The sequence below is a fragment of the Caballeronia sp. INML2 genome (assembly GCF_023631365.1).
In the GTDB taxonomy this organism is placed as follows: domain Bacteria; phylum Pseudomonadota; class Gammaproteobacteria; order Burkholderiales; family Burkholderiaceae; genus Caballeronia; species Caballeronia turbans.
Window position 1 is genome coordinate 1 of record NZ_JALQDH010000090.1, and the last position, 57671, is coordinate 57671.

Below are 57671 nucleotides of genomic sequence, written 5' to 3' on the forward strand. Positions count from 1 at the left end.
TGGTTCGTCGTCTCCGGCGGCTACGCCGCCTCCGACTCCTCACCACCGGCCAAAACAAACGTCAACGACCGGCCAAGGTAATTTATATGAACGCCCCCGATGCGCCAGGTCTTCTTGCGTGTTGCATCGACAGGATAGGTTGCAGCTTTATATGCGGCCTCATTGCAGCCTCATACGCTGCGGGCCCCGATGAAATCCGCTGACTCGCTCCTCATTTGTCGCACGAGCTACGCGCTCAAATTATCTTTCAGGCTTAGCGAGTTCAGGTCCGACCTGTCTTGTCATCACGCTCGATTGCCAACGCAACCTTTCGACGTCATCCTGCAAGCTTCAATCTTCCATACGGTTCTACTGATCAAGCCGGTCGTGTACTGACGTGACCCTGGTTGTACGGCGTGCCATGTGCGAGAACTGCCCAGATTGTTCGGGCCATCTTGTTGGCAAGTGCTACGGTCACCACGTTGGATGGTCGCCGTTTCTGCAACTGCTCAGCCCACGATCCGGTGTGCTTGCCATGGAAGAGCACGCTGCGTGCTCCGTGGATCAGTAACGTCCGCACATACGTGTCCCCGCGCCGGCTGATACCCAATAGCTGGATCTTCCCGCCTGTGCCGATCTGTTTTGGTACGAGACCGAGCCACGCGGCAAACTCCCGTCCGGACCTGAACGCCTTCGCGTCACCCATCGTCGCAACAGTGGCCGTCGCCGTCAGCAGGCCAACGCCGGGGATCGCGGCGATTGCCTTGCATGCCTTGTCCTCTTTCATCCACGTCTGCAAACGTCGTTCAATGTCAGCGATCTGTTTGTCGAGTCGATCAAGGTCATTCCAAAGTTCTCGTAACGAGTCGATCAGCATCGCCGGTAGACGCTCGGCTAGCCTCGCCAGCACCCCGGGAATCGCTTTATCCAGCGCAACGCGACTCTTGGCCATCACCTCGCCGTATTCTGTCAGCAAGCCCCGCAGACTGTTCATCTGCATCGTGCGGAACTTGATCTTCTGTTGCCGCAACCGATGCAGCGCCAATACGGCCTGCTGGGCTTCGGTCTTCACAGCGACGGGCTTGCTCGGCATCTGCGTGGCCATCCAGATCGCACGAGCATCGGCAGGATCGTTCTTATTGCCGATGTTGAAAGCCTTGACGAACTTCGCCGGCATCAGCTTGACCTGATGGCCCATCTCCATCAATCGCCGTGCCCAATGCTGGGCACCGCCGCAAGCTTCCATTCCGATGAGGCAAGGCTCGCGATTCGCAAAATGCTCGAGGAATGCGGCGCGCTTCAGTTGCTTGTTCACAATCTCGCCCGTGCCGGCATCCACCCAGTGGAGCTGAAAGACGTTCTTCGCAATGTCCACCCCGACCGTCGTATACTTCATTTCGGACCCTCCGGTTAGCCTGTGAAGACCTCAATGATCTTCCATTTGGGCACTTTGATGCCGTCGGCCCGTGAGGGTCCACCTCCTCGGCGTCACCCAGCTGGTAGGTGGGGGCGTTCATTCCATTTGTCGCCGCCCAGAATCCGCCCAATACACGTCAATTGCCTTCGGAAAGCGCTGCCGCGAAGCGGGCGTGCAACCATCGATGGATACGGCCGGCGACGCCTACGACAACGCAATGTGCGAATCCTTCTTTGGGACGCTTGAAGCAGAGCTCCTGTCGCGCGAACACTTCGCGACCCATGAACAAGCACGGAGGCGCATCTTCTCCTTCTTGGAAGGCTGGTACAACGTACGCCGCCTGCATAGCAGCATCGGCTATTGTTCGCCGCTCGAATTCGAGAACCTGAGCGCGAAGACAAAAACCGCATCACCCTGCGGGTTGCCCACCGACGGGCAGCGTCGCGGTCGTGAGAAGCGACCCGCTGCCCGTCCGTGGACAACCCGCGACTCTACGCTTAACGGAGGCCAGACCACGACACATCTTTGACTGCAAATCTGTCCGTCGGAGCGGGTCAATCTCAGCGCCGGCAGTAACCGATGGGCAAACATCGGCGATCGCGGCCGGGAATGCTCTCGGTATCTAAAGCGAAAAGAACAGAACCCGACGGGGTTCATCTGTGCCTCCGTCTGGATCGCCCTTTGTGCCCAATCGGCTTTCCCCAATGTGTTTTACTCCCGCTTTCCCCTGCCGATGGCAGCCTATTGAGAGTCGTTCCCCGGCAACGAACTAGAACGTGCGGCACCGTCAGCACCTCGGACAATGGTTTGATGTGCAGCCGCCAAATGGAATGAGCGCACCTGCCTACAAGGTGGGTGCGCGGAAGAGACGGAACCCGACGAGCCGACGGCATCACGTGCCCAAACGGAAGATCATTGAGGTCTTCACACGCTAACCGGAGTGTTCGAAACGAGGTACAAAGACCCGGAACGGACATCGCGGAGAACGTCGTTAGCTTCGCTGGTGGATGCGGCGCCTGCGTCGGGCGGTTCCACTTAAACGAGCCCGTTGCAGCACTTGCTGCGGGTTCTGTTCATCGCGGCCGCGCTCGACGAGGATCACGGACCATGTGGAGCAAGCGCAAGGCTTACGGCTTGGTTGGCTCGTCAAGCCACGCACGCTGGGCGGCAGCCGTTGCCGCCGACGCTTCGTCAAACCTGATCAGCCGTTCAGTCGCGAGTGGGCATGGCCAGAGTTCTATTGCCGGATCCGATGCACACGGATGTGTTCCTACGTCTCGTCGAACTCGATGTACTCCGGGTAAAGACCGGTTGTGCGCGCGGCCTTCTCCACTTCATGTGTCGAGGCGTACCCGCTGAATTTGCCGACCTCCCGCGCGCCGACGAATAATCGGCCTCCCCACTCGCCCGACGGCATGCGGTAGATCCGCAAGATAATAGGCTTTCCCGTTTCGGGTTCCATCATTTCCCCCACAATGAGCGCGAGCAAACCGCAGAGCTCGTCCTCGTCCCGCTGGGCACGGGCCGCAAGGTACAGAGCGTTATCGATTGCAAGCTATCGGCGTGCCATGCTTGCGGTCGCAGGAACGTCGGAGGGGATCGGCGGGTTTTGGGCCCGTCTTTTGCCGCTCCGCGAGGGTGAGCTGCATCTCCTCGAGGCATGCTTGCTACGGGCGTCATTGACGTTGCCGCACGCTTCAGCACGCGCTCGTTAGTGTTGTTTCTGGTAATTCTTCAAGTGCTCGGTCGAAAGCGGCGATTCACGCTCGATACGGCGCTGGGCGAAGGAAGCATATGATCGACGATCTCCACGACTTCGCGCGGACGCGCCTCGGGACACGGCCGATATCGGTGTCTTCGCAGGATTTATCACCGCTGCGTCGCAACGCACCGGACGAAGTGCCCGCGTCTTGTCACTGTGTAGCCTGTCAGTTACGTCGCGAAGGCGCCAGATGCTCGATCATCCGAAACAGACCGTGCAGCGGCGCGCCCTTTCGATAAAAAGCGTCGGTCTCGACCGCCTTGCCTTTGTCGATGACTTCATCTTCCGGAAGGGATGTATGGGCGACGATTGGGACTGAAGAGAATCTTGTCGTCCCGCGCATTGCTTCGGCGACAGTGAAACCGTCGCAGTCGGACATCTCAATGTCCAGGACGATGACGTGCGGCGTCCATGCTTGCGAAATCTGGAAGGCGGCCATTCCGCCTTCGACGAGGTATGCGCGGCAGCCATAGGCATATAGAGCCGCGGCGAGCGCCGTCCCCAGAGCCTCATCGTCGTCGATGACAAGCACCGCTACGGGCGGATCGACAGCGTCGAAAGATCGACTTGCCCATAGCCCGGGCATTCGTGAAACGGCGGGTTGCACGGCGGTAAGGATAACGTTCGTCGGCTTTCCCTTCGGTTGCGCAACGATCGCGCCGAACTAAACGGTTCCGCTGTCGTCCATCGTCGTCAGTCCAAGCGCACGCATGACCCTGCAGGCATCGGCAAGCGCTGCCTCTCGGTTTTCTAAAGCTTCAGGTGACTGAGCAATAATCCTCGCGGCGTCACCGCCCGGCGTCGACATGACGGCAATCCATATCCACCCGCCAGGCTGGCGCTCGACCTTGATTTCCGCAGCTTCGGCCATGTCCAACCTCCCGTGTCGTCAATTCTAGGCGGCTCTGAGGGAGCCGGCACCTTCCTTGCGCGAGCTGGTTACCGCCGACAGGCGAATTAGGGTGAAGACGATGAACGAGATCAAGTGAAGGGTGTAGGCGAAAGGGTCAAAGGCACGATCCATGAAGGTGTCGGAAAAGCACGAGGATCGCATCGGACGAAGGGATCTTGCAGGCGTCTTAGGAGTGGGGCGCCCTCGGCCATGACCGTGTTCCACGGGCGGCTAAGGCGGAGTATCCGTTTAGCGATTCAACAATTCAAACAACCGACCTCAAGCCGGGAACGCTCCCGTAGAAAGGTAGCGATCGCCCCGATCGCACACGATGAACGCAATCGTCGAGTTCTCCACTTCGTGAGCAATCCGCAGCGCGACCGCGCACGCGCCACCGGCTGATATTCCACAGAAGACGCCTTCAACCGCGGCAAGTTCGCGGGCGGTCACTTCCGCGTCCGTTTGGCTAACACACTCTGTTCGGTCGATCCGATGCGCTTCAAAGAAGGCGGGAAGATACTGCTCGGGCCATTTTCGTATGCCCGGAATACGTGCCCCGTCTTCTGGCTGCACGCCGACTATTTGCACATCGGCGTTTCGCTCTTTTAGATATCGGCTGACACCCATGATCGTTCCGGTCGTTCCCATCGCCGAAACAAAATGAGTAACGGCACCCGTTGTGCCGTTCCATATTTCGGGGCCGGTGGTTTGATAGTGAGCGAGAGGATTGTCTGGGTTCGAAAACTGGTCCAGTACAACCCCACGTCCTTCACGCGCCATCTGCTTAGCTGCGTCACGAGCGAACTCCATGCCGCCCTGGGCCGGAGTTAAAATAAGTTCAGCTCCGTACGCTCGCATACTCTGGCGGCGTTCGAGCGAAACGTCCTCCGGCATGACGAGCATCATTCTGTAGCCGCGGCAGGCAGCCGTCATGGCGAGTGCGATGCCCGTGTTGCCGCTTGTAGCCTCAATTAACACATCACCGCGGCATATCTGTCCGCGGCGTTCAGCTCCTGTGATCATCGACAACGCAGCGCGATCCTTCACCGAACCCGCTGGGTTGTTGCCCTCAAGCTTGCCCAAGATGACGTTGTTGCGCTCCCGAATTGACTCATCGAGAAGCCGTACGAGTCGAACTAAGGGGGTCTTCCCTATGTTCTCGGTGATTATCGGATAGATCATGTGCGGTAGGCTCAAGCAATCGGCGGCACGGTTTCGGCGGACGCACGTGTCCCATTCAGAATTATTTGCATGCGCGCGCCTTTAGGAACGGACACCGCGTTTTGCATTTCTCCACTGTCGGGTGCACGCAGGTCAACCGACAGCTAAGCGGTCGTCGTTAGACGGCCGTCGCGCCTCTACGCACCCAACGGGCCGGAACTTGCTGGGCCATCTCAGTCATAATGTATCACACTGTGATATAGAACCAACGAGTTTTGCGTTTCTGTTTTGAGCCGAATGCCGACGAGCCGTCGACTGGGGTGGCTACCGTCGCGGATCGGATCGAAGGCGCGTGTTGTTGGGCGCATCGTTTTGAAGGCCAAAGATGGCATAGAGCAGCTTTCTCCAATTTATTCGTTGTCTCGAAAGCCACTTTCGCAGACGCGAAAACAATCGCAGCGCTCTTGATCCTCGGCGCGCCGCTGGCAGCGCGCCGAGACGCCTTCGCCGTTCGGAAAATGGCAATATTCGGCCGGCGTTCCGCTGAAACGATGTTTAAGACAAAGCGTCCCGACTGGGAAGCCCGTGTGGGCGTTGGTGCCGCCTGTCGGCCGCCCCTATGAGCAACCGTCTTGCAAGTCAAGCGATATGAAGGCACGGATTCCAGTTCACGCCATGTTTTGCGAGCGCGTTGATGATGGTAAGCAGCTTGCGCATGGCGGCAACCAGCGCGACTTTCTTTCGCTTGCCCGCGACATTCAGGCGCTGGTAGTAGGCGCGCAACACCGGGTTATGTCGCACCGCGGTCAGCGTCGCCATGTAGAGCGTGCTGCGACACGTCGGCGCGCCCACCCCAGATGGTTCGCTGCCCTCGCATGAGGCCGGAATCCCGATTGAGTGGCGCGACGCCCACCAGCGCGGCGATGCGTCTACGATCGAGCTTGCACAACTCGGGCAACTCGGCCAGCAGCACGGCCACACTTGCTGCCCCGATACCAGGGACGCTGCGCAACGCCTGGGCCAGTTCAGCGTGATGCTGCTGCACGTGTGCGGCAACCTCGGCGTCACTGTCAGTGAGTTCGGGCTGCAGAAAATCGACGACGCGTTCGATGCTGGGGCGCGCTGCCGCGTGCGCCACTCGCAGCCGCTGACGCTCGCTGGTGATCATCTGCACCAGTTAGCGCCGACGCAGCACACGCGCCTACAAGCGCTGCATTTGGGAATCGGCCAACGGTTTGATGAAGCCCTCGCGCTTCGGGTGCTGATGCAACACGCGGGCAAAAGCGGCCAGCATTCGCGCGTCCAGCGCGTCGGTCTTGGCCAGCGCTCCCATCGAACGGGCAAAATCACGCGCCATGCGCGGATTGATCACGGCCACGGTACAACCAGCGGCCCACACGCGGCCTCAAATTCGTAGCCGCCGGTGGCCTTCAGCACAATCAGGGTCGGGCCAAGCTGGAGCAGTTGCTGGACCAACTGCTCAATGCCCGGGGCATCATTGGATGCTTGCCAGTTCGCCGCCGGGGTGCTCACGGGCACCTCCAGCGTTTGGCTCGATACGTCAATTTCGACGAAAGCAGTCTCGGACAAGTCCGTGCGCGCGCACGCAATGATTCAAGCGAGCTCATCGGGACCCGACAGGCACATGGCAAGAGGTGGTGGCAGTTGACGCGCTTCACGGCGCCGCTCCAACGCGAGGCGCACAGCGTCGCGGTGCGGCACGCTGCTTTCGAGCGCATCGCCATCTCAGCCATGCAGTTGCGCGGCGCCGTAACGATCGAGTGGGCGCAGCAGCGCCGCAGTGATGGTGCCCAGATTCGCACGGCATTCGGCCGCGCGACGCAATAGATCTTGCTGGTGGGCGCAGCCGCCGCACATTGCTCAATGAGAAATTGCTTGTTGAGCCAGCTGACCCGCAAGGCCGATCGCCTCTCGTCGAACGTGGCTACAGCCCCCACAAAATGTCTTCGTCCTGTCGCTGCGCCTGCCGCAACATATCGAGGAATGGAAGTGCACGCTGGCGCAGGCCCGCAGCGGTACGCAGCGGGCTGTGTGCACCGGTCGTATGAAAATTCGGGCCGTGTTCTTCAGCGGTTTTCGCATCATCGTCGAGGGTGGCTTCAAGGCGGGCGATCGCTGCGGGCATTTCGTCATGCACGATAACGCCCCTTTCACCGAGTCGTTTGCCAATCGCCCCGAGAAGGTAACCCGCCAGATCGCGCAACATTACGACATCAGGCGTTGCTTTCGATTGAAATGTGACAAGCATGGTTGTCCTCCCTGTGGTGATCTCCGCTGTGCGAAGCCTCGCTCGGCGTCGACGGTAGTTGAGTCTCCGCGCAACTGGTTCTGAAATGACGACAACTCCCCTGCTTCACTTGAATATATCACGTTGTGATGTATAGTGAGTACCAAGCGATGCAAAAAGGAGGTGCATGATGCTGATTAATAGCAACTTCGAGATCGGCTTTCTCCTGGTTGTATTTTCTTTGCTAGGCGTCGTTCTGATTGGCTCGATGTTTGCTGCGCTGCATCTTGAACGATGGCATCCGAGATTGGTTGGCGCGACAGTGGGTGCCCTTGTCGGCTTGGCGGTCATTGAAGCTACGACGATGATCACCTGAAGGATCGCGGCCGCACGTGAAAAATTGAGCGGGCGTCGTCAGTTTGTGACGGGCCGCCATTCGTCGCCGCAAGGTTCTACCGTCCCGCGCGCGGACCGATATTCATCACCTCCCGTGTGCCGAAGTCCCAATGGCTAGGCACGCAGTGGAAAACTGCGATGCCCGTGTATCGTGCCTGGCGCCCGATGAGCGGCCTTTAACGGTCGCGGCCGGCGTCGCTTGCCCAGGCTCGGCATCCGGAAAGACTTCGAACGACACGTCCCTCTCGAGCAGGATTGCCGTAAGTCGAAATTCGGTTAGCCGCGAGTCTACTGAAAGCAAGCGCGCGTGCGTGCGCCGCAGCAAGTAGCTGTAACTCAGCGTCGGCGTTCTCAAGTCGCGGATGAGCAACAACATCTAGCGCCGTTTACCGTCGGCATCCAAGCAACCCCCTGGCTTGGCGAAAACGGCGGCGAGCGGTTCCCATTTTTGACGCAGGGACGTATCGCAGGCGTTGCCGGCAGCAAAGGCTTGAAGATGCTGTGGGCGTGGCGATAAGTCGCGCTAAGATTGATCGTGCTCGGATCGCGTGCATCGGTGCGGCGCAGAGCGCTTTGTTTACCAAAATCATTGCCTTAAATTGTTCGCCGCGCGGTGACGAATTTATCCGATTAACGTCGATTAACGAGCAGAGGATTTTGTATGCTTCAACGGTGGTAGGCCGACGTCGTGACGCAAGCACTTGCTCTTGCCAGTATCAAGAGATGCAAGATATCGGTCACGGATCGCCTCAATCTAGCGGGCATGGGTCGCGTGCGAGTCTTGATAACAAATGTGACTCTGCGATATAGGCGTATTTGACAGACTTTGAGGCCTCGGAATGAACAAGCTTGCACGTGAGGCGACGCATAAACTGAAGAAAACCGACTTCGAGCAATTGTCCGAGTTTCGTTTTCAAATGCGGCGGTTCGAGCGGTTTTCAGAGAATGCCACGCACGAAGAAGGCATCACCCCGCTGCAATATCTTCTGCTTCTGCATATTCGCGGATTCCCTAATCGCGACTGGGCAACCGTTGGCGAACTAGCAGAGCGGTTGCAGGCGCAGCATCACGGCGTCGTTGCGCTCGTGTCGCGCTGCGAGGCACTCGGTCTGGTAAGACGCCAAGTCAGCGACACCGATCGGCGGCTGGTTGAAGTGCATCTCGAGAAATCTGGGAACGAGATCCTCGACAAGCTCGCGCAGTTGCATCGCAAAGAACTGAAGTTACTTCAAGGTGCGTTCCAAGTTCCGCAAATCAACTACTAGGCATCAAGGACACAATCTCACGCAACCGCTTGCTGCGGGCGAATCGGGCGAGCGCGCCGTCCGTCGCAAGCTTATTGTCACACTGTGAATTTTGCGTCGTACGCCGTTCGAACGGCTTTGCGCACCGCTGCAGCGACGCGCGGTCTATAGACGGCGGTTACTTGCATTACATCACAATGTGATATTTTGCAAAGTTTTGAAAAATTGCCCGAACAGGTCGCCGACTTCGTCCGTTCCGATGTCCACAACGTGCGACGAAAAGGGAGCGAAAGGAACCTCATTTTTGACCGGGCTGCCTTTGTCTGAATGTTTGGTCCTCCTCTGGTCTTGCGTCGTGCGGACGGTACCGGCGAGCCGTTTATCTGGCCGCCAGTTCGCACCTCCGTTCGCGGTTCACCTGACTGTCCGCGTGCAAAAGAGGCACGCACTTTGCGCTGTCTTCGTCTCAGCGTTCAGCGAGCAATCTACTGTCCGTCAGACGCGGGGCACATTTGCCTTACCACATGGTGCGCTTCTTGGAGACACTCTCATGTCCGCGACCGTCGGTGACTTTCTGATTGATCGCTTGCACGCGTGGGGCGTGCGGCGCATTTACGGCTACCCCGGCGATGGCATCAACGGAGTGTTTGGCGCCCTCAATCGTGCGAAGGGAAAGATCGAGTTCATCCAGGTACGTCATGAGGAGATGGCCGCGTTCATGGCCTCGGCGCATGCCAAATTCACGGGCGAACTCGGCGTATGCATCGCCACGTCGGGACCGGGCGCTTCGCATTTACTTACTGGCCTCTACGATGCACGCATGGACCACATGCCCGTGCTTGCGATCACAGGCCAGCAAGCCCGCGCCGCACTTGGGGGTCACTATCAGCAGGAGCTGGATCTTCCAGCGATGTTCAAGGATGTCGCGGGTGCCTTCGTACAGCAGGCGAGCGTGCCATCGCAGATTCGCCATCTCGTCGATCGCGCGGTGCGCATCGCGTTGTCAGAGCGCTCGGTCACCGCACTCATATTGCCAAACGATCTGCAAGACCTCGAATATGAGGCGCCGGGCCGCAAACACGGCACGCTGCATTCCGGCGTCGGCTATCGCAAGCCGAAGACGATGCCTTATCCCGACGATTTGCAACGTGCCGCCGAAGTCCTCAACGCCGGGAAGAAGGTTGCGATTCTCGTCGGCGCGGGCGCACTCGATGCGACTGACGAAGTGATGGCCGTCGCCGAAAAACTTGGAGCGGGCGTTGCGAAAGCGCTGCTCGGCAAAGCTGTGTTGCCCGACGATCTGCCGTACGTCACCGGCTCCATCGGCTTGCTTGGCACCGAGCCAAGCTACAAGCTGATGACCGAGTGCGACACCCTGCTCATGATCGGCTCCGGCTTCCCATATTCCGAGTTCTTACCGAAAGAAGGCGCCGCTCGCGGCGTGCAGATCGACATCAAGGCCGACATGCTATCGATCCGCTATCCGATGGAGGTCAATCTCGTTGGCGATAGCGCTGAAACCTTGCGTGCTCTTTTACCCCTCCTGCAAGCGCAGACCGATCGCTCATGGCGCAAGGATATCGAAGGCTGGCTCGGCGACTGGTGGAAAACGCTCGAGAAGCGCGCGCTTGAACCCGCAAAGGACGGTGTTAATCCGCAGCGCACGGTCTGGGAGCTCTCCCCACGCGTGCCCGCGAACACGATCGTCACCAGCGATTCGGGTTCATGCGCGAACTGGTTTGCGCGCGATCTGAAAGTGAAGCGCGGCATGATGTGCTCGCTATCGGGTGGACTCGCGTCGATGGGCGCGGCCGTTCCCTACGCGATCGCAGCGAAGTTCGCGTATCCCGAACGGCCCGTGATCGCGCTCGTCGGAGATGGCGCTATGCAGATGAACAACATGGCCGAACTCATCACTGTCGCCAAGTACTGGAAGCAATGGTCCAATCCGCACTGGATCTGCATGGTGCTGAACAACTCAGACCTGAACCAGGTCACGTGGGAACAACGCGTCATGGAAGGCGATCCGAAGTTTGAGGCCTCGCAGGATATTCCTTCAGTGCCGTATCACAAGTTCGCGGAGCTCATCGGCTTGAAAGGCATTTACGTCGACGATGCTGAACGCATGGCGGCCGTGTGGGACGAAGCGTTCGCGTCGAATCGCCCGGTGGTGATTGAAGTCAAAGCTGACCCAAATGTGCCGCCGCTGCCACCGCACATTACGCTGCACCAGGCAAAGGCGTTCGCGACGACCTTGATGAAGGGCGACCCCGATGAGGGCAACGTGATTCTCGAAACCGCACGGCAAGTGCTCGGCGCGGTGTTACCCGGGCACAAGAATACCTAACGGACGGGTGACGCGCCATGATCTTGCCTAGACGGGATGCCGCGATCGAGACAATTCGTGCGCATGCCTACTCGATCCCCACCGACAAGCCCGAAGCCGACGGCACGTTCGCGTGGAATGCGACGACACTTGTCATCGTCGAAGTCGTGGCGGCGGGCAAGACGGGCATCGGCTACACATACAACGATGCGAGTGTGGCCAAGTTGATCGAAGCGACGCTCGCGCCGCTGCTGATTGGCGAAGACGCATGGAACATCAATGCGCTGTGGTTGCGCATGTTTCAGCGCGTACGCAATATCGGCCGCTCCGGCATTGCAGCGACGGCGATTTCAGCGATCGACTGCGCACTATGGGACGTGAAAGCTCGTCTGCTTGATGTTCCGCTCGCGCGTTTGCTTGGTGTAATGCGCGAACGCGTGCCGCTCTACGGCAGCGGCGGTTTCACCACATACAGCGACGACGAAATGCGCGAACAGCTTTCGCGCTGGGTTTTCGAGGACGGATGTCGATGGGTCAAGATCAAGATCGGCAGTGAGCCGCCGCGCGACCCACATCGTGTGCATGTGGCGCGTGAAGCTATCGGCGACGGTGCGGGTCTGTTTGTCGATGCGAACGGTGCGCTTGATTGCAAGCAGGCGCTCGATTGCGCAAATCGATTTTCCGAAGAAAACGTTGCATGGTTTGAAGAGCCCGTTTCCTCGGACGATATTGTAGGACTCGCCTCACTGCGCGACGCACTCCCCGTGCACATGGAGTTGGCTGCGGGCGAGTACGGCTACACACAGGACGACTTCCGCACGCTGCTCGCCAACGAGGCCGTCGATGTCTTGCAAGCGGACGTCACACGCTGCGGCGGTATCACGGGCTTCCTGCGCGTGGCCGCACTGTGCGACGCGTTTCATCGGCCGCTCTCCGCCCACTGTGCTCCGGCGATGCATCTGCACGTTGCATGCGCGGCGCCGCGTCTACGTCATCAGGAATGGTTTCACGATCACGTTCGCATCGAGCAGATGCTGTTCGACGGCGCGCCGCGCGCGATTGATGGCGCAATTGCCCCAGACCTGTCGCGGCCCGGCTGCGGCCTCGATTTCAAGCATGCTGACGCGCAGTGCTATGCGGTTTAGAAACAGAGCACAACGATGAACAAGACAACGACCGCCGGCATCGCCGTGGCATGCGGGCTCGCCGCGCTGATCGGGACCAGTAAGCGAGCGAACCGTCGTGCGCCTGCGCAAGCACATGTCGATACCGCGCGCACTTTCAACCACAGTTCCGCAATGCTTGCCCTCTCCGTGCTCGCGGACAGCGCGATGGAGCACTATCGCGGCTCCTTCGACAACCCGGCGATGTACACGCCGATCGTTGTCTCGACACTGTCTCTGCTCGCCGGCCTGCATGGTGGGCGCGATCATGAGCCGCAGCGTCATCCAGTCCGCAATTCGGTGTATGTCGGCGCAGCGCTCGCCGGGCTCGCAGGCACCGGATTCCATGTGTACAACATCACCAAGCGTCCCGGCCAATGGAGTTGGCACAACCTCTTCTATGCGGCGCCGATCGGCGCACCGATGGCACTGTTGCTCTCAGGCGCGCTCGGCGCGGTCGCCGAACGCCTGCGCGATGAACCGCAGCACGAGCCGCGCCTCTTCGGCATGCCTGCGGGCCAGGCGCTGGCGCTGCTCACGAGCGCCGGACTCGTCGGCACGCTGGGCGAAGTCGCGCTGCTGCATTTTCGCGGCGCCTTTCAAAACCCGGCGATGTACGCGCCCATTGTGATCCCACCCGTCGCTGCGGCGCTGCTCGTGAACACCGCGATTGGCGCACCCCGATTGCGCTGGTTCACGCGGCTCTGGCTGCGCATGACCGCGGCGCTCGGCATCATCGGTGTCGGATTTCATGCGCGAGGCGTCGCGCGTAATCAGGGTGGATGGCGCAACTGGAGCCAGAATCTGTTCAATGGCCCCCCACTGCCGGCGCCGCCAAGTTTTTCGGCGCTCGCGTTGGCGGGACTTGCTGCGCAGCGTCTGCGGGAGACCGAGCGATGAATCTTCCTCGCTATCCCGAGTACAACGTGCTGGACAAACGCGACACGCCCTCGTGGGACGACGTCACGCGCGCGGTCATCGACGAGCGGCTCGCAACGCCGAGAGAGCCGCGCTTCTTCGATCCCGTGCAGTGGAGCGCGGTGCGGGCGCTATGCGCGTGCATCGTGCCGCAGCGTAAGGGAAGCCATCTTGACCGCGATGCCGTGCCCGTGCCTGCTTTGCTCGATGCGAAACTCGGCAAAGGCAGCGGCGACGGCTATCGCGATGCGCGCCTTCCACCGATGCGCGACGCATGGCGCATCGGCCTCGCCGCGCTCGATGCCGAAAGTCGCGCGCGTCATGAATTGCCATTCGCACGCATCGACGACGATGCGCAAAAGACGTTATTGATCGACATGCAGCAAGGCGAGCTGCGGCACGGCGCATGGCAAGGCATGCCCAGCGAGCTTTTCTTCAAGGAACGCGTGCTCCACGACATTTGCGGCGCTTATTACTCACATCCACATGCGTGGAGCGAGATCGGCTTCGGCGGCCCCGCGAATCCGCGCGGCTATGTCCGCATGTACTTCGATCGGCGCGACCCTTGGGAAGCGGCGCAAGCCGAGCCCGGAAAAGAAGAACAGGCCCGCGAGGAGAATCGCCGTGTCCGATGACCCTCAACAGGTTCCGCGCGGCAAGCACGGACGCGCACCGGATGTTTTCCATAAAGGCGCATGGTTGCCGATGCGCCAGTATGACCAGAACGAAGCCGTCGATTTCGTCATTGTCGGCACGGGCGCCGGCGGCGGCACGCTCGCGTGCCGTCTCGCGGAGAAGGGTTTCAAGGTCGTCGCCTTCGATGCAGGGGCATGGTGGCGACCGCTTGAAGAGTTCGCATCCGACGAGACACATCAATCCAAACTCTTCTGGACAGACGAGCGGATCTGCGATGGTGAAAATCCGCTTAAGCTCGGCAACAACAACAGCGGCAAGGCCGTTGGCGGCAGCACGGTGCACTTCGCGATGGTGTCGCTGCGCTTTCGGCCCGAATGGTTCAAGTCGAAAAGCGTGCTCGGCTACGGCGCGGACTGGCCGCTCGACTGGCGCGACATGTGGCGCTACTACGGCGAAGTCGAGCAGGCGCTGAAAATTGCGGGACCGGTGACCTATCCGTGGGGTCCGAAGCGGCCACGCTATCCGTATCGGCCGCACGAACTGAATGCTGCGGCGCTCGTGCTCGCGCGCGGCTGCGAGGCGCTTGGCATCGACTGGACAGAGACGCCGCTCGCGACCCTCTCCGCGCCGCGCGGCGAGGCGCACCCGTGCGTTTATCGGGGCTTTTGCGTGTCGGGCTGCGCCACCAACGCCAAGCAAAGCGCCCTTGTCACGTGGATACCGCGCGCCGTTCGCGCGGGTGCCGAGATTCGCGATCTCGCGATGGTCGGTCGCATCGTCATGGGCGACGATGGCCGCGCGACGGGCGTCGAATACTTCCGCGAAGGACGCTGGCAGTTTCAACGCGCGCGCCATGTCGTGGTCGCGGGTTACGCGATCGAAACGCCGCGTCTGTTGCTGCTGTCCGCGACCGACCGCTATCCCGAGGGACTTGCGAACAGTTCCGGACTTGTCGGAAAGAATCTGATGGTGCAGACCAATCAGGCCGTGTGGGGCACGATGGACGAAGAGATCCGCTGGTACAAGGGGCCGCCGTCGCTCTCTCTGACCGAGCACTGGAATTACGAGGACAAAGGCAAGGACTTCTTTGGCGGCTATTGCTACATGAGTCAGGGACCGTTGCCCGTGGCGTGGTCGGCCACGCAAAACGGACGTGGTCTGTGGGGACAGGCCTTGCTCGATGAGATGCAGAAGTACAACCATCAGGCGGGCCTGAAGATCGTCGGCGAAACCCTGCCGCAGGAACGCAATCGCGTGACGCTCGCTGAGGAGAAGGATCAGTACGATCTGCCGATCGCGCGCGTGACGTACTCACTGTGCGATAACGACAAGCGGCTCATCGCCCATTCGCTCGATTTCATGAGCCAGGCGCTCGAAGCCGCGGGCGGGCGCGATGTCTGGCGCGAAACCGACGACACCTGCCATCTAAATGGCACCGCGCGCATGGGCGATGACCGCGCGACGAGCGTCGTCAATGCGGACTGCCGCAGCTGGGACATCGACAACTTGTGGATCTGCGATGGCTCCGTGTTTCCGACGGTGGGCGGCGTCAATCCCTCTCTGACGATTCAGGCGATCGCGCTGCGCACGGCGGACCGGATTGAAGCTTTAGCCGCGCGCGGAGAACTATAGCTTGAGTCTCATGACCCGTCGCAAGAAGAATCACGATAAGGATAGGGGGTGCGTATGAACAAGCCGCAAATTGTGGTCATTACGGGCGCTTCGGCCGGTGTGGGGCGTGCTACGGCACTCGAATTCGCGCATCGTGGCGCCGACGTTGCACTCATCGGCCGCGATGAACAAGCGCTTGAAGAGACGGCGGCCGACGTGCGGGCGCTGGGCGTGCGAGCCCTGACAATCCCTCTCGATACCAGCGCGACAGGCGCACTCGACGATGCGGCGGCGCAGGTTGAAGCCAAGCTTGGACCCATCGATGTCTGGGTCAACAACGCGATGGTCACCTCGTTCACACCCTTTGCCGAGATGCTCGAAGCAGACTTCAAACGCATCACCGACGTCACCTACCTCGGTTTCGTGTGGGGCACCATGGCCGCGCTCAAGCGCATGCTGCCGCGCGATCGGGGCGTGATCGTGCAGGTCGGATCGGCATTGGCGTATCGCTCGATCCCCCTGCAATCCGCCTACTGCGGCGCGAAACACGCCATTCGAGGCTTCACCGATTCGCTGCGCTGCGAACTGCTGCATGCGAAGAGCCGCATTCATTTGACGATGGTGCAAATGCCGGCCTTGAATACGCCGCAATTCGATTGGGCCAAGTGTGAGTTGCCGCATGCCCCGCGTCCGGTTGCGCCTATCTACGACCCCGAAGTTGCGGCGCGTGCCATCTACTGGTCGGCCACGCACCGACGGCGTGAGCTATGGGTCGGCGCACCGTCGATCAAGGCGATCGTCGCAAATATGTTGTTTCCGGGGTTACTCGATCGGTATCTGGGACGCACGGGCTATGACGCACAGCAGGATCCATCGCTCGGTTCGAGCGGAAGGCCCAACAACCTATGGGAACCGGTAAGCGCGCTGCATCGCATTCGGGGCCGTTTTGAGCAACAATCAAAGCATGCGAGCCCGATGCTTTGGGCCGACACGCATCGTGGCCTGCTGGTAAGCGGAGCACTCGCGCTTGCCGCGTGTCTAGCATGCGCCGTGCGGCGCCGGAGTTAGTCATGGCCGCGCGTATCGAGGACTATGCACTGCTTGGCGACGGGCGAACCGCCGCCCTCGTCGCCAAAGACGGCTCGATTGATTGGCTATGTTGGCCCACGTTCGAGTCCAGCCCCTGTTTTGCTGCGCTGCTTGGCGACGCATCCAACGGCCAATGGCGCATAGCGCCCGTCGAGCCGGTGCAGCACGTGAGACGGCGGTATCTCGGCGATTCGCTGGTGCTCGAAACAACTTTCGAGACCGCCAGCGGTGTCGTTGAGATGACTGATTGCCTTACGTGGTCCGAAGTCCCTCCTCGGCTCGTACGCAGCGTGAAGTGCGTGGCCGGATGCGTTGCTCTCACAAGCAAATTGGCAGTTCGCTTCGACCACGGCCGCCTGAAACCCTGGTACCGCCGGGTTGGACGAAGAGTGGTCGCGGTGGCCGGTCCCCATTCCATCTGGTTCGACGGTCCTCTTGCGCCTGCTTGTGATGCGCAATCGGTGCAAGTCGAATTGAATCTGACGGCCGGTGACCGGTGCGACTTCGTGCTGACCTGCTGCCGGTCCCATGAGCCGCCCCCTGCTGCATTGAACGTGGACCAGACGCTGCATACGACTCTGCTCGATTGGTCGCAATGGGCGGACCAGATCGATCTGGGTAACGACCGATACGCCGACGCGATTCGATCCTCGCTTGTGGCGCTCAGGGGGCTCACGAATCGCGTGACTGGCGGTATCGCGGCGGCGGCAACGACTTCATTGCCTGAACTGATCGGCGGCGACCTCAACTGGGACTATCGTTATTGCTGGCTGCGCGATGCGAGCTTTACGATGCTCGCCTTGGCCGGCACCGGCTTGCGCGCGCAGGCCCAGGCCTGGCGAGATTGGCTGCTGCGGGCGCTCGCCGGTGAGCCCGCGCAGGCGCAGACCGTTTATACGACCGACGGCGATCGTCACCTGTTGGAATGGGAGTGCGCATGGCTGGGTGGCTACGAGGGCTCACGTCCCGTGCGCTTTGGCAATGCTGCGGTGACGCAATCGCAGCACGATATCTACGGCGAGCTCATCGACGCGCTTTACGTCTCGAGATGCCATGACATGCCGCCCGGCGACGAAGTCTGGTTTCTCGAACGTGCGCTCATCGAGCATGTGCGGCGCGTCTGGAAAGAACCAGACAATGGACTATGGGAATCGCGCGGCGGGCTTCGGCACCATACGCTTTCCAAGATGATGACGTGGCTTGCACTCGACAGGGGCATCAAGAGTGCGCTGAGTGACGGCCACGACGTCCCCATCGACGACTGGAGACGTGACGCGCATGAGATTCGCGAGAGCGTGCTGACATACGGCTTCCACAGCGGCGTGGGTGCCTTCACGCAGACCTACGGCGGTGATCGGCTGGACGCCAGTCTGCTGCTCTTGCCGTTGCGAGGCTTTCTGCCTGCGGACGACCCTCGCGTCGTCGCGACGGTCACCGCCATCGAGCAGCACCTGATGCATGACGGTCTTGTGTATCGCTTTCTAGACGGTGACAAACCCGGCTCGGGGCCACCAGAAGGCGCCTTCATCGCTTGCAGCTGCTGGCTTGCACAGGTCCGGCAGATGCAGGGCCGGCATGGGGAGGCTCAGGAGCTATTCGAACGCGTGCTCGCGCTGCGAAACGATGTTGGATTGCTTGCCGAAGAGTTCGATACCGATCTGAAACGCCAGTGCGGCAATTTTCCGCAAGTGCTCTCCCACGTTGCGTTTATCAACGCCGCCCGGTACTTCGACGACCCCGATCATTCGCTGAACGCCCTCTGAGACGCAGCCACGAGCATGAACAACGACGCGGCCAACCGCACTCCTTCCAGAGAGAACCTTCACGGCGGCGCCGGCGGGCGCGTCGCCGTGCTCGCGCTCGCACTTCTATTGACCGCGAGTCCTGCCGTCACGCATGCCGACGCGCCGCTCAATTATTTTCTTCATGCCGCCGGTCCCGCCGCGACGCCCACGATGCGCCTCGGCTGGGCGCTTGCTGCGCTGGTGACTGTCGTCGCGCTAATCGTCGTGGTACTGCTCATTGGCGCGATTGCGCGCCGGAGGTCGGGAGCGGAACGCGACGAGCGACATGTTCACGCCGAAGGCGGGGGCATGCATTGGGTGTGGATCGGCACGGCGATCTCGTCCGTTGCGCTCTTCGCCGCGCTCGCGTATGTACTAGTCACGCTCGAGTCCGTGGCGTCGCCCGGCCGCGAACCGACTCTTACCATCGCCGTCACCGCATATGACTGGTGGTGGAAAATCGACTACGCGGGCGAGCCTGCCGTCACCACCGCGAACGAAATTCACATTCCGGTGGGCGAGCCCGTGAAAATCGAACTCAAAAGCGCGGACGTCATTCACGCGTTCTGGGTGCCGCTTCTCGCGGGAAAGACACAGACCATACCGGGCGTCATCAACGAACAATGGATTGAGGCGGACCGCGCGGGTGTCTACCGCGGGCAATGCACGCAGTTTTGCGGCGCGCAGCATGCACATATGGCATTTGAAGTAATCGCCGAGCCTCGCGCGCAGTTCGATGCCTGGTATGCGTCGCAAGCGAAACCGTACGCGCCTGTGAGCGCCGCCGCCGACGTGCGCGCTGGCGCCGAAATCTTCAAGGAGCGCTGCGCGGGCTGTCACGCCATTCGCGGTACCGATGCGAACGGCTCGCACGCGCCCGATCTCACGCATCTGAACGCTCGCAGGCTGATTGCGGCGGGCACGTTACCCAACACAGCGCAGAACCAGCTTGACTGGATTCAACACGCGCAGCGCATCAAGCCCGATTCGCTGATGCCGTCGATCGCGCTCTCCGCCACCGACGCCGCCGCACTGACAGCCTACCTTCGGACCTTGCAATGACCGAGCACGTACCCTCGCCCCCGCCCCTACGACGCATGCTCACGCTCGGGCGCGTCGAGCCCGGTAGCGATGAAGAACGCGCCTTGCGCGAAACTTGGGAAGCCCCGCCGGGCTGGCGCGGATGGCTTTCGACCGTCGATCACAAGAGCATCGGGCTGCGCTATCTCGTGACTGCCTTCCTGTTTTTGATCGCGGGCGGCATCGAGGCGCTGATCATGCGCGTGCAGCTTGCGCGCCCCGATGCGACGCTGCTCACGCCCGAGCAATACAACCAGCTCTTCACGATGCACGGCGTGACGATGATCTTCCTCTATGCGCTTCCCGTGCTGTCGGGTTTCTCGAACTATTTGTGGCCGCTCGTACTCGGGGCGCGCGACATGGCGTTTCCACGCCTGAACGCACTGTCGTACTGGATCTTCCTCTTCGCCGGACTGTTTCTCTACGCGAGCTTTCCCTTTGGCGAAGCGCCCAACGCGGGCTGGTTCAACTACGCGCCGCTCTCGGGACTCACTTACAACACGGGACCCAACATTGATGTCTACGCGCTCGGGATGGTGCTGCTCGGCATCTCGACCACGGTCGGCTCGATGAATTTCGTCGTCACGTTCCTGCGCATGCGTGCGCCGGGCATGTCGGTCGATCGCGTGCCGGTGCTCGTGTGGGGCACGCTGACGGCCTCGGGCGGCAACCTGCTCGCGGTGCCGTCGGTAAGTCTCGCATTCTTTCTCCTGTGGCTCGATCGGCGCATCGGCACGCACTTCTTCGACGTGATGAACGGCGGGCGCGCGCTGCTCTGGCAGCATCTCTTTTGGATCTTCGCGCATCCATGGGTCTACGCGGTGGTGTTGCCGGCGATGGGCATTGTCTCGGATGCGCTGCCGGTGTTTTGCCGCAGGCCGCTGGTCGGCTACCTGCCCGTCGCGATGTCGACGGTCGCGACCATGACGGTCGGCTTCGTTGTGTGGATTCACCACATGTTCGCGACCGGTATTCCCGCACTCGCGCTGTCGTTCTTCGGCGCGGCGAGCATGGTCATCGCCATACCAAGTGCCGTCGCGACCTTCGCGTGGATCGCGACCATCTGGACCGGGCGGCCCGTGTTTCGGGTGCCGTTCCTTTACTTTGCCGGGTTCGTGTTCTTGTTCGTGATCGGTGGCCTTTCCGGTGTACTGACTGCCGCCGTGCCACTGGACTGGCAGCTGACAGACACCTACTTCGTGGTCGCACACCTGCATTACGTGTTGCTCGGGATCAACGTCTTTCCGGTGATCGGCGGCATCTACTTTTGGTTCCCGAAGTTCACGGGACGCATGATGAGCGAGCGCATCGGGCGCGTCGGTTTCTGGATCCTGTTTTTGGGCTTCAACGTCGCGTTCTTCCCGATGCACATCGCGGGTCTGCTGGGGATGCCACGCCGGATTTATACCTATGCGCCGGACATGGGCTGGAACACGGTGAACATGATCACCTCGGTCGGCGCCTTCGTGTTCGCGCTAGGGGTGCTGGTTTTCCTGGTCGACTTCGTGTACAGCGTGCGCCGCGGACCAGCGGCGGGCGACAACCCGTGGGACGCGCCCACGCTCGAATGGTCGACCTCGTCGCCGCCGCCGCCCTACAACTTTGCCGTCTCGCCGCGCATCGCGAGCCGCCATCCTTTGTGGGAAGAACGCCTCTCCGGCAGGATGCGCTCGCAACTGACAGTGGGCTACGTGCTGAACCGTGGACGCGAAGCGCTCGGCACCAGCGCGCTCGACGGCGACCCTGACGTCATTCTCAAGATGCCTGAGGATTCGTACGCGCCGTTTTGGCTTAGCGTGGCTTCGCTCGTGTTTTTCACGGGACTGGCACTCACCGCGTGGTGGCTCGCAGGCGTCGGTTTGCTGGGTTGCGCCGCGGCGATCGTCGTCTGGCTGTGGCCGAGGCGGGAGCTTGGCCAGCGTGATGATTCGCCGGACGACGACGCGCCTAAGAGTAACAATACCCGTAGCCCACGCGCCGGAGCCACATCATGAGCGACTATGCGGACAGCCTGCCGGAACGCGAAACGCTGCCCATCGGCAGTCCGGGCGAGCGTTCGGGCGGATGGTGGGGCGTCCTCACGCTTGTTGCAACCGAGGCGGCGCTGTTCGGCTATCTCATCTTTTCGTATCTGTATCTCGCCTCGCAGACCACGCGGCAATGGCCGCCCGAAGGCATGCCGAAGCTGGGGCTCGGTGGGGCAAATACGTGCATCCTGTTGTCGAGCAGCGTATTCGTGTGGGCGAGCGAGCGCTTCGTGCGGCGCGGCAAGCGCGGCATGGGCGTGTTGATGCTCCTGACCGGGATCTTGCTCGGCACGATCTTCGTCGGCATCCAGCTCAAGGAATGGCATGATCATCCTTACGGTTTGACAACACACCTCTATGGCTCCCTCTACTTCACCATCACCGGTTTTCACCTGATGCACGTGGTGGTCGGCCTCGTCGTGCTGGCGTTCCTCACGCTCTGGACCGCGCTCGGCTACTTCGACCGGGCGCGCTCGGCGGCGCTCACCATCGGCGGGCTGTACTGGCACTTCGTCGATATCGTATGGCTCTTCATTTTCGCGACGCTCTATCTGTCGCCCTATGTGCTCGCGAGATGATGATGAACGACCCCTCTTCCGTCATTAAGCAGCGGCACGAAGCGCGTCCAAGCGGCGTGTCGCTCACGCTTGGCCTGTTGCTCGCGCCGGCCGCTTGGTTCGTCCAGACGAACCTCGCTCAGACGATCGCCGCATGGGGGTGCTTTCCGCATGAACGACCCGTCAATGCGCCCGCAATCCCGTGGCTCCAGCATGGCGAGCTGGTCCTCGCATTCCTCGCTCTGCTCATGGGGGTCGCAGGCGCGGCGATCGCGTGGCGCAACTGGCGGCGTACCGCCGTGTTCGCGTCCGCGGTGAAAGAGCAAAGCGCTATTGATCGACACACCGCACGCGACGTTTTCATCGCCCGCGCAGGCGCTCTGGCGAGCGCACTCTTCGTGTTCGCGCTGATCGCCACCGATCTCGCGTGGCTCGTCGTTTCTCCTTGTGGGGGGCGCTGATCACCATGATTGTTAGACGACCTGCGTGGCTCACCATGACTGCAATGGCGGCGGGCTTCATGTTCTGGTGTCAGTCCACCTGCGCGCAGGAAACGCCCGCCGCGGAGCTGGTCGCACGTGGCGCGTATCTCGCCAAGGCCGCCGACTGCGCGGGCTGCCATACAGCGTTGCCCAAAAAGGGGCAGCCGCAGCCGCGCCCATTTGCGGGCGGCTTGCCGATGGGCTCACCCTTCGGCACGATCTGGTCGAGCAACATCACGCCCGACAAGGAACACGGCATTGGCGGTTATAGCTATGAGGACTTCGCACGTGTCTTGCATCAAGGTGTCACGCCCGGCGGCAAGCATCTGTACCCGGCCATGCCCTACCCCTCGTTCTCGAAGATCAATGATGAAGACATGCGCGCGCTTTACGCCTACTTCATGCATGGCGTCGAGCCCGTGAAACAGGCTGCGCCGGAAACAAAGCTACCGTTTCCGTTCAGTCAGCGCTGGGCGCTCTCGCTGTGGAATCTCGCCTTCGCGCCAAATGATACCTTTACACCGGATCCGAAACGCGACGCGCAGTGGAATCGCGGAGCGTATCTCGTGCAGTCACTTGGCCACTGCGGCGCCTGTCACACCCCGCGCGGGCCCGCGTACAACGAGATCGGCTATACGCAAGAGTCGAGCGCTTACCTCACGGGTGGCACCAACGATCACTGGTATGCCCCAAATCTCACGGGCCTCGCGGGCCCAGGGCTTGGCCGCATCTCGGCGCAAGACATCGCCTCATTCCTGAAAACCGGACACGGCGCGGGGCTCATCACCTTCGGTAGCATGGTGCAGGTCGTCGAAGACAGCACGCAGTATCTGAGCGACCAGGATCTGAGCTCGATTGCGTCCTATTTGAAGGCCCTGCCTGCACAGGGCAGCGGCGGCAACTACGATGCGCAATCTAGACTGGCACAGCAAAGTGTCGCCGCCTTGCACACCGGCGATCAGCAACGGCCCGGCGCGGGACTCTACCAAGGCATGTGCGCGCGCTGTCACCACAGCGATGGAAGGGGTGAGCCGCTCAAGTATCCGCGGCTCGCAGGAAACCCTGCCGTGCTTGCGGAAAAGCCGGATTCGCTTGTGCGTCTTCTTTTGCAAGGCGGGCATGCGCCAACAACCATCCACGACCTGCCGTCAAAGGAAATGCCGGCTTTTGGACCGAAGCTCACGGACACCGAAATTGCGCGCGTATTGACCTTCGTGCGCAGCGCGTGGGGGAACAATGCGATGCCGGTCACCACGCGCGATGTCCAGACGATGCGCGATGCAGTCGCGCCCCGCCGCTGAGCGACCTGGTGTGTAAGAAACTCCGCAGAGCCTCCTCGTTTGCGTTAAGCCCCCTCCGTCTGGACAGGGACCGCGCGCCGGACGACGGCGGAGGGTTCACCTTTGAGCACCGTAAAGTGGCTCTGCTGATTCTTTCGCCAGAACCGAATATCGAACGTCTGTTCCCCGAGGTGTAGGTCTCTCAACGTGACGTCCGCAAGCCAGTCTGGTAAAACCGGGTCGACGTAGAGCGTTGCGTTGGGCGCGTCGGGTTGAAGGCCAAGAATGGCGTAAAGCAACGAGAAAACAGATCCCGCCGCCCAGGCCTGAGGCACGTTCGCGCCGAGATACTGGACGGGAAAGCTTGACGCGTCACGATGCAAACCGGCATAGAGCTCGGGGAACTGATTGAGCATGAAGAAGCGGCCCGCCGACCACACGTCATGAGCAATCTCCCCGGCCTCTTTTGCATACCCGTAACGCTTGAACCCCTCGGCAATGAGGCCATTGTCATGCGGCCAAACCGCGCCGCGTTGATAAGAATAAGGGTTGTATGCTGGGTGAGCGGCCGATAGCGTGCGAATACCCCACCCACTCCACATGTCCTCGCGCATCAGCCGCGCCACTACGCGGCTCGCACGCTCAGGCGGAACGATCCCGGACCACAGGCAGTGACCGGGATTCGAGGCCACCGTCATGACCTTATTCTTGTCGGCATCGAGCGCGAGCGCGTAGAAGCCAGCTTCCTCGTCCCAGAAAGCTTCATTGAATCTGGCGAAAAGTTTAGCCGCCTTCGCACGCAGGTTCGTCGCATGCGCTTGCTTATGGAGCACGTCATAAACCTTCGCCATTCGCATCCATGCATCGTAGACGTAACCCTGGAGTTCACAAAGCGCTTTGGCACCCCCGACTTGCGCCCCGTCGGGATAGACCACCGCGTCGCCGGAGTCTTTCCAGCTCTGGTTCTCAAGTCCGTCCGGCGAACGCGTCTCGTATTCCTGGAAGCCATCGCCATCCCGGTCGCCGTATTGGTCGATCCAGTCGAGACAGCGCTCCGCGGTGGGCAGGTGTCGTTTCAGCAGATCAAGGTCGCCTGTGCAACACCAAGCGATATGCAAAGTAATGAGATAGAGCGGCGTCGCGTCGGCCGTTCCGTAGTAGGGCGTATGAGGCACCAGGTTGAAATGGGCGAGTTCCCCGAGGCGTAGCTCGTGCATGATCTTGCCCGGCTCGGCGTCGCGATAGTCATCCCGATCCTTCGCCTGTCGGGCACCTAGCACCTCCAAGGTTCCGCGCGCAAACGAAGGATAGACCAACGATGTCTGTAAGGACGTAATCAGACTATCACGCCCGAAGAGAGCCACAAACCATGGAAGTCCTGCAGCCGGCACGACATGCGTGTCGGCTTTGAGTGCGGACCCTTTGATCGGCAGGCGCAACGCCGCGAGATCATCCGTGGCCTGCTGAAATACACTCCTGAGCGTCTCATGATTGCTCTCGAGCTTGAGGACGGCGCTATTCCACTGTGCAAGCCGCTTACGGTTTTCCGATAATTCGCTTTGAGAGCTGGCACAGAAGACTGGTGCGCGAAACTGATCACGCCCGTCTGAGAGATCGTATCGCAGACAGCAATGCCAGCGGGCGCCGGGCTCTATCGCAATGTCAAAGGTCATGCGCCCATTCGCGTAGGCGGCCAAAGATTCGCTGTTGCACGCGCTCACCTCAACAGCGCGCAGAAAGTCTTGGTTCCGGTACGTGGTGACCAGTCGTTGTCCGGAATCGGACCATGCTGTCGAGATGCGCCCGCGGCGCACGAAGCGACCGGATTTCACCTCGAAGAGGTCGGCAAAATCACTGCGTATACCGATCTCGAGATTGAAGCGCACGTCCGAGGTGCCGTAATTGATCACGTCGAGATCCTCGTGGAGGCCACCGCTGATCTCACGACTCACCGTCAGGCCGACCGTATGAGCTTCGATCGGGCCAGCTTCGGCGAGAAAGGCACGATTTGTCAAAAAAATCTGCGCCGCGAAGGCGGCTGTCGCGCCACCGTTGAGCAGATCCCACGGTTCCCCGTTTGCGTACACGGTCCAATGGCTGATCACGCGCGTATCGTAGAAGTAGTAGCCCTTCTGTGATAGGCCGCTCATCTGGCCATCGGTTCCTGTCAGAAGAACCACGTGGCCCTGGTGAATCGCAATCTGCGGCGGCCCGACCTTCACTTCAAGCGACATAACCATCTCCCTCTACGACGCACTGGGCGTGACACGCGCCACGTCGACGATCATAGATTCAGCAAAGCACGCTCCACCATTTATATCATAGTGTGATACTCTTGATTGCAGTTCAGCTGCGATTGCTTCCGCTCGACTTCTTCCGTCTCGTTGGGGTCCCCAATGCGGACGAACACCTCGGATGTGGATAGTTCTCGATAACTTCTCGGCCATCCGAAGCAAGTTTCTTCGTGGGCTGAAACGGTCAGTCAGTCGAATTCATGGCCTGGCGAAATTGTGGTGAGCGTCGACGACGCTTTGATCCATCTGGTCAAAAAGCGGGAGAAAAACATGTTCTTCCAAGATAAGGTTGAAGCGTGGGCAGCGAGCGCTGGCGAGCGCGTCCCCGTGCCCGCGCGACTCGTGTTGTGGGACGGGCGGCAAATCAGTCTCGGTCATGCGGGCGAACCCAAAGTTGTCCTGTATGTGAAGCAAGCCGGGGCGCTACGGCGGTTGCGGCGGCCCACGATCGATGCAATCGCGCAAGCATACGTCAACGATGAGATCGACATTGACGGCCGTATGCCCGACGCGGTCGCACTGGCGTATGGGCTGGCGCATCGTGACGTTCCTTCAAACGCCTACGCCCCACACTTTTCTCTAGCTGATCACAGCAAACAATCTGATCGCAAGGCGATTCAATTTCACTACGATGTGTCTGACGATTTCTACCGCATCTGGCTTGGGCGAACGATGCTCTATTCCTGTGCGTACTTTGAGAACGGCACGGAAGATCTCGACACGGCTCAAGAGAAGAAGATCGATCACATCCTAAAAAAGATCGCGCTGCGACCGACGCAATCGCTCCTCGACATCGGTTGCGGCTGGGGCTCCTTGGTGATCCGGGCAGCGCAGCGCTTCGGTGCGCGATGTACCGGCATTACGCTTTCCGAGAGGCAGTACGAGTTCGCGACGCAGCGGGTGCAGGAGGCAGGCCTCACAGATCGGGTCGAAATCCGGCTTCAGGATTATCGGGATATCGACGGTCAGTTCGATCGCGTCACCAGCGTGGGCATGTTCGAGCATGTCGGGCGCGCGAACCTTGGAGCGTATTTCGCGAAGATCAGTTCGTTGCTGGCGCCTGAGGGAATCGCAATGAATCATGGAATCACATCGACGGACCCAGATATCGCCTGGTCTCCAGCCGTTGATGGCAGTGGGTTCATGGACAAATACGTGTTTCCGAACGGCGAACTGTCGCATATCGGGCAAGTCCTCGACGCGATGCAGCGCGGTAATCTGGAATCAATCGACGTTGAGAATCTACGGCGCCACTACGCTCGCACGTTGACGTTGTGGGCAGAGACGTTCGAAAAAAATGCGGATTCGATTCGGCAATTGGTGGACGAACAAACGTTTCGGGTACGGCGAATCTATCTCGCAGGGTGCGCCTACGGCTTTCGTTACGGTAATCTATCCATCTACCAAGTCGTCTGCCGAAGAGCTGGCGCACAAGCCGACTCACTCGCATGGTCTCGCAGGTATATGTACGAGTGAATTCCGGAGGCATTTCGCGGCGATCTCGACGCATGGATCCGTGGCGGTTGATAGCGCTCTAGATGCGCTTTAGCTTCCTGGCACTATCGGGATGAAACGCCCAATCAAGCGCCGCAAACCAGCCCACGATGCCCCGGCCGAACAGGTTATTGGAGAGTGCAAGCATCAGCACGGAGCGTCGCTTACTACGGTCGGCGAGGATCGCCGGCAGCACGCAAATCACAACGGCTACTGCGGTCAGTAGAATGTCATAAAGTGCGTGCACGATGTCTTTTCTCCAACCGCACGAACCGGCAGCACTCGTTGGCCTTTCCACATTTGCTAGCTGTTCTGCTTGTTGCATCACGAGCGAGGGGCGAAACCCGAGTTCGTCCCGCCGGGCCGTCAAGAACCGTAACAACCTCACTGGCGATCGAATTTTGAAGCGCCGCTGCTCCAAGAGCCGACCAAACACATCTTCAACATCATGCCATTTTTGGCGGCGTAGCCAGGCGCACAGAAAAGGAGTTCGAAAAAATCAGTCGTCTCCCTGCAAAGGCCCTATTCCCGGCCGGACGACCTTCGCCTCCGACCATCGCTGAACGCAATGGAGCCCGTGCCAGAGAGACACGCTTCTCCGGCAAATCACAGGGGCTGTTGGGGTTGTAGATCCATCGCAATGAGTACGCTGCACGAAACTCGGTCGAGTAGCCGACCATCATCTTGTCCGGTCCACCATCGTGCAAGAAGGCCGCTCCGATGGTGCCCAACCACAATGAGGTCGATCTTCAGTTCCTCGGCGAACCGGGGGATCTGATTCATGGGATTTCCGATCGCGAAGTGGCCGGACGCCGCTACACCGAGTTGCGACAGTTTGCTCACTCCTTCACGCAATACTTCTTTCGCTGACATCTCCTCGAAATCGAAGGCAACTGCCGGTACCGCGTCAAGACCTCGCGCCCACGCGGCATCGTCGACCACAGCAAGGAGATGCGTTTCAGCGCCAAGCTGTCGCGCGAGTTCAGCACCGAGACGTAACGCGCAGCGTCCCTCTCGTGTGCCGTTGTAGCACAATAAAATGCGCCGATAGGTGGCCATGGTCCCTCCCCGCACTCTGGCGTTGAAACGCGGCTTCGAATACCTCGAAGCGTGATTTACCGACGTTGAGAGGCGGTAAAAAAACCGTAAGAGCATGCCGTCGGCTGTGATGCCATGGCCGAGGAAAGACGCCCTCCTCAAAACCCGATTCAATCTCAGAGACTCAGCGCTTCAACGCCAGCGTGAGTGTTCCGCCCGGGCCTGGAACCGTCGGCCTTTAGATTGACAAGCGCACCGATGTTCGCACCCCACGTTCTCTGTTGAACCGGCACCGATCCCATCCCTTGCCCCCAATATATCACATTGTGATGTATGTGCATTGGTCTTCGCCTGTCATCGATCCGAATGATCGTCGCTCTTTCAAATGTTTTATGTGGGCAGATGCGGTCGGTGTCGCTGAATATGAATGCCGTCGAGAATGGTACCGGGTGCCGGTCTATGGCGCCAGGCGTCGCCGCGTGCGCATCCTGATTGGGGTCGTAGTAGGTGCACGCGATTACCGTGGGCGGGATGCGCTGCACGTGCGCGCGAAGCACCGCGAAATCCCTGGTCGCGTAGCTATTGTCTAGCGCCAGCCGTCTGAGATGAGCTTTTCCGGGTGAGCCGTGCTTGCGCACCGCATCAGTCTTTTGCATCATATCGTGATATATTTTGACCAATGTTTCCGGGGAACGGATATGCTGGTCACAAGCGAATTTGAAACGGCCCGCCTGAGCGTCGTGCTCGCCCTGCCCGGGCGTAGTCTTGGTCGATGCCCTACTGAGTACACTTCATCTGGACAACTGGCCTCCCGAAACTGATGAGCGCAGCCCTGGGAGCCCTCATCGGCCTCGCGTTGATCGAAGTTGTTCCCGCCGTTTCATAGAAGCGGGCGTACGATTTTGCGCAACGAGCGACTTGCGGCGTCGGGAACCCAGAAGATCGCAGCTATCTAGACTAGTGCGAACACGGAGGGATGGCGATTTGACTCGCGGGGGCCCTATGGTTGCGTCAAGGAAGCGCACAGAAACGCGAACTGTGCTTATCGAATCGCGTGAGTACGCTTCGCTGCACAAGATCAGCACGACGCGACATGACTCTCATGTGTTGCGCGCGCATCGATCACTCTATCATTGACTTGCCGAACTCGACAGATGACATCATGGAAGACTCGACCGTGGCCGGAGATTGGATTCTGAACCAGATAGCCGACGCAGTCATCTTTGCAGACCGACTTGGAACGATCGTGCGCTGGAACTGCAGCGCAGTCGCTCTATTCGGATACGCCGGCGCAGAAGCGTTGGGGCAAAGCCTTAACTTGATTATTCCGCCCCGCCTGCGGGATGCACATTGGCGCAGTTTTGAGAAGGCGGTGACCGCGGGCGCGACTAGACTGAATGGACGAGCGACCCTCACCCGGGCGACTCATAAAGACGGTCGCAAGCTTTACGTCGAGATGACCTTCGCATTGGTCTTGGATCCAGATGGCGGCGTATGCGGCTCGGTTGCGGTCACCAGAGATGTGACTGCGGGTGTGGAATCCGAGAAAAGTGCCGCCCTCCGTCGTGATGTCGACTAGCTGAGCTTCGGCGCGGCACTTGTACGACTTAAATCCAGGAGCAACCCACATGCTGACTCAGCGAACGAAGGATATCGTTAAGGCCACGGCGCCGGTCCTCGCGCAGCACGGCTACACCATCATCCGACGCTTTTATTCGCGACTCTTTGACGCCCAACCAGAGCTCAAGAATGTGTTCAACATGGCGCATCAGGATCAGGGGCAGCAGCAACAAGCGCTTGCTCGAGCCGTATACGCTTACGCGGAGAATATTGAAAACCCGAGCAGCCTTGCTTCCGTGCTCAACAATATCGCTCACAAACATGCCAGCCTCGACGTCCGGCCTGAACACTATCCCATCGTTGGTGAGCATCTCCTTGGCGCGATCAAGGAGGTGCTCGGCGATGCGGCTACCGATGACATTATCGCTGCTTGGGCTCAGGCCTACGGCAACCTTGCAGACGCGCTCATGGGCATGGAAGCGCAGTTGCGCGAAAAGTCGGCGAGCCAGCTCGGCGGTTGGAACGGCTGGCGAACGTTCGTCGTGAAGGACAAACAGCCTGAAAGCAGCGTCATTACCTCCTTCGTGCTGGAACCTGCTGACGGTCAACCGGTCATCAATTTCGAGCCTGGTCAATATGTCAGCATCGCAGTAGACGTACCGACACTTCAACTTCAGCAGATTCGGCAATACAGTCTGTCGGACATGCCGAACGGCCACAGCTACCGTATCTCGATCAAACGCGAGGAAGGCGACGGAGCGCGGCCTGCCGGCTACGTGTCATCCCTGCTCCATGAAGATCTGAAGGTGGGCGACGAAGTGAAGGTAGCCGCTCCGTATGGCACCTTTCATATCGACGTCAACGCGAAAACGCCTATCGTCTTGATCAGCGGTGGCGTGGGCCTTACGCCAATGGTAAGCATGCTGAAACGCGCGATTCAGAATCCAGACAGACAGGTCGTTTTCGTGCATGGCGCAAGAAATAGCGCCGTTCACGCAATGCGTGACCGCCTTCGGCAAGCCGCAGCGACTTACCCAAACTTTACCGCCGTGATCTACTATGACTCGCCCTTGCCGGGTGACGTGCCTGGAAAAGACTACGACAGGCCAGGCTTCATCAATTTGAGTGACCTGCGCGACAAGATTCTGCTTCCCGCGGCCGACTACTACATCTGCGGTCCCATTCCGTTCATGAGAGCGCAGCATGATGCCTTGAAAGCGCTAGATATCCGCGAGTCGAAAATCCACTACGAAGTCTTCGGTCCCGATTTGTTCGCCGAATGACTATGCGTCAGCGCTGCCGGCGCAGCGGCGGTTCAAACAAATCGAACTTCAGCCATCGTCGCGCTTCCCATCATCCGATTCCATGCGCGGATCGGGGGGCCCTGGCCGGAAACCCTGCAGCTCGGCATGCGCCTGCGCCATGAACACATCAGGCCAGGTGCCGCACAGGATCTCGAACGGGATCCGCGCATCGAGCAGGGGCGCGGCGAGACCATGGTCTTCCGGCAAGTCGCCCCACAAGACCCGCTGTACCAGGACCACGGCACCGCATTTCGCGATGTGCTCGAGCGCGGGCTCGAATTCTTTGCCGAAGAGCAACGGGCCATAGGTCTGCGCGAGAACGGTCATAACCCGCAATTCAATATGGCTGGGTTTGACGGGCAAGGGCACGGCGCGCCCTTCGACGATGTGAGCTATCGCGCCCGCACGGCGGCGCCGCGTGATGGTCCGGTCGAGTTCAAGCACGATGCGCGCGACTTCCGGGTCGGGAAACGACTCGAATGCCTCGTCGTCGTCAAAGTCGTCTGCACCTTGCGCCACAGCCCTGCTCTCTATAGTAGATTGACATTCTTCAACTTTACCACCAAAACGCTACTGCAATAATATCTGTTAATAGTACTGCGAATTATATAACAAAGTACAGACCGCCATACAAGCTGGTGCGAACATGCCGCCATGGGCACGCGTCGACCGCGCAGCAAGTAAGGCCGATCATGTGCTTTGCGTCGCGCAGCCTCTGGTTCGGCCTGCAATACAGCGCCTGCATGCCATAGGCTCCGTGAGTGTGCGCAGGTGGCGACCGACCTCGTGACCCTACCGGAGCAGCAACGCGTACGGCTCGTCGATATCGCAAGCCCGGCGCAAGTACCACGTTCAGCTTGTGTTTGCCGCTCGAAGCAATCCATGCAGCCTGAACCCGGTATCCGGCTGTTGCTGATTGATGACCACGCCGTCGCTCGCAACGGCGTTCGCCTGACGCTCGGAAGCGGGTTGCGCGCGCAGCAACCTGCGCTGGCGGTGTTGACGCTCAGCATCGACGGCGAAGAAGTGTTCGCGTTGCGTGCAATCGAACATGCCACGGCTACTGCACCAGACGTATCGACCGAGACTGACCTTGCCCCTGTTTCACGAATCCCGTAGCTTAAGACGTCAGGCCGCTTGCCCTCGCTGAGCGGCGGCCAATTCTTCTCGAACGTCATAGGGCTGACGTAGTTCAATGTCGAATGCACGGCGGGCATTGTAGAAGCCGAGCCAGTCGATAATTTCATCCGTCGCATCACGCCGCGTCGCGAAGTGCCGACCGTGCAGTTGTGCGACCTTCAGCGAAGCCCACAGGCTTTCGGTCGGTGCATATCCTAACAATCGCCGCGCCGGCTCATCGATGAGCGCGTATTCGCGCAGATCGATTTCTGATTGCGATCTCAGTGTCGCGTTTCGCCGTCATAACCCGAAGGTTCCCGCCAACGAAAAGGCAGGCGGGGAGCAGCCTCGAAAGCCGCTCGCCGCCCGCAAATAGCTCAAACCGTCGTCGTTCTTACTTTTGAACGATGTTCGCCTTGTTGAACGCACCGGCCTGATTGACGACCGTCGCGTTGCCCACACCGCTTTGTGCCGTCGTAGCCGTGTTGGCGAAGCCGACTTGCGTGATCAACGCCGTGTTGTACGAACCCGCTTGCGAAGCGTTCGCGCTGTTGAGGTCGCCCACCTGCGCGATGGTCAGATCTTCCTTCGCGCCCGACTGCGATGCCTTGATGTCGTTGTAGCCGCCGAGCTGACCGGCCAGCAGCGTGGACTCGAACGCGGCCTGCTGCGTCAGATCCATCTTGTTGTGCGCGCCGACTTGCGCCGCGATGACGGTGTTGCCGCTTCCGTAGTTCTGGCGCGCCGCTGCCTTGTTGGTGTCGCCGTCCTGGATCAGGAGTGCCGTGTCGTTCGACGAACGGATCTGATCGACGTAGCCTTCGTTGTATTGCGAGCCGGTCTGGATGATCGTCGTCGTATCGTTGGTGGCGTAGCTCTGGTTGATCTGAGCGTAGTGCGGTGCGTTGGCGCCGCTCTGTACGATCGTGTTAGTGTTATTGCCGCCGTATTCCGAGTGGATGCGCGAACGTGCCGCGTCGCTTTCCTTGATCGACGCGTGATCGCCCACTTCCGACCATTGCTCGATCGTGGCGTCCGTGCCGCCGCCCGTCTGCTCGACGCGCGCGTGGTTGTATCCGCCGTCACGCTGCTCGATCGTCGCGATGCCCGCCTTGTTGCCTTGCAGGATGTCGACCGTGTTGGCGACCGTGTTGGTCTGCGTGACCGTCGCCTTGGCGCCGTCGGTCTGGCCCGAGGTCATGCCCGTGCCCTGATCGATGTTGACCGTGTTGTAGGCCGAGCCGTTGCGGGTGATCGAAGCCGTCGCGTTCTTGCCGGCTTGCCTGACGGTATCGGTGTCGTACATCGACGACGTTTGCGAGATCGTCGCGGTGAGGCTGTTGCCGTTTCGGCGGACCGTCGTGTTCTCGCCGACCGTCTGCTTTTGCGTGACGGTCGCGTTCAGCTTCGACGCACCCTTGCCGTTCGCGGTCTGCTTGATATCGGTGACGTTGTAGCCGCCCGCGTCCGAGCTGACGCTGGCGTTCGCGCCGTCCGCGGTTTGCAGCACGTTCACCTTGTCGTTGTGCGAATTCGTCTGCGTCACACCTGCGGTGTTGCCATTGCCGAACTGGTTGACCGTTGCGCCTTCGAAGCTCGAATCAGCGAATGCCGACGTCGAAGCCAGTGCTGCCAGACCCATAGCGATAGTGATTGCCTTGACTTTCATTTTTATGCCTCGTTGATTGATGTTTTATTTACAGCAATTCGTAACCCTAAAGGTCGCCAGCCCCCGCCGACGACCGATTCCACCATACCCACCACATTCACACTGAAATCAAACTTTCTGGTCCCCTCGCCCCGGCATATCACCGGGAAGGATCACTGCCTACTTCATGAGGACTGCCGCCCTCGCACCGCCGGTCTGCGTGACCGACAGTCCCGAGCCACTACGGTTCTGCAGGATGGAAATCTCATTGTTGGCGCCGAGCTGCGTCACCTGCGACGACATCGAGTTTCCGATCTGCGTAACCGTTGCTTCGTTACCGCTGCCGTTCTGCACCGCGATCGAACGGTTGTACTGTCCCGCCTGATAACCGGCGTACTGGTTGGCGACGCCGCTTTGCTGCAGCACCGTCCAGTTGTCGTTGCCCGCCTGCGCAGTCGCCGCCGCATTGGCGATGCCCATCTGATTCGCCATCAGGCCGTTCTGTCCTGCCTGAACTGCGCTGAGACGATTACCATCGCCGCGCTGCGATACACGCGCCACCTGCGTCGCACCACCGAAGCCCGGCTCGGGCGGACCGAAGTCCGAGATCGACGACAGATCAGCGGCATACACGGCGAGCGACACGGCCGCGCTGAGCGCTGCACACAGCGCGGCTTTCGAGGCGCGCAGTGATTTCATGCTGGTCTCCTCCTGTTCAAGTTTCGCTTGGCCGCCGATTCAACTGCCCATGGTCTTCGGCGGATCGATCTTCATCGGGCTATACGGCGGATTCACGTCTTCCATCGTCTGCGCGTAGCCCTGGTTTTCCTGCAAGTAGCGCTGCATCGTCGGGTCGTACCAGTCCTTCATGTCCTTGAGCGCCCAGGTCTGGTTCGCCACGCCTTGCACGATCAGATGCACGAGCGCCGATTCGATCGCCTCGTTCACGCAAAGCTGCTGCGGCTCATTGCGCGTCATGCCGGCTTCGGCCTGCAACAGATCCTTGAAGCCGATGAAGCGGTACACGCCTGTATCGATCTGAATCGAATAGATGGTCTTGGTCGTCGACACGCTGTTCAGAATCGTGCCGTTGCGGATATCGACCGCGCGCAGGTTCACCGTTACCTGATCGACGCGATATTGCTGCGACGCCGAGATCCCCAGATATGCGACGCCCGCGCCGCCGGTGCGGATGTTCGTGTCATACCCGACGATGCCGCCTTCGAGCACGATGCTCGCGGGCGCCAGTGCGCCGATCTGGGGAATCGCGTTCTTCTTGTCGTCGGGCGTTTCCAGCGCGCGCATGATCTTGCGCTCGGTCAGCAGGTCCTGAAGATTCTCGCGCTCGACCGGCGTGAACCAGCCGGAATCGCGCATCGCCTTGACGAGAAACGATGCACCGCCCTGCGTTACCTGCGACGAAAACGAGCTGTCCGGCGACGGCTTGTACTGGCCGGTCAGATCACGAAAGCCATACACCGCCGCGACGATCCTTCCCTTGGGCGACGGCAGATGCGTGAGGTCGCGCGTGACACGCGTCGGCGGTGTGAGCGTGGCGTTGCCAGCAGAAGGCATCGGCGTGGTGACGCAACCGGTGAGCAGCGCCGACGCGACGATGACAGCGCCCATCGCAGCGGTCCTGAAAGCGTTCTTGTTCATTGCGTGTGTGCTCTCGCGTTACTGGCCGTTGCCGACGATGAAGGTCGTGGATGCGCCTGTGGTCTTGTCGGTCGTCGTCACTTGCAGATTGCCGCCCGTGACTTGCGAGATTGCGATCGAGAAGTTGCCCGTGTTGATCGTGCCCGGATGCAGCGTGCCGTCCGTGCCGACGATCGAACTCGAAATCGACGACGCGACGCGCGACAGGATCGCCTGCTGCAATTGCGTGTTGAACTGATCGAGCGTCGACTGGCTGCCCGTGCCGAGACTGGCGGTCGACGGATCCTTATACTTGTTCTGCGCATTTGCCTCGTTCAGCAGATTCGGGCCGTTCAGCGGATTGCCGCCGAAGTTCGGATTCACCGGCTCATAGACGAGCGAGGTGGCGCTCGCGGCGAGCGGTATCGTCAGCGCGCAAGCGAGCAGCGCGCGTTGCAGGAGCGCATTCGTTTTCATCGTGATTCCCCGTAGGTTTTTGGCCTTACTGCTTTTTTTTTGCGATGCGTTCTTATAGTTCGTCCGTGGCCATGTCGGCGTCACGGAATAGCAGACGGGTCAGATCCGCCTGCATGACATTCTGAAAAGCGATCTGCGCCGCGCCTTCCGCCACCGGCTTCACGTTCGAGCGGGCAATCGGCAGGAACGCCTGAAATACGCGGCGCTGGTTGTATTCGACCCACACGAGGCTGCCGTAGCGCGCGGAAGGACGCTCGTGAACCGAGACGATGTAACGGTCGGACAGGGGAATCGTGCCCCACGCCTGCGCGAACCAGGTGTAGAAGTCCTGCCCCGCGAGCGTCACCGTATCGGTCGTCACGACGCCGCCGAGTTCGTCGGCGAGCGGCTGCTTGCCTTCGATGTCCGCGGTGCGGGCGCCCGGCGTGCCGGACAACGTGGCGCTCTTATCGAGCGACGACGCTGCGTTCACCGTGCCGCGCGGCGTGAGCGGCGCGCCACCGGGGGCAGGCTGCGCCGTGGTGTTGCCGACGGGACTGGGCGTCGGCGTGCTGGGCAGCGAAATAAGCGGTTGTGCCTGGGGCGTCGCATTGATGCGTGCATCCGGCAGCGCTTCCGCATCCTGCGCAACTGAACGCGTAGTCACAACAGACGCCCCGATGCACACCGCAATGACACACCCTTTCAAGCGCAGATTGTTTTTTTCTCGCTGCATGACTTCCCCGTATGTCCATGACCGCTATGGTGTGGTCTTCGGACGTCCTGTCTTAAGCGCTTCGTTTTTTTATTTGTACGACGGAACGGATTTTCCGTAATAACTTGTAATCGCAATGTTGTCCGCCCCACATTCGAACGTCGAAACGTGAAAGGAACGAAGGAGCAAAAGAAAGCGCTTTGCTGACGTTTTAATAGACTCGCGTAAGAAAACGTTTGCTGCTTTTCGTATTCGAGCGACCAGCGGGAAACAAATTGTTCATGCGTCCCATGACTCGGACTGCACGGATCAGCGCACGCACCCTGCCGTCAATGAAGGATGCAGTTGCTCTGGATAGCGATCGAGATTCCGAATCGCGGCATGAGTGGCTCAAGCGTTAATGGAAGCGCAACGGACAGTGGCCGACGCTCGGCGCACGGGGCTCGTATCGGCGGAAGTGTTCGCGTTGTGAAGCGTGGCGACGACTCTCGTCAACGCCGCGACTTTGGCGCCGATTCGCGGCGAGGAAAAATCTACCAGCTCAGAATCGCTCATTTCAGGTAGTCCGATGGCGAGCAGTTATTTCCCTAGTAGTCTGCTCACGCTCAATCGTCAGAGCGGCGACTCCACACTATATTGTCTGCGCATATCATTTCACTGAGCGGCCGCGGTCAGACTCGTCCTTCCGGGATGGATATGGAATCCGTCACGTCATCAGTACTCCATACATTGGACAATCACGCGACTTGATAGACATCTATAGCATACCGAAAACTATCTAGAACCTCCGAACATCGTGGATTACACTGTTCATGCTATGCGCCTTCAGGCATGGCATGACTCACAAAGTCACACTAGCGCGGACTTTCGTACATCGCTTGCGCACGTGTCCGCCTGCGCCGAGTGAATCTGAGCTCGTTGAGTTGTTTCGTCTTAAATTCCTAGGCCCGCACCCCCGGCTCCTCTCCTCACCTTCGGAACATCCGGCCGCTGATCGGCCATTCGTTCTCTGATCGCCTCCTCCGTGAACGGCGGTAGCCAGGATGCACTGCGGGATTGCTTAATTCACTTTGAACGGGGCGCCGAGACCGGCCCGGCAATATGCCTCCGCGTTGCGATCTTAAGCCCCCGATTCGCTCGCAAGGAGATGACCGTGAAGACAAAGCATTCAACCATCGCTTCGGCAGCAGCCGTTGCGCTTTTCTCGCTCAGTGGTGCGGCGCATGCCGACGGTGACCACGACGGTGGTCATTGTTCGAACGCAACGCTAAGGGGAGCGTTTGGGTTTATCGGCCACGGAACGATTCTTGGGTTGATAGGTGATGACGGTACGGTGCATCCGTATGCGACGCCGTCAATCCTCGATGACGTCGCTTTAGTGACATTCGACGGTGTGGGACATTTCACGCGCACGGACTTCGGCGTTATCGGCGGCCTGCCGAAGGGTGGGCAGACCACGTTCAACCCGTACCAAATGGGCGCATATACGGTGCACCACGACTGCACCGGATCCATGAAGATCATCTATACCGCCGGCGGAGCCGTGCCAGCCGGTGTCGAGACCGATCTGAACATCGTTGTCGCATCGGACGGCACGCTCATCGAATCGGTAGTCTACCGAGCGGTGACTGTGGCGGGCTCTAGCGCAGATGGCGCCGTAAAGTGTCCGCCCAATTGCCAGCAAGGCGTGCAAGAAAGCTTTGAGGGGAAAAAAGTCTCGGTGTTCGGTTTCCGATAGCCCAGTCATCCGGTGACAGGCGGGTAAGGATTCGTTCGCACCGCGCGCGAAGTAGAAGACTTGATCAGGGACGCGGGAGCCAAGCCCGCGACGATCGCACTAATCGATGGACGAATCCGCGTCGGCCTTGCGGATGAGGAGCCCGAACTGCTTGGCAGGTCCAACAAGGTGCAAAAGGTCAGCCGCCGCGACCTGCCGGCTGTCCTAGCTAGCGGGAGACTCGGCGCCACGACAGTGGACGGCACGATGATATGTGCCGCACTGGCCGACATTGAGGTATTCGTTACCGGCGGCATTTGCGGTGTGCATCGGGGTGCGCAGGAAACCTTCGACATTTCAGCTGATCTGCAGGACCTAGCGAGAACGTCGGTGGCAGTGGTCTGTGCTGGCGCGAAATCGATCCTCGATCGGGCTCACATTGGAATACCTCGAAACACATGGCGCACCGGTGCTCAGTGGCGAGCAAGACAACTTCGCTGCGTTCTACATGCGCGATAGTGGATTTCGCGCGGACTTGAGGCTGGACGACACGCGGCGGAGCAAGCACGCCTCATTCGAACCAATTGGGACCTGGGTCTAGCCGGCGGCATGTTGTTGAGCGCTCCAGTCCCAGAAACGTCTGCGATGATCGCGGAAGAAGTCGACGCGCTGACTCAGCAGGTGCTCGGCGAGGCAACGGCGCAGGGAATTCATCCACGAACTGAAGGGTCGACGCAGCCTAGCGACCAACATCGCGCTCGTGAAACACAATGCCGAGGTCGGTGCTAGGTCAGCGTTGGCACTAGTACGCGCGGTACAAGACAGGGGGGCGGCCTAACGCTGCAGCCGTCGACTCAGGCTCTCATCAGGCGCAGCACGGTTGCGAACGCTTGGCCGCGAATCCAAATAATCCTCCCCACTCCTTGCCCGATTCGGTCGGGTGTAGTCGACCGAATCGGACGTCGAGTCGCTCCCACCATAATCGGCGGCTCTGAATACGCAGTCCGCGGCACCTCCGCACCGAATAACGCGGAACATATATCGTCGAAGCGCGGCTGTCGTTAGCGCAGCGGCCGAAATTTTCGCGCGTGAGATAGTAAGATACCGAAATCGAGGCTACGCGAGCGCGGGCGCCCGTTAAGCGAATGCAAATGTGGGCGCCGCCTACTAGAATAAAATGTCGGGCGGTCTGGACGCTTTGGGCTTGCTTTACATTCCGCGACATCGACTTTTTGAATGGTCGTGCAATTCGATGACGCCGAAGGGAGGACGTATGTGGCACACAACACGGGTAGGGCGAAGCCTCGCTGTCATGTTGCGAGCCTTTTACGGGTTGCTGCTAGTCGCGATCGCGCACCCCCGCCCAAGCGCAGACCATCACTACCTTCGCAGGCGGCGTCGGCGCGCAGGGAATACAGGCCGAAGCCATCGCGGCGGACCGATGGGGGAACATCTATACAGCCGAACCGACACATCACGTTGTTCGGCGCATTGACCACAGAAACGGCACGGTGACGATCATTGCCGACACCGGGCAGGCAGGCTATAGCGGAGACGGCGGACCGGCCACGCAGGCCCTGCTCGACTATCCGACAGGGGTCGCGCTTGACCGCGCCGGTAACGTCTTCGTTGGCGATTCAGGTAATGCAAGAGTCGTTCGAAGGGTCGATCGTGACACGGGTGTCATAACCACGGTGGCTGGCCCGCACCCCATCCGCCTCGACGCTGGCAGAAAGCACCACACTCTCGCGAGTGAAGCGCCGTTCCAAGAACGGGTTACGTTGTTCCAGTGGCTTCACACCAAATCGTTACCAACTCGGCATGCACCGGTAGGTTACGATTGACGGAACAATCTGTTCCTCTTCTGGCCGAAACCAGACGGAACAATCCTCTACGCGACTTTCATGTCGCACTAACTGTACGGCATTAGCCTCGGTAAGGGCCTTTAAGGCTCGGTGGGCACCGATGGATTCGATAGTCGACCAGCGAATTCGAGACATCCTGCGTCGACGATCTATGCTGACACCACTACGTACTTCACGAACCGGAGGTCACCTTGAAATCGCGCCTCGGCGATAGAGGCACCGCTCGTCCTTCACCTCGTCGTCGTACTTTCCTGGACCGTACTTGTCGGATAACAACTGCATGATTGGCCAACGCTAGTGCTAAAGCTGAGGCGCAAGGCTTTGCTGCAGTCGTCGTCGCGAATCATGAGCCGACAGCGGCATGAAGTGCTCGCCGGCTTTAGCATATTCACGGGGCGGGGCGTACTAGCCCGCGCAAGTTGCGTGATCAGCCAAGCGGGACAACAGCCGCTCGAGTCGTGAACGTTGTGAGGGTACTAGTCCTGGCGTCGCGCGCGCCTTGACGACGCGATTGCGCCAATAGGTTCGACCGAATAAGGAGTTTGCCGCGTCTGCGGTGAGAACGCGCTCGAGATGCTCGATTTCGGAGTCGAGACTTCTAGGCGTGAAGCTGGTCAGTGCGCGAAATGCTGGTGTCATATTGTTATAGATCTCTCAGGTTCATCCTTGCGACGGGGCCCCGAACAACGTCCCGTCGTACCGCTGGAACAGCCGTGCTGGTGCCCGCCGTTGTGTGGGCGTTAGCTCACTGCGGCTGGATATTTGCCGCCTGCTTGCCTTTCGGTCCTTGTTTAATCTCGAAGGTCACCTTCTGGTTTTCCGCCAGTGACTTAAAACCTTCGGTCCGAATCTCGGAGAAGTGCGCGAACAGGTCATCGCCTCCGTCGTCCGGCGTGATAAACCCATAACCCTTTGCGTCGTTAAACCACTTCACAGTCCCTGTTGCCATGCTCGTCCCGTACAAAAGAAAAATGGTGATTGACGAGAATAGCAGCGCCCGGTGCGTCGCGGTATGACGTTTAGCAAATATATTTATCATTTTGATAACGGTAAGGAAATATCTTCCGGCACGATCGATCGTCCCGCGTTTGGCCCGAGATCCTCCGATGTTAGCCGCGAGGCGTGGCCGTTCTTCGTCACGGCATCTCCAATGTCGCCGCTTCACTCGGCCTCACCCGAAAAAACAAGCAGCGAGCCATCCACCGCGACTTGCGTCGTTTCGCGACGCTGATAACGAATTGGTGCGATTGAGACTAAAGCGCGGCGCATGCCGTATCAATCGCGCGCCGCGCGCTCCTTGCGGCGCGTCTCCAGCACCGTGATAGCACGCTGGAGCACGCGCTCCGCACTCGCCTTCAGGTTGAGGAACCGGCAGCCCAGAATGGTCCGATGCTCGCCCGTTGGAGTGACCATCTTCCGGGTTGCGACGACCTCCAGATCGACTAACACGACGCCGAGCCCGCCCACCTGAAGTTTTACGTCGTTCCAGACGGTCCCCGCCGCGAGCCTTTCGAAGCGTGCGTCCCGCGCACGCAGCGCCATGCCGCCGAGCGAAAGGTCGTGCAGTTCGAACCGGAACGCGGCGCCCGCTCCGTCGACTCCGCTCGCGACGAACGGGTCGAACATGGGCGTATCGACGCGATGGAAATCCCGGCGCTGCACGTAATGAAGCAGCGCGGGAAACGGCACTTCGAATGCCGGACGCCCTTCGAACGTCACGACCACGGCGCCGCCCGTCACGAAATGCGTCCGGATGCCCGAAGGCTGGCTGCGGAACGTGAGCTCGTCCGCATCGACCAGCGCGCGGTTGTCCCGCGCCGTGCTGCCGAAATCGAAGAGAAAACGCGCGCGGCTCGAATCGACGTCGAGCAGTTGCGTGACGAACTGCGTGTCGCCGAACTCGACTATTAGGAAATCGCGGCGCGCAAGCGACGCCCGCAGGCATACCGCGATCTGCAGCGTATGCCGCTGCGCATAGCGGTCGTCGGTCTCCCACGCATTCGTTGTCGAGGTGCTTGCTCCGCTCAGGGTAGGTTCGGCAATCATCGTGGTGTCGTTATTCTGCCGGGCGGCCTCCCGGCGTATCGCTCTCTTTGCTATATCTTATCAAATTGATAATCTAATGTACGAACATCACGTGGATAATCATCCTGAATCTTGAAACGAGCGACGCCCCTGGGACGACGGGGTTCATCAATGATCTGGCCGGCTACCCTTTTCCGGGCCGCGGCACCGGCAGAAAATGCAGCAGCGCCTTGAGCGTGTAAATGACGATGACGGTTCCCGCCAGATCGCCGACGAACATCGCGAAAAATCTCGACGTGATGTTCTGCGCGTCGCCCTGAAGATAGAACCAGATGTTGTGCAGCAACGAACCGGCGATTGCATACGCGACCGTGAGGATCATCAGCCTGTCCGCCGTCAGATTCGACAGCGATGCGTTCAGCCCGTAGGTCTCGCGCGCCAGGCGATAGACTGCATAGGGGGCGGCCGTCGCGATGATGCCGCCGACGAAGGACCGCACCGGGTCATTGGGAAAGAAATAGAAGAAGTCGACGACCCAGCTCGCGAGCAGCAGTCCGAGCGCGCCGTCCGCGCCGAGCAGAAGCGTGCTGAGCAGCCGGATGCCGGCGGGAAGATAGACCCAGTTCACCCCGCGCACGAACTCGGAGTGAACGAAGATTTCCTGATTGAGCCAGAGCGAACCGACGAAAAGGAGCGCCGTTCCGACGACGGAACATAAACGAAGCAGAAACGAAGACATTGGCGTGACGAGCCAGTAAGCGGCGGACGTATCTTACCGCAGCGCCCATCCGACTCCGGCCTCAGAGGCGAGCCGGCAGCGTACGTTAGCGCCGCGCCTTTCCAAGAGCCCCGCTGTCCGCGTGCGCGTCGCGTTGCGGAAGCTCGCCGTAGCTCGCAGCGGGATCGAGCTGTGCGGCGATTCGCTCCAGCTCAGCGAGCAGCGAGCGCAGTCCTTCCTGCTGGAGCGGCGCGACGGCCGGGGCATGCCGCAACTCCTCGATGCGCTCGCGCCAGTACGACACCGGCCATGCGGCGCTTCGATGCCAGTGGCGCGAACGGATCATCCTCGCCAGATGATCGATTTCCTGCTCGATGAAAGTCGGTGTGATGTAAGTGATATCGCGTCGTTGAACCACGCTCGTGCCCCCGATAGCGGCTCGGGCAAGAGAAAGATCGATGTCTTCGCCAGGCCTTCGCTGTGTGAACTATCTTAGCACTTACTTATCACCCTGATAAATACTTGGGCCGCTCTCATAATTCGATTTTCGCCGATGCTATGATGAACGCCGTTCTCATTCAATCGATTCTTCATGGCCAAAAAGCGCGTCTTCGATGCTTATTTTCGCTTCCTGAATCTGGCTCAGGCTGTCCAGGCTTTGCCCTCCGTACCGAAGCTCGATGCCGCCGAGGAACGCTTGCTGGAAGCACTCACAGCGTCCTGGCATGCGGGTCATACGCTGACGGTCACGGAGACGATGGCCCTTTCAGTGGCGGGCGCGCCCGCCACCGTGCATCGCAAGCTGACGAACCTGAGGAACCAGGGTCTCGTGTCCGTCGACGAGAGCAGCGACGATCTGCGCGTCAAGACCGTGGTGCCCACGCGCAAGGCGCTCGACTACTTTGAAAAGCTGGCGGCGTGTCTCGAAGAGGCCAAGAAGCGTTGAACGTCGCGGGACGCCATATCACGAACATCGGCAACGAACGTTATAATTCGTCGCTTTCCCGCGCCATGGCGCAGTAAATTTTTCCACCAGGTCGTATTCCCACCGGAGAGCGGGGACGGCCGGCAGTGTCCGACAGCCTCCGTCGCAATCGCAGGCGTTGTGCTGCACCCAGTCTGCGATTGTCATGTCCTTCCCGCGCTTCGAGGTCGCATCCTGCCGTCGTGCTTCGACGGCCGCGCGTCGTGTTCGTTTCGTTTTCGTTGGCGCGTTCGGGGCTTGCGTCCTTCCATCGTTGAGCGCGTGGGCCGCCGAAAGCGATCCGGCCGCGAAACAGCTCACCCCGATCATCGTCAAGGCGGAAAGGCAGCCCGCCCCCGAGCAGCGCACGCCGATCGCCATGAGCGTCTATGGCGATGCCTTCATCGAAAGCACCGGCGTCACCGATATCAAGTCCCTCGCCACGATCGCGCCCGACCTCAACTATGCGCAGGTGCAGACCGTCGTGCCGGTGCTCACGATTCGCGGCATCTCGAGCCGCGACACGACCGAGATCGGCGATCCGTCGGTGGTCGTCGTGACGGACGGAAGCTCGAACAATCGGCCGTATGCGCTGAGCGGCACGCTCTACGATCTCGATCACATCTCCGTGCTGCGCGGTCCGCAAGGCACGCTGTACGGGCGCAACGCGGTGGGCGGCATCGTCGATATCGTGACTGCGAAGCCTTCGAGGGCATTCGAGGGCCGCGCATCAATCGATGTCGGCAACTACGCCGCGCGCAATCTGGAAGCGATAGTGAACGTCCCCGTGAACGACGTGCTCCAGTTTCGCGTGGCCGCGATCTCGCGCCGGCATGACGGCTACGTGAACAACGCGCCGCAGGCCGACGGCGACGACGAAGACACGCGCTCGGGACGTCTGTCCGTCGCGCTCGAACCGGCTTCGCATCTGCGCATGCTGTTCACCGCGCAGCAGACGACATTGAAGGGCGTCGGGCCGGTTTCGCTCGACATTCCCTATCTCTACGACGCGAACGGCAATCTCTCGCACGACAAGCCGCCCTTCCCCGTCGATCCGCACACCTTCACCTATGCGACCGCACAATCGCAGAGCATCGAAGATACGGTCGCGCGCTGGAGCATCGCGTACGACTTCCGGGGCGTCGAAGTCAGCTACACCGGCAGCTACGACAACCTCAGCTGGCGTCATGCCGCCGACAGCAGCCCGAGCTTCGCCGACCCGGTTTCGTATCGCCAGAACGAGTTTCCGAAGACGCAGACGCACGAAGTGCGCGTGAGTTCGCTGGGCGATGGAAGATGGTCGTGGCAGGCGGGCGTGTCGTACTTCCACGAGTCTTCGTCGCTGTACAGCGCGAACGAGTCGCCGTTCGATGGCGGCGTCTTTCTGCCCACGCTCGCGTTCGCCTACGGCATTCGCACGACCTCGACGGCGGCGTATGGCCAGTCGTCGTACTGGGTGACGGACAGGATCAAGCTGACCGCCGGCATGCGCGTCACGCACGATGAAAAGAGCCGCGACGGCGAATACTTCTTCGCGAACTCGAGCGAGCCGCCATTCGACTATACGCACGTGCCGCAGAACGACTCGGGCTCGTGGTCGAAGCCGACCGTCCACCTCGCGGTCGAGTACGCGCCGACCTCGGCGTTGATGAACTACGTGCGCTACGACACCGGCTACAAGTCGGGCGGCTTCTCATCGTCGGGATCATATGCGCCGGAGACGTTGAGAGGCATTGAGATCGGCACGAAGTCGATGTGGAACGCGCAGCGCGTGCAGATCAACGCGAGCGTGTTCGACTACGACTACTCGCGCCAGCAGATCGCCCAGCTCGTACCGTTCGCCGACGGGCGCGTGGGCACGAAGATCGTCAATGCTGGACGCACGCGCATCTACGGCGCGGATGCGGATATTCGCGCGCTAATCGATCCGGTCGGGCTAGTGACGTTGTCGGTGGCGTGGCTGCATGCGCGCTTCACCGATTTCGCCGTCGATGATGGCAGCGGCCAGAACGTGCAGCTGGCCGGCAACGCGCCGCCGCAAAGCCCAGTTTTCACCATCGGGTTCGGGCTCGAACATGCGTGGACCACGGACGCAGGAAAGGTCATCGGCCGCGTGAACGCGAAGTTTCAAACGGGCCAGCACTTCACGATCTACAACTATGGCGACGATTATCAGAAGCCGTATCTGACCGCTGACCTGTCGGCGACCTGGATGCCGAACCGCAAGAACGTGGAGCTGATGGCGTACGCGCGCAACGTGACCAACCAGCGTATCTTTACGGCCGCCGAGGAATACACGTTCGACGACTCGTATCGCTACGCGTTCGCGGCGCCGCGTACATTCGGCGTAAAGGCCACATATTACTGGTGATCGTCGAAGGACTTCTCGACCGAAGCCCGTCCGAGAAGCATCGCGCTCATGGACCGTTCTTGCGCCCGTGACACGGCTCGATGCCAAAACTTGAAAGGCCGTTTTCCGTGACGAAGCAATTTTTGAACGAAGCGCACGTCGGCCATCCGGCGGCGTCTGGCGATGAACAGCACTCCTGTCCCACGGACCGTGTGGCGCAAAATCCATAGCTGCGTCAGTCGCACGGACCCCACGCGCATCGGCGTGTGGCTCACATTCAGTTCGGTCTGGACTGAAACTCGGCCTTAGCCGACCCTCGCCGTTCATCCGCCGTGCGGCTGCAGCGCGCCGCTTTGCTGACATTCGCGATGCGGCGTGGTCGAACCTCGGCTTCCGGGAACGGCGAACGAGTCTTGACGACGATGGCGGACGCTGGTGGAACTCGGGTTGAGCGGCCGTTGTGGGACGCAGATCTGTCGAAGAAAGGGCGGACATATCGATCTTCCACGCGGTCGCATCGGATCGGCAGCTCTCAAGCCTGAGACTGCCAGCGCCTCAGCTTCACCTCGGTCGGGTTATTTATCCTGCACCCTGAGCTTAACGTGTAGTTGTGTTACAACGCCAGATGCGTCTGGCGTACCTTTACACTCGAGATAATCTTGCTTACGTACCAGCTCGCCGAGCTTCGTAAATCCATAGTTTCGAGGATCGAATGACGTGTTGTTTTTGCTTATGAATGAGCCGACCGTTGAAAGCGGCGCCCATCCACCGTCGCGAGACGTTTCATTGATTGCGTGGATCAACAGCCTTTTCAAATCTGGCACGTCGGCCACACTTATCGACTCCGCTTTGTCGCCAGTCTTCTTCAAGACTTCAAAGAAAACGAACTTGTCGCAAGCGGCAATGAACGGCTCGGGCGTCTTCCGCTCGCCGAGTCCGTAGACGAGCTTCCCGGCTTCACGAAGGCGCGTCGCAAGCCTCGTGAAGTCGCTGTCACTTGAAACAATGCAGAATCCATCAACGTGACCTGCATATAGAAGATCCATCGCGTCAATGATAAACGCGGAGTCCGTTGAATTTTTGCCCTTTGTGTATGCAAATTGCTGAATAGGTTGGATCGCGTATCGATGCAACTGGTCCTTCCATCCTGCCAAATTCTGTGTCGTCCAGTCTCCATAGGCGCGCTTAACCGTTGCGGTTCCGTACTTCGCTACCTCTTCCAACAGCTCTCGTACAACCGCTGCCGAGGCATTGTCGGCATCAATCAGCACCGCAAGTTTGACTAAATCCCCGTTCGCCATATGGTTCTCTCCGTTTGGCCGACGTTGTAGAATTAGAACGCTGATTGTTGCCGATCTGAGCATTGATGTCGAATGGTCGGATCTCGCTGCATGCGCGCGTCCACCTCCTTTGCTTAAGGAAGCCCTTCGAAGGAATCCGCTGGCGACAGTGGCTGTTTCGCGGTACCACTGTTGTTTGAACGGATCCGAAGTTTGAGGAGGAGTCACGCGCACGAGTCGGCCTTTGCGGACGTTCGGCGAGGTTCGCCTCTACGTCAGCGATATGTCGGGCTGCAGACGTCGACGGTTTACATCATCCGACTAGCACATTCGACGCTTCGCAGCCGTTCGATAGCCTGAGTCTTCAACGTCGGCTGTATGCAACTTCGGTCATCGATTGCGCGACGGCGATAGATCGTCATTGTGCAGACACACTTCGACGTCGTAGCTGCCCGGTTACGCGTCGAATGATCTTAGGCGGACGAGCTGGACGCAGATCTAAATAGTTCAAGCAGCCACCTGACAGGCGGCCTTAAAGAGCGGTTGGTCGGATAGGCGGCCCGAAAACGCATCATCCTCCGGTAATCGACGGACGCATTCAGGACTCGAATTGGGCGGTCGATCTCCGCGCGGGCAAAGAACTCGCTTGCTGCGTCCAGGATCTCCTTAGCCCAACGCGACCCTTTAACCTGGGGCTCCAAGGCCTCGAGCGCTCGCGCTCGTCGCTAATCACCCCATCGCGCTCTGCCTTTCGATCTGACTGCGCTCGAACTTGATGCGGCTCACAATGCAGCGCGCAACGCTCGAAAATCGGCTTAGGAATGTAGGCTAGGCCGCTTTCACGCCTGACGGTTCGCCCTAACATGCCTCACAAATACTTACATTAAGTAACTTATAACAAAGTGACGGCGGGGATATGGCAAATGCACGGCAGTTGACCGATAAGCAGGACTATTACGCTAAAAAAGGGATTCAACAAGGCGAGAAGGCCTTGCCGCCGACCTCAGCGCAATCGCTCGATACCTTTGAGACGCAACTCCAGGCCGATGCGCAGCGCATCGCGGCCAGCGATCACGCCGATTTCACTCGGAAACAGGCATCGAAGATGAAGGCGCTCGGTGAAGTCAACGACGCGTTGAGCAACACGTCTTTGATCTGCGAGAGCTTGCTGCACGATCGGCCGCTCGCCGAAACGGTGTCGCACACGCGCGAGCAGCAACGGCCCGTGCTAGTCAAGCTGCGAGAGGATCAACTGGAGCGCGAGGCTGAACTGAAGGCTTATCGTGCCCTGAACCGCATCTCCGAGAAGGCGAGCTATCCCGAGAATCTCATGTTGCCGTTTCTCTGGTTGGTGCCGTTCATCCTCGGCGAAACGATCTGCAACGCGGTTCTCTACGAGAATGCACAAGGGCTGCTCGGCGGTGCGTTCGTGGCGTTTCTCGTGTCCATCTTGAATCTATCGATCGCGTTCGGCATGGGCATGGCGTTTCGCTACAAAAACCTTTCCTCCGGTCCGTGCAAGGTGGGGGGCTGGAATGCGCTGGTCCTCGCGGTTTTCGTCGCGATCTACTTCAACGCAATTTTCTCCGCGTATCGCAGCGAATATCAACTGCTGCTCGATCCGTCGGACGTCGTCGAAGCCGGCGCCGCATTCAAACGCGCGATGAGCGTGGCGAGCTACGTGTTCATCGGCCGTCTGCCATCTAACGACCTGATGAGCTTTGTGCTGTTTTTCCTCGGCCTCGTGCTGAGCGCGATAGCGTTCTGGAAAGGCTACGCTTGCGACGATCGTCATCCCGGATACGGCCGACGCGATCGCCTTTTCGCCGAAGCGACCAAAAAGTTTGATGCCGCACTCGACGTCGTCCGGCTGAAAGTCGTCGGCGAGATTCAGCGGCGCATCACCGGCATGGCGGGCGCGCAGAATCAGATGCTGAGCACGAAAGTGCGCCTTGATCAGATCAGGAACAGTCTTCCCGTTGATGTTGGATCGCTGAAGGGCAATCTCATTCAACTGCAACGTGATTTCGCACTGGTACTCAATACGTATCGCCAGAACAATGTCTCGATCCGGCCGACGCCCGCGCCCGAATATTTCGCGCATACGCCCGATCTGATCGCTCAATACGAACACGAAGACTGTAGCGTCCTCATGTCGCAGGTCGAAACCTCCGCGGAACAGCATGAGGTGTACAAGAGTATGTATTTGTCGGCCCTGAACGACGGCATGCGTGATCTGGAAAACGAAGGGCGTGATCAGCAGGGCCGCGTGCATAACGAGTTCATCGCCGACATTACGCGTGAGGCGCAGAAGAACATCGATGAGCGCAGTCGGAACATGCCGAAAGCGGCGATCGTGACTGCGCAAGCATGAACAAGACCGCCACTGCCTACATCGCCGCGGCGCTGAGCGGCGTCGCGCTAGTCGGGATTCTCGGCGCGGCGCATCTCAACAAGCCCGCTCCTGTCGATGCCCTCGGATGCGGACAGGAGGTGCAAGGCAAGACCGTGATCGTGCTCGATACGAGCGATGAAGTGGCGGCGCAAACGCGAGATGAAATCATTGAACGCGTGAAACATACGGTCGAGCACGACGTGCGCGACGGCGATCTCGTCTCGGTTTTCACGGTGAGCGATCTGTCGAAGAAAAATCTCGTGCCGGCGTTCGCCTACTGCAAGCCGCGCCGTGTCGGCAACGAATTGAAGGAAAGCACGCGCATGCTCGAACGCCACTATGTGACGAAGTTCGAGAAGCCGCTGCAGGCGGTCGTACAGGCGCCGATCAAAGGCTCGAAGGAATCGCCAATCGCGCAGTCGCTGATCGACTTATCCTTGTCCGATTACATTCGCTCGAAAGGCAACACGAACCTAATCATCTTCTCCGATCTGATGGAATACACCGATCGGTTCTCGCTTTATCACTGCGCGAACGGCGTTCAGGCCATCAGGTCGTTCAAGGAGTCGCGCGGCGCAAACGTAGCGCGGCCGACGTTCCACAACGTCAGCGTCGAACTGAACATCGTGCCGCGCCGCGATATCGCAACCGGCGTCGGACGATGCCGCGACACTTTCTGGGCCTGGTTCTTCGGCGACGACGACGGTCCGGGTGCGAAGCTGGTGCCTTCCAACCTGCCGGGATAAATCATGCAACTTAACATCAACCGCGTGTTCATCGTCATGATGACGCTGGCGGCGGCCGGCGCGCTGGCTTCCGTCGTAATGCACTTGCCAGTCCCGTTCGTGCTCGCCATCGAACTCATTCCGCTCTGCATGTACTTCTCGGTGCTTTATCGCATCGGCGGCACAGGACTCAGCCATACGGCGATCGACAGCGTCTATTACTTCGGCTTCATCGTTACAATTCTTTCGCTTGCCGGCAGCGTGATGCGCGTCTGGCTCTTCGGCATCGAGAAGGACATGAGCGGCTTAATCGCGCAATTCGGCGTCGGGCTGCTCGCGACCGGTCTCGCGCTGGTGTTTCGTCTGGTGCTAACCGCGCGCGTCGAGTCGCTCAATGCGAAGGATCTGAGTGAAATGATCGCGGAGTATGTTCAGCGCATCGATGGCGTCGTCGCGAAAGTCGAAGTGTCGGCGGCGAGCTTCGAAGGGCTGTCGCAATCGTTGCAGGATCGCACGCGCGCGGTGGTCGAATCGACCGTCGATGAATGCACGACGAGCATGCGCTCCGTCACCACGTTGTTCTCCGAATCGATCACGAAGATTTCGGAGCAGACGAGCCTGTCTGTCACGCGATTCGGCGAAGTCGTCGAATCGGTGGCGACGGCGTCGCACGTCGAGCATTTCGACCAGCAGGTCGCCGGGTTGGCCGCGGGACTGAAGGCGTTCGCCGCGGAAGTGTCGCAGTACGGCCGCCGCACTACCGATGAAGCACTGCGCACCACGAAACAGGCGCTCGATGCATCGAGCAAATGGCATGCCGACAGCCTGAACACCATGGCGCAGGCGAGCCAGGAATCGATGCGCAAAGCACTCGCCGTACTCGCCGAAGTCGACCTGAGCGTCGATACGTCCGCCGTGAAGACCGATCTACTGGCGCTGTCGCGAACGGTCTCTGCTTTCACGCGCAGATTCGGCGAACTCGAAGAGAAGCTTGCGGTGGCGCATGCACGAGACAGCGCGGCCGCGCTCGAACCGGTCGTCGAGAATTTCGCGGATCGGCTAGTGCGAACGATAGGCGAAGCGGAAGTCAAGGCACTGGCGCAGTTCCACGATGCCTCCGCGCGCCTCACAGAAGAAGCGGCGAAGGGCATCGCATCGGTCAGCAGGAGTGCGCAGATCGAGACGAAGCAGCAGATCGACGCGCTCAGCAGTCACATCGACCGACTAATTGCTGCGCTTGATCGAACGGCGTCACGCGTCGAGCGGCATCCAGCGCTCGCGGCGACGCCGTCCGGCGTGGGAGCGGGCATCCAGACCAAGCCGTACACGGCTCAGGCCAATGCGGCCTGATCGTCAAGCCCGAGCGACGTGATGAAATCGCCCACGCAACAAGAAAATGTCTTTCTTCTGACGCTCGTCGATTTTCTTTTCCAGATCATCTTTTTCGGTCTGTTCGCCTACGCCATTTCAATTGCCACGGAAAACACGGACTGGAAATCGGCGGCGCTCGCCCTGCAGGAAAAATTCAAGGACGAAACGCCGGCGCAAGTACAGGCGGTCGTCGACGCAATGCCGAGCGACGCTGAGTCGATGAAGCGCGCGCTGGCAAGCGAAGACGCGGCCCACCGGCTGGAACAGCACTTCGGCAAATCGACTTTGACGGAACTGACCGACGAGCTCACGCGGATGGCCCCTGCCGATCAATTGCGATCGGCGAATCGGCTGATTCAAAAAGTCGGCAGCGTCGAGCGCGCAAACGATGCGGTGGACCGCTATCTGAAGAGCGGCGTAGGCAAGCCAGCCTGTATGCTTGCGGATGGAGCTAAGGGGCGAGCCAAACCGCTTGCAACCGTCATCGGCTACGAGAACCGCCTCGAATTTCAGGCTGAAACGCCTGAACTGGCGGTGGTGCTCGCGAAGATGGAGACGGATTTCGCGTCTGTCCGGTCTCTTCCGCTGGCGCAGTTCAAGCGTGTGTTCGGCCGCCTGGGCGCGCTGTATCCGGACTGTATGTACACGTTCGATCTCGTTGAGAAGACGCGATATGTCGAGCCGCGCGATGCAGCGACGGCGGGTTGGAACGTCCGGGTGATTCCGCGTCGTGGGTGGTAGGCAGATATCCTTATGGACTCACTTGAAGCTTCCGGCGTCGGAACTGGTCGTGGCGTTTCGCCCGCCCCTCGAGCGCCGCTTCATCAAGCATCTATTCGTCGTTCAATTCGAACGCTTCTGTGAGCCGCCGAATCGATCGAATGTCACCCCGGGCGAAAACACCGTTCATCTCATATCGACGATCTGGCTGGACCCTGCGATGGGCTTCGCGTCATCCGACATCAGAAACGCCACTGGCGCCGCCGACTTCCTCCCGCGCGACCAGCGACCCATCGCCGTTGAGATTCCAGATTGGTCGCGTCGTGCGTGCCGGAGTCGACTCTGATGCCGCCTTTCGCGAACCCTGGCCGGGATGATCGTGAGCGCGCCTACCCCGCACCGCTTTCGTGGCGACGGAACGCCTGCCTGCATGCATGTGTTGCAGGAGCCTAGCGGCATGACCGACTCATTTGGGGAGCAAGGAACGGTCGAGCTCGACACCCTCTCGCACCTACATGTGACTGAGGGACGAAGCGTGCGCGGCTCGGAGATTGCCATCGTTGCGCGATATAAAACAGCCGTCGTTGCGGGGAACCAGACCTATGAATGCTCGTTCCGGCAATGCACGCGAATCACTCTTCATGACCGAGCCCTGCCGACCTGGCGAGGCGAGTAGTTCGGCCTTTGCTGACGTTCATTGCTTAGCCGACGTGCGGCTGCTGCTCGTCGCTTTGCGGTCGTTGGCGACGCGTAAAGGTTGGATGTGGGTTTCCGGCAACTGCGAACGTGTTTCCACGACCCGTTGCAGCCGGTCGAGTACTCGCCGTTCTAGGGGCAGGCATCGGAGTGGAACGGTCAATCCGTGCCATCGCTTGAAGGACACGTCATCGGCCTTTCCGAACTCCCTTCGGACTCGTGCCCGCTCCTGAACCAACAGTTCACCATCGTGCAGGCGGAAATATTCTTGGCGAGCGCACCCATCGTGGCAAGGTGCGATTCCCCAGACGTCTCCGTAGGCACCCTATCACGCTTCGATCTAACCCAGTCGGAAGGTATACAGCGAACAGTTTTCAAGCTGTGTAAAATTTGCGTCGCAGGACAGACGGCCGTCGGAAGGATGATCGGCTTGTGCCTGTCGCGTCACTCACAGGAAGTTTGCGGATGCGTGTAAGACAAAAGAAAGGCACGCGGTTAGAAATTACACTAAAACGGCAGAACGGAAGAAAGTCTCGTATGGACAATAGCGAACGCGAAAAACTATTAAACGTTGCATTTCGGCCGCATTATCCGATCGAAGATCGAGAAAGCTTCTTCGGTCGCGAGCAGGAACAGCAGCGCGTGATTCAGGCACTGCACAGCCCTGGGCAACACGTCGTTATTTATGGTGAGAGAGGAGCCGGCAAAACGTCGTTAGCGCGGGTGAGCACGATCGGCAGCCCTCGAATTGACGTTTTCTGCGAAAGCGATTCATCTTTCTCAAAGCTTGCACGTGACGTCATCCTTAAGTATCAGAAGACATTTCCGACCAAGCTGGTTTATGACGCCGCGACCGACCGAGTATCGATCGAAGGGGTTATGCGTTCAATTGACAATTTGGATGGGAACAGCCTGAAATCGCTACTGCCCAACGAGACGCTCGTGATCATCTTCGATGAGGTTGATCGACTTCCGGCAAATACGCTCGCGAGTCTTGGCGAATTTGCAAAGAATGCAGCCACTGACCTCGGTAACTCGACTCTGGTATTTGTCGGAGTTGGCACTACAGTAACCGATCTGCTACGCGGTCACGAGTCCGTCTTCCGAAACATCAAATCTGTGGGGCTAGGAAGGTTTGAGCGAGACCCTGACATCAAAGCTATTCTCGAAAAAGGAGGTGGCATTCTAGGGCTCAAATTTTCCCCATCAGCCGTCTCCGATATCATCATCGCATCTGACCGCCTGCCGTTCTATGTCCAGTTACTCGGAATCACGTCCGCTCGTGTGGCGATGATCGAAGGCTCGAATACAGTCACAAAGGAGCACGTTACAAAAGGTGCTGAGGACGCGGCACAAGACGCGGATGAAACGCTGCGTGACGCGTATGATTCCGCAATCCTCTCCTCGCGGAGTGACGTCTACAAGTACATCCTGTGGGGACTGGCATCGTTGGATGGGCGCATAGAGGGCGCTGTCGGACAGATCGCGGAAGTAGCATCAAGTTTTGCGCATGGCAAAAACATAAGCGCACAGGTGGCGGGTACCGCTTTGAAAGAGCTGATCTCTGACAGTCGACAAAGCATCATTTCGGCTCGAACAATGGGGCCGAGGAAAACCTTCTATTCTTTTTCACACCCGTTGATGCGCGGGTATGTAAGGTTGCGAATTCATGCCGCTAACAACCGCACTGAGTGACTTTCAAAAAAATACGCAGCTCTGCTTGCATTCATATTGGCAGATTAGAGCCGCGAACGCCGCAATGATGCATTTCACTCAATCTGGACCGTGGAGGACCCTTCCACTAGAGTTCGGTAACCTGCCTCACACGACGCAAGTTCTGCCACCGCAACAAGTGCCAGTTAGCGCAGCACTAAGTGAGATTGAGAGCTATATCAAGAACGGGAGGGCCGTCACGGACTTCTTTTTCGCGGTGATCTCGTACTTCGAGTCTTTCCTTTCCGCCGCATTGGCCGCAAAAACTCTATCGACCGATGGGACACTTGGCCAGCTCATGACGCGGGCGAAGCAAGGATATTCCCTCCCAACTTCGCCGGAAACAGAAATGGCTGACGAAGTGCGGGAGCGTCGGAATATGCTGGTGCATCATCAGGGAGTAGCACAGCAGCGCTACGTGTCTGTTGCCGGTGTTACATCGCTACCTAGCCACATCCGTTCGGCAACGCTTGGACAGGTTTTATCCATCGACGACAGCTATTTCGCCTACGTGTGTGACGGCCTAATCACTTACGCGCGACTTTTTTAGTTGCCCCCGTGAGTGCGAGTCGGCGCAGTACGCATCTTCCGCCACGCCGCTATAGACGACGCATGCCGAAGACAGAAATGTCTTTCCACGCCCGAAAGAGGGCCAGCCAGTATAAACGGTTGTGGGTAGCGACTTGCCGAGCGGCTTGAGAACTGGACCACCGATAAACCGTGGAAGCTGACGGGGAAGCCGCGCGAGGGCGAATGGGCAGCGACAATTGTTTTGACCAGTCGTGTTGCCTCACGGAATGATGTTACTCCCGGCTAGTAGTCACCGACGAGTCGTTTCGTGTTGAAGGCTGGCGCTGCGTAGCAGCGTCGGCCTTCAACACTTCGGCGTCGGCGCCGATGAGTATCCGGGTCACAAGTTCCCTCGCTCGATTCGATCGCGGGAGCCATCGCGGTGAGGCGCTCGTATATTTGCTTTGCCATAATCCCGGGCTCGGTTTCGAGCCACTCCAGTATCTTCGGCCAGGTATGTTCGAACGGATCTTCGCGAGAGTGCCAGTCATGTGGGGCGCGCGCTTTGCGCTGATGCGTCGGTCGAATCTTGCCGGCCTGCCACGCTGTCCCGAGACTGGACAGGAAATCGGAGAGTGGACCTCAGTTGCTGTCTTCGTTGACGCTGGCGGACCGCCAGAAGCGCTGCTTTGTGCAACGCGCTGTTGTGCTTCGCGCATTCGATAAAGCAGATTCAATGGATCGAGCCTACGGAACCGGATGCGAAGGTTACGTTTGGCTCGCCTCCGGAATAGATGGGGACCGCATGAGCGCTCAAGCGGCGTCACCGGAGCTTCATAATGCTTCGTCACCTTGGTGCCGCGACGAGTCTTCGATTTCAGTTTAAACGATGGCTGGAAGAAGTTGATGTACAGCCTTGAAACTTGACGGAGAGAAGCAAGCGTTTCTGTGGCTTCAAGACCTCGTAGCCTGCCGTAGCCCACAAGGCGGCGGACGATGGCGCCATTTTTTTGCTCGACCCACGCTTGATCGTTCTTCTCATAGGCACGCGAGCGCGTCAGCTCGATGCCCGTGGCTTTGCAGAAGTCGAATACCGTCTCGTTCATGAAGGCGCTATCGTTGTCGCAATCCAGACCGCGCAGCGGAAACGGCAACGCACGGCGGACCTGCTCGATATGCTCCAGAACGAATGCGCCGCTGCGAAACGGCATGGCGAGGCACTCGGTCCAACCCGTTGCGATATCCGTCATCACGAAGCTGTGTACAACGTCGCCGTCGATCTTCGTACCACCGCAATGCCCAAC

Annotated in this window: 51 protein-coding genes and 4 pseudogenes; 32 read left to right on the forward strand and 23 right to left on the reverse strand. The window is 59.7% G+C overall.

From position 1 onward, the window contains the following. Window positions 1–355: 355 nt before the first annotated feature. The gene (locus NCT32_RS30535; RefSeq protein WP_250490996.1) at window positions 356–1375 is read right to left on the reverse strand and encodes an IS110 family transposase; all 1020 of its coding nucleotides are present in this window, start codon (window positions 1373–1375) and stop codon (window positions 356–358) included. Window positions 1376–1514: 139 nt separating this feature from the next. Between NCT32_RS30535 and NCT32_RS30540 the strand changes: the two are divergent. Then, window positions 1515–1778, forward strand: a pseudogene (locus NCT32_RS30540) (transposase); the annotation flags it as partial. A gap of 888 nt (window positions 1779–2666) precedes the next feature. Here the strand turns inward: NCT32_RS30540 and NCT32_RS30545 are convergent. The 5 genes and pseudogenes from NCT32_RS30545 to NCT32_RS37715 form a co-directional block, all read right to left on the reverse strand. Next, window positions 2667–2885, reverse strand: coding sequence for a hypothetical protein (locus NCT32_RS30545; protein ID WP_250490997.1), 219 nt, complete (start codon window positions 2883–2885; stop codon window positions 2667–2669). A 439-nt stretch (window positions 2886–3324) separates the two neighbouring features. Next, window positions 3325–3690, reverse strand: a complete 366-nt coding sequence (locus tag NCT32_RS30550) for a response regulator (protein WP_250490998.1) — start codon at window positions 3688–3690, stop codon at window positions 3325–3327. Window positions 3691–3822: 132 nt separating this feature from the next. After that, the gene (locus NCT32_RS30555) at window positions 3823–4029 is read right to left on the reverse strand and encodes a hypothetical protein (RefSeq protein ID WP_250487015.1); all 207 of its coding nucleotides are present in this window, start codon (window positions 4027–4029) and stop codon (window positions 3823–3825) included. A 300-nt stretch (window positions 4030–4329) separates the two neighbouring features. Then, window positions 4330–5232 (reverse strand): cysteine synthase CysM, encoded by a 903-nt coding sequence (gene cysM, locus NCT32_RS30560; protein ID WP_250490999.1) that lies wholly within the window; start codon window positions 5230–5232, stop codon window positions 4330–4332. 618 nt (window positions 5233–5850) lie between these two features. Continuing rightward, window positions 5851–6801 (reverse strand): annotated as a pseudogene (locus NCT32_RS37715) (IS110 family transposase). Window positions 6802–6876: 75 nt separating this feature from the next. Here NCT32_RS37715 and NCT32_RS30570 point away from each other — a divergent pair. After that, window positions 6877–7059 carry a hypothetical protein gene (locus NCT32_RS30570; RefSeq protein ID WP_250491000.1) on the forward strand — a complete coding sequence of 61 codons (183 nt, stop codon included), beginning with the start codon at window positions 6877–6879 and terminating at the stop codon, window positions 7057–7059. A gap of 97 nt (window positions 7060–7156) precedes the next feature. On the opposite strand, the gene NCT32_RS30575 is transcribed toward NCT32_RS30570, so the two are convergent. Next, window positions 7157–7480: a DUF1840 domain-containing protein gene (locus NCT32_RS30575; protein ID WP_250491001.1), complete on the reverse strand. Its 324-nt coding sequence runs from the start codon at window positions 7478–7480 to the stop codon at window positions 7157–7159. A 169-nt stretch (window positions 7481–7649) separates the two neighbouring features. On the opposite strand from NCT32_RS30575, the gene NCT32_RS30580 reads away from it, so the two are divergent. The 14 genes from NCT32_RS30580 to NCT32_RS30645 all read left to right on the forward strand — a co-directional run bounded on the left by NCT32_RS30580 (window position 7650) and on the right by NCT32_RS30645 (window position 24073). Beyond that, window positions 7650–7835, forward strand: coding sequence for a hypothetical protein (locus NCT32_RS30580; protein ID WP_250491046.1), 186 nt, complete (start codon window positions 7650–7652; stop codon window positions 7833–7835). An 859-nt stretch (window positions 7836–8694) separates the two neighbouring features. Next, on the forward strand, window positions 8695–9120 hold the full coding sequence (locus NCT32_RS30585) for a MarR family winged helix-turn-helix transcriptional regulator (RefSeq protein ID WP_250491002.1): 426 nt from the start codon (window positions 8695–8697) through the stop codon (window positions 9118–9120). Between the two features lie 529 nt (window positions 9121–9649). Continuing rightward, window positions 9650–11446, forward strand: coding sequence for a thiamine pyrophosphate-requiring protein (locus NCT32_RS30590; RefSeq protein WP_250491047.1), 1797 nt, complete (start codon window positions 9650–9652; stop codon window positions 11444–11446). 17 nt (window positions 11447–11463) lie between these two features. Continuing rightward, entirely contained in the window at window positions 11464–12570 is a 1107-nt protein-coding gene (locus NCT32_RS30595; protein ID WP_250491003.1) for an enolase C-terminal domain-like protein, read from the forward strand. A gap of 15 nt (window positions 12571–12585) precedes the next feature. Next, window positions 12586–13488 carry a hypothetical protein gene (locus NCT32_RS30600; protein ID WP_250491004.1) on the forward strand — a complete coding sequence of 301 codons (903 nt, stop codon included), beginning with the start codon at window positions 12586–12588 and terminating at the stop codon, window positions 13486–13488. Beyond that, window positions 13485–14141, forward strand: a complete 657-nt coding sequence (locus tag NCT32_RS30605; RefSeq protein WP_250491005.1) for a gluconate 2-dehydrogenase subunit 3 family protein — start codon at window positions 13485–13487, stop codon at window positions 14139–14141. The genes NCT32_RS30600 and NCT32_RS30605 overlap by 4 nt, the downstream gene beginning before the upstream one ends. Continuing rightward, on the forward strand, window positions 14131–15774 hold the full coding sequence (locus NCT32_RS30610; protein WP_250491006.1) for a GMC family oxidoreductase: 1644 nt from the start codon (window positions 14131–14133) through the stop codon (window positions 15772–15774). The genes NCT32_RS30605 and NCT32_RS30610 overlap by 11 nt, the downstream gene beginning before the upstream one ends. 54 nt (window positions 15775–15828) lie before the next feature. Next, complete coding sequence (locus NCT32_RS30615) at window positions 15829–16821, forward strand: SDR family oxidoreductase (RefSeq protein WP_250491007.1); 993 nt, start codon at window positions 15829–15831, stop codon at window positions 16819–16821. A 2-nt stretch (window positions 16822–16823) separates the two neighbouring features. Further along, the gene (locus tag NCT32_RS30620) at window positions 16824–18605 is read left to right on the forward strand and encodes a glycoside hydrolase family 15 protein (protein WP_250491008.1); all 1782 of its coding nucleotides are present in this window, start codon (window positions 16824–16826) and stop codon (window positions 18603–18605) included. Between the two features lie 87 nt (window positions 18606–18692). After that, a complete protein-coding gene (coxB, locus tag NCT32_RS30625) occupies window positions 18693–19688 on the forward strand; it encodes a cytochrome c oxidase subunit II (protein WP_250491048.1) in 996 nt (331 codons plus the stop codon). Then, window positions 19685–21700, forward strand: coding sequence for a cytochrome c oxidase subunit I (gene ctaD, locus NCT32_RS30630; protein ID WP_250491009.1), 2016 nt, complete (start codon window positions 19685–19687; stop codon window positions 21698–21700). The genes coxB and ctaD overlap by 4 nt, the downstream gene beginning before the upstream one ends. Beyond that, the gene (locus tag NCT32_RS30635) at window positions 21697–22311 is read left to right on the forward strand and encodes a cytochrome c oxidase subunit 3 (RefSeq protein WP_250491010.1); all 615 of its coding nucleotides are present in this window, start codon (window positions 21697–21699) and stop codon (window positions 22309–22311) included. Before ctaD ends, NCT32_RS30635 begins: the two co-directional genes overlap by 4 nt. A 2-nt stretch (window positions 22312–22313) precedes the next feature. Beyond that, entirely contained in the window at window positions 22314–22751 is a 438-nt protein-coding gene (locus NCT32_RS30640) for a hypothetical protein (RefSeq protein ID WP_250491011.1), read from the forward strand. Between the two features lie 44 nt (window positions 22752–22795). Beyond that, a complete protein-coding gene (locus tag NCT32_RS30645) occupies window positions 22796–24073 on the forward strand; it encodes a cytochrome c (protein ID WP_409241554.1) in 1278 nt (425 codons plus the stop codon). Window positions 24074–24117: 44 nt separating this feature from the next. Here the strand turns inward: NCT32_RS30645 and NCT32_RS30650 are convergent, their stop codons facing one another. Continuing rightward, window positions 24118–26286, reverse strand: a complete 2169-nt coding sequence (locus NCT32_RS30650; RefSeq protein WP_250491012.1) for a glycogen debranching N-terminal domain-containing protein — start codon at window positions 26284–26286, stop codon at window positions 24118–24120. A gap of 330 nt (window positions 26287–26616) precedes the next feature. Here NCT32_RS30650 and NCT32_RS30655 point away from each other — a divergent pair, with 330 nt between their 5' ends. Then, window positions 26617–27822 (forward strand): cyclopropane-fatty-acyl-phospholipid synthase family protein, encoded by a 1206-nt coding sequence (locus NCT32_RS30655; RefSeq protein ID WP_250491050.1) that lies wholly within the window; start codon window positions 26617–26619, stop codon window positions 27820–27822. 58 nt (window positions 27823–27880) lie between these two features. Here NCT32_RS30655 and NCT32_RS30660 read toward each other — a convergent pair whose 3' ends face one another. Both NCT32_RS30660 and NCT32_RS30665 read right to left on the reverse strand, forming a co-directional pair. Further along, window positions 27881–28165 carry a superinfection immunity protein gene (locus NCT32_RS30660; protein WP_250491013.1) on the reverse strand — a complete coding sequence of 95 codons (285 nt, stop codon included), beginning with the start codon at window positions 28163–28165 and terminating at the stop codon, window positions 27881–27883. A 281-nt stretch (window positions 28166–28446) separates the two neighbouring features. Then, window positions 28447–28899, reverse strand: coding sequence for a universal stress protein (locus NCT32_RS30665; protein WP_250491014.1), 453 nt, complete (start codon window positions 28897–28899; stop codon window positions 28447–28449). A gap of 1141 nt (window positions 28900–30040) precedes the next feature. Here NCT32_RS30665 and NCT32_RS30670 point away from each other — a divergent pair. Together NCT32_RS30670 and hmpA are read left to right on the forward strand one after the other, a co-directional pair. Beyond that, window positions 30041–30457: a PAS domain S-box protein gene (locus NCT32_RS30670; protein ID WP_250491015.1), complete on the forward strand. Its 417-nt coding sequence runs from the start codon at window positions 30041–30043 to the stop codon at window positions 30455–30457. Between the two features lie 49 nt (window positions 30458–30506). Next, window positions 30507–31721 carry an NO-inducible flavohemoprotein gene (gene hmpA, locus NCT32_RS30675; protein WP_250487037.1) on the forward strand — a complete coding sequence of 405 codons (1215 nt, stop codon included), beginning with the start codon at window positions 30507–30509 and terminating at the stop codon, window positions 31719–31721. A gap of 48 nt (window positions 31722–31769) precedes the next feature. On the opposite strand, the gene NCT32_RS30680 is transcribed toward hmpA, so the two are convergent. Further along, window positions 31770–32261 carry a hypothetical protein gene (locus NCT32_RS30680; RefSeq protein ID WP_250491016.1) on the reverse strand — a complete coding sequence of 164 codons (492 nt, stop codon included), beginning with the start codon at window positions 32259–32261 and terminating at the stop codon, window positions 31770–31772. Between the two features lie 363 nt (window positions 32262–32624). Between NCT32_RS30680 and NCT32_RS30685 the strand changes: the two genes are divergently transcribed. Beyond that, the gene (locus tag NCT32_RS30685) at window positions 32625–32861 is read left to right on the forward strand and encodes a hypothetical protein (protein WP_250491017.1); all 237 of its coding nucleotides are present in this window, start codon (window positions 32625–32627) and stop codon (window positions 32859–32861) included. 9 nt (window positions 32862–32870) lie between these two features. On the opposite strand, the pseudogene NCT32_RS30690 reads toward NCT32_RS30685, so the two are convergent. The 6 genes and pseudogenes from NCT32_RS30690 to NCT32_RS30715 form a co-directional block, all read right to left on the reverse strand. Next, window positions 32871–33109, reverse strand: a pseudogene (locus tag NCT32_RS30690) (IS3 family transposase); the annotation flags it as partial. A gap of 146 nt (window positions 33110–33255) precedes the next feature. Continuing rightward, entirely contained in the window at window positions 33256–34530 is a 1275-nt protein-coding gene (locus NCT32_RS30695) for a hypothetical protein (RefSeq protein ID WP_250491018.1), read from the reverse strand. A gap of 159 nt (window positions 34531–34689) precedes the next feature. Continuing rightward, on the reverse strand, window positions 34690–35208 hold the full coding sequence (locus tag NCT32_RS30700) for a hypothetical protein (protein ID WP_250491019.1): 519 nt from the start codon (window positions 35206–35208) through the stop codon (window positions 34690–34692). A 39-nt stretch (window positions 35209–35247) separates the two neighbouring features. Beyond that, the gene (locus NCT32_RS30705) at window positions 35248–36168 is read right to left on the reverse strand and encodes a CsgG/HfaB family protein (protein ID WP_250491020.1); all 921 of its coding nucleotides are present in this window, start codon (window positions 36166–36168) and stop codon (window positions 35248–35250) included. A gap of 18 nt (window positions 36169–36186) precedes the next feature. After that, window positions 36187–36624 carry a curli assembly protein CsgF gene (locus NCT32_RS30710; protein WP_250486177.1) on the reverse strand — a complete coding sequence of 146 codons (438 nt, stop codon included), beginning with the start codon at window positions 36622–36624 and terminating at the stop codon, window positions 36187–36189. A 52-nt stretch (window positions 36625–36676) separates the two neighbouring features. Then, a complete protein-coding gene (locus tag NCT32_RS30715; protein ID WP_250491021.1) occupies window positions 36677–37270 on the reverse strand; it encodes a curli production assembly/transport protein CsgE in 594 nt (197 codons plus the stop codon). 1201 nt (window positions 37271–38471) lie between these two features. Here NCT32_RS30715 and NCT32_RS30720 point away from each other — a divergent pair. The 3 genes and pseudogenes from NCT32_RS30720 (at window position 38472) to NCT32_RS30730 (ending at window position 40879) form a co-directional block, all read left to right on the forward strand. Then, window positions 38472–39056 (forward strand): hypothetical protein, encoded by a 585-nt coding sequence (locus tag NCT32_RS30720; RefSeq protein ID WP_250491022.1) that lies wholly within the window; start codon window positions 38472–38474, stop codon window positions 39054–39056. A 33-nt stretch (window positions 39057–39089) separates the two neighbouring features. After that, a pseudogene (locus NCT32_RS30725) lies at window positions 39090–39873 on the forward strand (pseudouridine-5'-phosphate glycosidase); the annotation flags it as partial. Between the two features lie 673 nt (window positions 39874–40546). Continuing rightward, window positions 40547–40879, forward strand: coding sequence for a hypothetical protein (locus tag NCT32_RS30730; protein ID WP_250491023.1), 333 nt, complete (start codon window positions 40547–40549; stop codon window positions 40877–40879). Window positions 40880–41645: 766 nt separating this feature from the next. Here NCT32_RS30730 and NCT32_RS30735 read toward each other — a convergent pair. From NCT32_RS30735 to NCT32_RS30750, 4 genes are all read right to left on the reverse strand, one after another. After that, entirely contained in the window at window positions 41646–41849 is a 204-nt protein-coding gene (locus NCT32_RS30735) for a cold-shock protein (RefSeq protein WP_250491024.1), read from the reverse strand. Between the two features lie 326 nt (window positions 41850–42175). Continuing rightward, window positions 42176–42946, reverse strand: coding sequence for a flagellar brake protein (locus NCT32_RS30740; protein WP_250491025.1), 771 nt, complete (start codon window positions 42944–42946; stop codon window positions 42176–42178). A gap of 163 nt (window positions 42947–43109) precedes the next feature. After that, window positions 43110–43664 carry a hypothetical protein gene (locus NCT32_RS30745; RefSeq protein ID WP_250491026.1) on the reverse strand — a complete coding sequence of 185 codons (555 nt, stop codon included), beginning with the start codon at window positions 43662–43664 and terminating at the stop codon, window positions 43110–43112. An 85-nt stretch (window positions 43665–43749) separates the two neighbouring features. Then, window positions 43750–44061, reverse strand: a complete 312-nt coding sequence (locus NCT32_RS30750) for a hypothetical protein (RefSeq protein ID WP_250491027.1) — start codon at window positions 44059–44061, stop codon at window positions 43750–43752. Between the two features lie 174 nt (window positions 44062–44235). On the opposite strand from NCT32_RS30750, the gene NCT32_RS30755 reads away from it, so the two are divergent. After that, on the forward strand, window positions 44236–44589 hold the full coding sequence (locus tag NCT32_RS30755) for a hypothetical protein (RefSeq protein WP_086971004.1): 354 nt from the start codon (window positions 44236–44238) through the stop codon (window positions 44587–44589). Between the two features lie 292 nt (window positions 44590–44881). Beyond that, window positions 44882–46978 (forward strand): TonB-dependent receptor, encoded by a 2097-nt coding sequence (locus NCT32_RS30760; RefSeq protein WP_250491028.1) that lies wholly within the window; start codon window positions 44882–44884, stop codon window positions 46976–46978. Window positions 46979–47532: 554 nt separating this feature from the next. Here the strand turns inward: NCT32_RS30760 and NCT32_RS30765 are convergent. Then, a complete protein-coding gene (locus tag NCT32_RS30765; RefSeq protein ID WP_250491029.1) occupies window positions 47533–48258 on the reverse strand; it encodes an NYN domain-containing protein in 726 nt (241 codons plus the stop codon). Between the two features lie 895 nt (window positions 48259–49153). Between NCT32_RS30765 and NCT32_RS30770 the strand changes: the two genes are divergently transcribed. The 7 genes from NCT32_RS30770 to NCT32_RS30800 all read left to right on the forward strand — a co-directional run bounded on the left by NCT32_RS30770 (window position 49154) and on the right by NCT32_RS30800 (window position 56407). Continuing rightward, window positions 49154–50611 (forward strand): hypothetical protein, encoded by a 1458-nt coding sequence (locus NCT32_RS30770; RefSeq protein ID WP_250491030.1) that lies wholly within the window; start codon window positions 49154–49156, stop codon window positions 50609–50611. Continuing rightward, complete coding sequence (locus NCT32_RS30775; RefSeq protein ID WP_250491031.1) at window positions 50608–51378, forward strand: hypothetical protein; 771 nt, start codon at window positions 50608–50610, stop codon at window positions 51376–51378. The genes NCT32_RS30770 and NCT32_RS30775 overlap by 4 nt, the downstream gene beginning before the upstream one ends. Before the next feature lie 3 nt (window positions 51379–51381). After that, a complete protein-coding gene (locus tag NCT32_RS30780; RefSeq protein ID WP_250491032.1) occupies window positions 51382–52707 on the forward strand; it encodes a hypothetical protein in 1326 nt (441 codons plus the stop codon). Window positions 52708–52728: 21 nt separating this feature from the next. Further along, on the forward strand, window positions 52729–53469 hold the full coding sequence (locus tag NCT32_RS30785; RefSeq protein WP_250491033.1) for a hypothetical protein: 741 nt from the start codon (window positions 52729–52731) through the stop codon (window positions 53467–53469). Window positions 53470–53491: 22 nt separating this feature from the next. Then, window positions 53492–53794, forward strand: coding sequence for a hypothetical protein (locus NCT32_RS30790; RefSeq protein ID WP_250491034.1), 303 nt, complete (start codon window positions 53492–53494; stop codon window positions 53792–53794). A gap of 887 nt (window positions 53795–54681) precedes the next feature. After that, complete coding sequence (locus tag NCT32_RS30795) at window positions 54682–55839, forward strand: AAA family ATPase (protein ID WP_250491035.1); 1158 nt, start codon at window positions 54682–54684, stop codon at window positions 55837–55839. A 64-nt stretch (window positions 55840–55903) separates the two neighbouring features. After that, window positions 55904–56407, forward strand: coding sequence for a hypothetical protein (locus NCT32_RS30800; protein ID WP_250491036.1), 504 nt, complete (start codon window positions 55904–55906; stop codon window positions 56405–56407). Window positions 56408–56660: 253 nt separating this feature from the next. Here NCT32_RS30800 and NCT32_RS30805 read toward each other — a convergent pair whose 3' ends face one another. After that, a complete protein-coding gene (locus tag NCT32_RS30805; protein WP_250491037.1) occupies window positions 56661–57617 on the reverse strand; it encodes a transposase family protein in 957 nt (318 codons plus the stop codon). Between the last annotated feature and the right edge of the window lie 54 nt (window positions 57618–57671).

What these genes read in the sequence shown, in the direction of transcription:
- NCT32_RS30655 (WP_250491050.1), top strand. Translation starts at nt 26,617, where the DNA reads ATGTTCTTCCAAGATAAGGTTGAAGCGTGGGCAGCGAGCGCTGGCGAG.
- NCT32_RS30555 (WP_250487015.1), bottom strand. Translation starts at nt 4,029, where the DNA reads ATGGCCGAAGCTGCGGAAATCAAGGTCGAGCGCCAGCCTGGCGGGTGG.
- NCT32_RS30665 (WP_250491014.1), bottom strand. Translation starts at nt 28,899, where the DNA reads ATGGCCACCTATCGGCGCATTTTATTGTGCTACAACGGCACACGAGAG.
- NCT32_RS30735 (WP_250491024.1), bottom strand. Translation starts at nt 41,849, where the DNA reads ATGGCAACAGGGACTGTGAAGTGGTTTAACGACGCAAAGGGTTATGGG.
- NCT32_RS30770 (WP_250491030.1), top strand. Translation starts at nt 49,154, where the DNA reads ATGGCAAATGCACGGCAGTTGACCGATAAGCAGGACTATTACGCTAAA.
- NCT32_RS30635 (WP_250491010.1), top strand. Translation starts at nt 21,697, where the DNA reads ATGAGCGACTATGCGGACAGCCTGCCGGAACGCGAAACGCTGCCCATC.
- NCT32_RS30765 (WP_250491029.1), bottom strand. Translation starts at nt 48,258, where the DNA reads ATGGCGAACGGGGATTTAGTCAAACTTGCGGTGCTGATTGATGCCGAC.
- NCT32_RS30780 (WP_250491032.1), top strand. Translation starts at nt 51,382, where the DNA reads ATGCAACTTAACATCAACCGCGTGTTCATCGTCATGATGACGCTGGCG.
- NCT32_RS30640 (WP_250491011.1), top strand. Translation starts at nt 22,314, where the DNA reads ATGAACGACCCCTCTTCCGTCATTAAGCAGCGGCACGAAGCGCGTCCA.
- NCT32_RS30795 (WP_250491035.1), top strand. Translation starts at nt 54,682, where the DNA reads ATGGACAATAGCGAACGCGAAAAACTATTAAACGTTGCATTTCGGCCG.
- NCT32_RS30785 (WP_250491033.1), top strand. Translation starts at nt 52,729, where the DNA reads ATGAAATCGCCCACGCAACAAGAAAATGTCTTTCTTCTGACGCTCGTC.
- ctaD (WP_250491009.1), top strand. Translation starts at nt 19,685, where the DNA reads ATGACCGAGCACGTACCCTCGCCCCCGCCCCTACGACGCATGCTCACG.
- hmpA (WP_250487037.1), top strand. Translation starts at nt 30,507, where the DNA reads ATGCTGACTCAGCGAACGAAGGATATCGTTAAGGCCACGGCGCCGGTC.
- NCT32_RS30805 (WP_250491037.1), bottom strand. Translation starts at nt 57,617, where the DNA reads ATGACGGATATCGCAACGGGTTGGACCGAGTGCCTCGCCATGCCGTTT.
- NCT32_RS30705 (WP_250491020.1), bottom strand. Translation starts at nt 36,168, where the DNA reads ATGAACAAGAACGCTTTCAGGACCGCTGCGATGGGCGCTGTCATCGTC.
- NCT32_RS30585 (WP_250491002.1), top strand. Translation starts at nt 8,695, where the DNA reads ATGAACAAGCTTGCACGTGAGGCGACGCATAAACTGAAGAAAACCGAC.
- NCT32_RS30740 (WP_250491025.1), bottom strand. Translation starts at nt 42,946, where the DNA reads ATGATTGCCGAACCTACCCTGAGCGGAGCAAGCACCTCGACAACGAAT.
- NCT32_RS30775 (WP_250491031.1), top strand. Translation starts at nt 50,608, where the DNA reads ATGAACAAGACCGCCACTGCCTACATCGCCGCGGCGCTGAGCGGCGTC.
- NCT32_RS30575 (WP_250491001.1), bottom strand. Translation starts at nt 7,480, where the DNA reads ATGCTTGTCACATTTCAATCGAAAGCAACGCCTGATGTCGTAATGTTG.
- NCT32_RS30620 (WP_250491008.1), top strand. Translation starts at nt 16,824, where the DNA reads ATGGCCGCGCGTATCGAGGACTATGCACTGCTTGGCGACGGGCGAACC.
- NCT32_RS30800 (WP_250491036.1), top strand. Translation starts at nt 55,904, where the DNA reads ATGATGCATTTCACTCAATCTGGACCGTGGAGGACCCTTCCACTAGAG.
- NCT32_RS30700 (WP_250491019.1), bottom strand. Translation starts at nt 35,208, where the DNA reads ATGAAATCACTGCGCGCCTCGAAAGCCGCGCTGTGTGCAGCGCTCAGC.
- NCT32_RS30600 (WP_250491004.1), top strand. Translation starts at nt 12,586, where the DNA reads ATGAACAAGACAACGACCGCCGGCATCGCCGTGGCATGCGGGCTCGCC.
- NCT32_RS30650 (WP_250491012.1), bottom strand. Translation starts at nt 26,286, where the DNA reads ATGTCGCTTGAAGTGAAGGTCGGGCCGCCGCAGATTGCGATTCACCAG.
- NCT32_RS30670 (WP_250491015.1), top strand. Translation starts at nt 30,041, where the DNA reads ATGGAAGACTCGACCGTGGCCGGAGATTGGATTCTGAACCAGATAGCC.
- NCT32_RS30590 (WP_250491047.1), top strand. Translation starts at nt 9,650, where the DNA reads ATGTCCGCGACCGTCGGTGACTTTCTGATTGATCGCTTGCACGCGTGG.
- NCT32_RS30745 (WP_250491026.1), bottom strand. Translation starts at nt 43,664, where the DNA reads ATGTCTTCGTTTCTGCTTCGTTTATGTTCCGTCGTCGGAACGGCGCTC.
- NCT32_RS30615 (WP_250491007.1), top strand. Translation starts at nt 15,829, where the DNA reads ATGAACAAGCCGCAAATTGTGGTCATTACGGGCGCTTCGGCCGGTGTG.
- NCT32_RS30710 (WP_250486177.1), bottom strand. Translation starts at nt 36,624, where the DNA reads ATGAAAACGAATGCGCTCCTGCAACGCGCGCTGCTCGCTTGCGCGCTG.
- NCT32_RS30645 (WP_409241554.1), top strand. Translation starts at nt 22,796, where the DNA reads ATGGCGGCGGGCTTCATGTTCTGGTGTCAGTCCACCTGCGCGCAGGAA.
- NCT32_RS30685 (WP_250491017.1), top strand. Translation starts at nt 32,625, where the DNA reads ATGCAGCCTGAACCCGGTATCCGGCTGTTGCTGATTGATGACCACGCC.
- NCT32_RS30605 (WP_250491005.1), top strand. Translation starts at nt 13,485, where the DNA reads ATGAATCTTCCTCGCTATCCCGAGTACAACGTGCTGGACAAACGCGAC.
- NCT32_RS30580 (WP_250491046.1), top strand. Translation starts at nt 7,650, where the DNA reads ATGCTGATTAATAGCAACTTCGAGATCGGCTTTCTCCTGGTTGTATTT.
- NCT32_RS30755 (WP_086971004.1), top strand. Translation starts at nt 44,236, where the DNA reads ATGGCCAAAAAGCGCGTCTTCGATGCTTATTTTCGCTTCCTGAATCTG.
- NCT32_RS30660 (WP_250491013.1), bottom strand. Translation starts at nt 28,165, where the DNA reads ATGCAACAAGCAGAACAGCTAGCAAATGTGGAAAGGCCAACGAGTGCT.
- NCT32_RS30535 (WP_250490996.1), bottom strand. Translation starts at nt 1,375, where the DNA reads ATGAAGTATACGACGGTCGGGGTGGACATTGCGAAGAACGTCTTTCAG.
- NCT32_RS30595 (WP_250491003.1), top strand. Translation starts at nt 11,464, where the DNA reads ATGATCTTGCCTAGACGGGATGCCGCGATCGAGACAATTCGTGCGCAT.
- NCT32_RS30695 (WP_250491018.1), bottom strand. Translation starts at nt 34,530, where the DNA reads ATGAAAGTCAAGGCAATCACTATCGCTATGGGTCTGGCAGCACTGGCT.
- cysM (WP_250490999.1), bottom strand. Translation starts at nt 5,232, where the DNA reads ATGATCTATCCGATAATCACCGAGAACATAGGGAAGACCCCCTTAGTT.